General features: G+C 43.5%; 45 protein-coding genes and 1 riboswitch (2 of these 46 cut by a window edge). Of the genes, 21 read left to right on the top strand and 24 right to left on the bottom strand.

Features of this window, described 5'->3' with window-relative positions; translation table 11 throughout:
• The 6 genes from VPNCDNU1_RS02350 to cmoM form a co-directional block, all read right to left on the bottom strand.
• A protein-coding gene (locus tag VPNCDNU1_RS02350) for an AraC family transcriptional regulator (protein WP_104398865.1) crosses the window boundary here: on the bottom strand, positions 1 to 415 show its 5' portion. The gene continues 599 nt to the left of window position 1, outside the view; the window shows 415 of its 1,014 coding nt (coding positions 1–415); the start codon lies at positions 413 to 415; its stop codon lies beyond the left edge, outside the window.
• Between the two features lie 174 nt (positions 416 to 589).
• Positions 590 to 1,486 carry a LysR family transcriptional regulator gene (locus tag VPNCDNU1_RS02345; RefSeq protein WP_104398864.1) on the bottom strand — a complete coding sequence of 299 codons (897 nt, stop codon included), beginning with the start codon at positions 1,484 to 1,486 and terminating at the stop codon, positions 590 to 592.
• Positions 1,487 to 1,683: 197 nt separating this feature from the next.
• Positions 1,684 to 6,153, bottom strand: coding sequence for a chromosome partition protein MukB (mukB, locus tag VPNCDNU1_RS02340; protein WP_104398863.1), 4,470 nt, complete (start codon positions 6,151 to 6,153; stop codon positions 1,684 to 1,686).
• Positions 6,150 to 6,857: a chromosome partition protein MukE gene (gene mukE / locus VPNCDNU1_RS02335; protein WP_167404703.1), complete on the bottom strand. Its 708-nt coding sequence runs from the start codon at positions 6,855 to 6,857 to the stop codon at positions 6,150 to 6,152. Before mukE ends, mukB begins: the two co-directional genes overlap by 4 nt.
• On the bottom strand, positions 6,838 to 8,175 hold the full coding sequence (gene mukF / locus VPNCDNU1_RS02330; RefSeq protein WP_104398861.1) for a chromosome partition protein MukF: 1,338 nt from the start codon (positions 8,173 to 8,175) through the stop codon (positions 6,838 to 6,840). The genes mukE and mukF overlap by 20 nt, the downstream gene beginning before the upstream one ends.
• A 15-nt stretch (positions 8,176 to 8,190) precedes the next feature.
• Entirely contained in the window at positions 8,191 to 8,973 is a 783-nt protein-coding gene (gene cmoM / locus VPNCDNU1_RS02325) for a tRNA uridine 5-oxyacetic acid(34) methyltransferase CmoM (protein WP_104398860.1), read from the bottom strand.
• A 115-nt stretch (positions 8,974 to 9,088) separates the two neighbouring features.
• On the opposite strand from cmoM, the gene elyC reads away from it, so the two are divergent.
• The gene (elyC, locus tag VPNCDNU1_RS02320) at positions 9,089 to 9,880 is read left to right on the top strand and encodes an envelope biogenesis factor ElyC (protein ID WP_104398859.1); all 792 of its coding nucleotides are present in this window, start codon (positions 9,089 to 9,091) and stop codon (positions 9,878 to 9,880) included.
• Between the two features lie 103 nt (positions 9,881 to 9,983).
• Here elyC and torR read toward each other — a convergent pair whose 3' ends face one another.
• Positions 9,984 to 10,697 (bottom strand): two-component system response regulator TorR, encoded by a 714-nt coding sequence (gene torR, locus VPNCDNU1_RS02315; RefSeq protein WP_104398858.1) that lies wholly within the window; start codon positions 10,695 to 10,697, stop codon positions 9,984 to 9,986.
• A 304-nt stretch (positions 10,698 to 11,001) separates the two neighbouring features.
• Between torR and torD the strand changes: the two genes are divergently transcribed.
• From torD to VPNCDNU1_RS02295, 4 genes are all read left to right on the top strand, one after another.
• Positions 11,002 to 11,643, top strand: a complete 642-nt coding sequence (torD, locus tag VPNCDNU1_RS02310; protein WP_104398857.1) for a molecular chaperone TorD — start codon at positions 11,002 to 11,004, stop codon at positions 11,641 to 11,643.
• 364 nt (positions 11,644 to 12,007) lie between these two features.
• Complete coding sequence (purR, locus tag VPNCDNU1_RS02305; RefSeq protein ID WP_104398856.1) at positions 12,008 to 13,012, top strand: HTH-type transcriptional repressor PurR; 1,005 nt, start codon at positions 12,008 to 12,010, stop codon at positions 13,010 to 13,012.
• Between the two features lie 161 nt (positions 13,013 to 13,173).
• Positions 13,174 to 13,267: riboswitch (cyclic di-GMP riboswitch) on the top strand.
• A 124-nt stretch (positions 13,268 to 13,391) separates the two neighbouring features.
• Positions 13,392 to 13,982 carry a TfoX/Sxy family DNA transformation protein gene (locus VPNCDNU1_RS02300; protein WP_101115477.1) on the top strand — a complete coding sequence of 197 codons (591 nt, stop codon included), beginning with the start codon at positions 13,392 to 13,394 and terminating at the stop codon, positions 13,980 to 13,982.
• A gap of 136 nt (positions 13,983 to 14,118) precedes the next feature.
• Positions 14,119 to 14,448 (top strand): putative signal transducing protein, encoded by a 330-nt coding sequence (locus tag VPNCDNU1_RS02295; RefSeq protein ID WP_104398855.1) that lies wholly within the window; start codon positions 14,119 to 14,121, stop codon positions 14,446 to 14,448.
• On the opposite strand, the gene VPNCDNU1_RS02290 is transcribed toward VPNCDNU1_RS02295, so the two are convergent.
• The 5 genes from VPNCDNU1_RS02290 to topA form a co-directional block, all read right to left on the bottom strand.
• Entirely contained in the window at positions 14,426 to 15,223 is a 798-nt protein-coding gene (locus VPNCDNU1_RS02290) for an alpha/beta fold hydrolase (RefSeq protein ID WP_104398854.1), read from the bottom strand. The genes VPNCDNU1_RS02295 and VPNCDNU1_RS02290 overlap by 23 nt on opposite strands.
• 181 nt (positions 15,224 to 15,404) lie before the next feature.
• Positions 15,405 to 16,856 carry a glycogen synthase GlgA gene (gene glgA / locus VPNCDNU1_RS02285; RefSeq protein WP_104398853.1) on the bottom strand — a complete coding sequence of 484 codons (1,452 nt, stop codon included), beginning with the start codon at positions 16,854 to 16,856 and terminating at the stop codon, positions 15,405 to 15,407.
• 1 nt (position 16,857) lies between these two features.
• Positions 16,858 to 18,081 carry a glucose-1-phosphate adenylyltransferase gene (gene glgC, locus VPNCDNU1_RS02280; RefSeq protein ID WP_272897561.1) on the bottom strand — a complete coding sequence of 408 codons (1,224 nt, stop codon included), beginning with the start codon at positions 18,079 to 18,081 and terminating at the stop codon, positions 16,858 to 16,860.
• A 442-nt stretch (positions 18,082 to 18,523) separates the two neighbouring features.
• Positions 18,524 to 21,223 carry a bifunctional diguanylate cyclase/phosphodiesterase gene (locus VPNCDNU1_RS02275; protein ID WP_104398851.1) on the bottom strand — a complete coding sequence of 900 codons (2,700 nt, stop codon included), beginning with the start codon at positions 21,221 to 21,223 and terminating at the stop codon, positions 18,524 to 18,526.
• Positions 21,224 to 21,413: 190 nt separating this feature from the next.
• On the bottom strand, positions 21,414 to 24,044 hold the full coding sequence (gene topA, locus VPNCDNU1_RS02270; RefSeq protein WP_104398850.1) for a type I DNA topoisomerase: 2,631 nt from the start codon (positions 24,042 to 24,044) through the stop codon (positions 21,414 to 21,416).
• A gap of 443 nt (positions 24,045 to 24,487) precedes the next feature.
• Between topA and VPNCDNU1_RS02265 the strand changes: the two genes are divergently transcribed.
• Positions 24,488 to 24,733: a DUF2498 family protein gene (locus VPNCDNU1_RS02265; protein WP_104398849.1), complete on the top strand. Its 246-nt coding sequence runs from the start codon at positions 24,488 to 24,490 to the stop codon at positions 24,731 to 24,733.
• 46 nt (positions 24,734 to 24,779) lie between these two features.
• Here VPNCDNU1_RS02265 and aroA read toward each other — a convergent pair whose 3' ends face one another.
• Together aroA and VPNCDNU1_RS02255 are read right to left on the bottom strand one after the other, a co-directional pair.
• Complete coding sequence (gene aroA, locus VPNCDNU1_RS02260; protein WP_104398848.1) at positions 24,780 to 26,060, bottom strand: 3-phosphoshikimate 1-carboxyvinyltransferase; 1,281 nt, start codon at positions 26,058 to 26,060, stop codon at positions 24,780 to 24,782.
• Positions 26,061 to 26,211: 151 nt separating this feature from the next.
• The gene (locus tag VPNCDNU1_RS02255; RefSeq protein ID WP_104398847.1) at positions 26,212 to 26,667 is read right to left on the bottom strand and encodes a glycine zipper 2TM domain-containing protein; all 456 of its coding nucleotides are present in this window, start codon (positions 26,665 to 26,667) and stop codon (positions 26,212 to 26,214) included.
• Positions 26,668 to 26,701: 34 nt separating this feature from the next.
• Here VPNCDNU1_RS02255 and aat point away from each other — a divergent pair, with 34 nt between their 5' ends.
• The 3 genes from aat (at position 26,702) to infA (ending at position 28,428) form a co-directional block, all read left to right on the top strand.
• Positions 26,702 to 27,427 (top strand): leucyl/phenylalanyl-tRNA--protein transferase, encoded by a 726-nt coding sequence (gene aat / locus VPNCDNU1_RS02250; RefSeq protein ID WP_104398846.1) that lies wholly within the window; start codon positions 26,702 to 26,704, stop codon positions 27,425 to 27,427.
• Positions 27,424 to 28,125 carry an arginyltransferase gene (locus VPNCDNU1_RS02245; RefSeq protein ID WP_104398845.1) on the top strand — a complete coding sequence of 234 codons (702 nt, stop codon included), beginning with the start codon at positions 27,424 to 27,426 and terminating at the stop codon, positions 28,123 to 28,125. Before aat ends, VPNCDNU1_RS02245 begins: the two co-directional genes overlap by 4 nt.
• A gap of 84 nt (positions 28,126 to 28,209) precedes the next feature.
• Positions 28,210 to 28,428, top strand: a complete 219-nt coding sequence (gene infA / locus VPNCDNU1_RS02240) for a translation initiation factor IF-1 (protein WP_001040192.1) — start codon at positions 28,210 to 28,212, stop codon at positions 28,426 to 28,428.
• Between the two features lie 67 nt (positions 28,429 to 28,495).
• Here infA and VPNCDNU1_RS02235 read toward each other — a convergent pair whose 3' ends face one another.
• The 3 genes from VPNCDNU1_RS02235 to clpS form a co-directional block, all read right to left on the bottom strand.
• Entirely contained in the window at positions 28,496 to 29,533 is a 1,038-nt protein-coding gene (locus VPNCDNU1_RS02235) for a serine hydrolase domain-containing protein (RefSeq protein WP_104398844.1), read from the bottom strand.
• A gap of 196 nt (positions 29,534 to 29,729) precedes the next feature.
• A complete protein-coding gene (clpA, locus tag VPNCDNU1_RS02230; RefSeq protein WP_104398843.1) occupies positions 29,730 to 32,006 on the bottom strand; it encodes an ATP-dependent Clp protease ATP-binding subunit ClpA in 2,277 nt (758 codons plus the stop codon).
• Between the two features lie 43 nt (positions 32,007 to 32,049).
• Entirely contained in the window at positions 32,050 to 32,370 is a 321-nt protein-coding gene (gene clpS, locus VPNCDNU1_RS02225) for an ATP-dependent Clp protease adapter ClpS (RefSeq protein WP_101112287.1), read from the bottom strand.
• Positions 32,371 to 32,796: 426 nt separating this feature from the next.
• On the opposite strand from clpS, the gene cspD reads away from it, so the two are divergent.
• Positions 32,797 to 33,018, top strand: a complete 222-nt coding sequence (gene cspD, locus VPNCDNU1_RS02220) for a cold shock domain-containing protein CspD (RefSeq protein ID WP_167404702.1) — start codon at positions 32,797 to 32,799, stop codon at positions 33,016 to 33,018.
• Between the two features lie 138 nt (positions 33,019 to 33,156).
• Here cspD and VPNCDNU1_RS02215 read toward each other — a convergent pair whose 3' ends face one another.
• Positions 33,157 to 35,385 carry an NADP-dependent isocitrate dehydrogenase gene (locus VPNCDNU1_RS02215; RefSeq protein ID WP_104398842.1) on the bottom strand — a complete coding sequence of 743 codons (2,229 nt, stop codon included), beginning with the start codon at positions 35,383 to 35,385 and terminating at the stop codon, positions 33,157 to 33,159.
• Between the two features lie 428 nt (positions 35,386 to 35,813).
• Between VPNCDNU1_RS02215 and VPNCDNU1_RS02210 the strand changes: the two genes are divergently transcribed.
• The 8 genes from VPNCDNU1_RS02210 to VPNCDNU1_RS02175 all read left to right on the top strand — a co-directional run bounded on the left by VPNCDNU1_RS02210 (position 35,814) and on the right by VPNCDNU1_RS02175 (position 45,942).
• Complete coding sequence (locus tag VPNCDNU1_RS02210) at positions 35,814 to 36,488, top strand: pseudouridine synthase (RefSeq protein ID WP_104398841.1); 675 nt, start codon at positions 35,814 to 35,816, stop codon at positions 36,486 to 36,488.
• Between the two features lie 133 nt (positions 36,489 to 36,621).
• Positions 36,622 to 37,734: a tRNA 2-thiouridine(34) synthase MnmA gene (gene mnmA / locus VPNCDNU1_RS02205; protein WP_104398840.1), complete on the top strand. Its 1,113-nt coding sequence runs from the start codon at positions 36,622 to 36,624 to the stop codon at positions 37,732 to 37,734.
• An 18-nt stretch (positions 37,735 to 37,752) separates the two neighbouring features.
• On the top strand, positions 37,753 to 38,370 hold the full coding sequence (hflD, locus tag VPNCDNU1_RS02200) for a high frequency lysogenization protein HflD (RefSeq protein WP_101112282.1): 618 nt from the start codon (positions 37,753 to 37,755) through the stop codon (positions 38,368 to 38,370).
• A gap of 34 nt (positions 38,371 to 38,404) precedes the next feature.
• Positions 38,405 to 39,775 (top strand): adenylosuccinate lyase, encoded by a 1,371-nt coding sequence (gene purB, locus VPNCDNU1_RS02195; RefSeq protein WP_104398839.1) that lies wholly within the window; start codon positions 38,405 to 38,407, stop codon positions 39,773 to 39,775.
• A gap of 409 nt (positions 39,776 to 40,184) precedes the next feature.
• The gene (locus tag VPNCDNU1_RS02190) at positions 40,185 to 41,819 is read left to right on the top strand and encodes a methyl-accepting chemotaxis protein (RefSeq protein ID WP_104398838.1); all 1,635 of its coding nucleotides are present in this window, start codon (positions 40,185 to 40,187) and stop codon (positions 41,817 to 41,819) included.
• A 134-nt stretch (positions 41,820 to 41,953) separates the two neighbouring features.
• Positions 41,954 to 43,180, top strand: a complete 1,227-nt coding sequence (gene alr, locus VPNCDNU1_RS02185) for an alanine racemase (protein ID WP_104398837.1) — start codon at positions 41,954 to 41,956, stop codon at positions 43,178 to 43,180.
• A gap of 392 nt (positions 43,181 to 43,572) precedes the next feature.
• Positions 43,573 to 44,601 carry a glycosyltransferase family 2 protein gene (locus tag VPNCDNU1_RS02180; RefSeq protein ID WP_201797104.1) on the top strand — a complete coding sequence of 343 codons (1,029 nt, stop codon included), beginning with the start codon at positions 43,573 to 43,575 and terminating at the stop codon, positions 44,599 to 44,601.
• 195 nt (positions 44,602 to 44,796) lie between these two features.
• Positions 44,797 to 45,942, top strand: a complete 1,146-nt coding sequence (locus VPNCDNU1_RS02175) for a cupin domain-containing protein (protein WP_104398836.1) — start codon at positions 44,797 to 44,799, stop codon at positions 45,940 to 45,942.
• Between the two features lie 70 nt (positions 45,943 to 46,012).
• Here VPNCDNU1_RS02175 and VPNCDNU1_RS02170 read toward each other — a convergent pair whose 3' ends face one another.
• Entirely contained in the window at positions 46,013 to 48,133 is a 2,121-nt protein-coding gene (locus VPNCDNU1_RS02170; protein WP_104398835.1) for a methyl-accepting chemotaxis protein, read from the bottom strand.
• A 591-nt stretch (positions 48,134 to 48,724) separates the two neighbouring features.
• Between VPNCDNU1_RS02170 and VPNCDNU1_RS02165 the strand changes: the two genes are divergently transcribed.
• Positions 48,725 to 50,668: a bifunctional 5-dehydro-2-deoxygluconokinase/5-dehydro-2-deoxyphosphogluconate aldolase gene (locus VPNCDNU1_RS02165; RefSeq protein ID WP_104398834.1), complete on the top strand. Its 1,944-nt coding sequence runs from the start codon at positions 48,725 to 48,727 to the stop codon at positions 50,666 to 50,668.
• Positions 50,669 to 50,692: 24 nt separating this feature from the next.
• Entirely contained in the window at positions 50,693 to 52,204 is a 1,512-nt protein-coding gene (locus VPNCDNU1_RS02160) for a CoA-acylating methylmalonate-semialdehyde dehydrogenase (RefSeq protein ID WP_104398833.1), read from the top strand.
• Between the two features lie 128 nt (positions 52,205 to 52,332).
• On the opposite strand, the gene VPNCDNU1_RS02155 is transcribed toward VPNCDNU1_RS02160, so the two are convergent.
• Complete coding sequence (locus VPNCDNU1_RS02155; RefSeq protein ID WP_104398832.1) at positions 52,333 to 53,367, bottom strand: LacI family DNA-binding transcriptional regulator; 1,035 nt, start codon at positions 53,365 to 53,367, stop codon at positions 52,333 to 52,335.
• Positions 53,368 to 53,533: 166 nt separating this feature from the next.
• On the opposite strand from VPNCDNU1_RS02155, the gene VPNCDNU1_RS28775 reads away from it, so the two are divergent.
• Positions 53,534 to 53,692, top strand: coding sequence for a hypothetical protein (locus tag VPNCDNU1_RS28775; RefSeq protein ID WP_167404701.1), 159 nt, complete (start codon positions 53,534 to 53,536; stop codon positions 53,690 to 53,692).
• Between the two features lie 81 nt (positions 53,693 to 53,773).
• On the opposite strand, the gene VPNCDNU1_RS02150 is transcribed toward VPNCDNU1_RS28775, so the two are convergent.
• The 4 genes from VPNCDNU1_RS02150 to VPNCDNU1_RS02135 form a co-directional block, all read right to left on the bottom strand.
• A complete protein-coding gene (locus VPNCDNU1_RS02150; protein WP_237324070.1) occupies positions 53,774 to 54,739 on the bottom strand; it encodes a sugar ABC transporter substrate-binding protein in 966 nt (321 codons plus the stop codon).
• Positions 54,740 to 54,824: 85 nt separating this feature from the next.
• On the bottom strand, positions 54,825 to 55,631 hold the full coding sequence (locus tag VPNCDNU1_RS02145; RefSeq protein WP_104398831.1) for an ATP-binding cassette domain-containing protein: 807 nt from the start codon (positions 55,629 to 55,631) through the stop codon (positions 54,825 to 54,827).
• A gap of 21 nt (positions 55,632 to 55,652) precedes the next feature.
• Positions 55,653 to 56,780: an ABC transporter permease gene (locus VPNCDNU1_RS02140; RefSeq protein ID WP_104398830.1), complete on the bottom strand. Its 1,128-nt coding sequence runs from the start codon at positions 56,778 to 56,780 to the stop codon at positions 55,653 to 55,655.
• 63 nt (positions 56,781 to 56,843) lie between these two features.
• Positions 56,844 to 57,671 carry the 3' portion of a TIM barrel protein gene (locus VPNCDNU1_RS02135; RefSeq protein WP_104398829.1) on the bottom strand. Its footprint extends 63 nt past the window's final position, so the window shows 828 of its 891 coding nt (coding positions 64–891); its start codon lies beyond the right edge, outside the window; the stop codon is at positions 56,844 to 56,846.

The raw sequence follows: 57,671 nt of genomic DNA, 5'->3' as shown, positions 1-57,671 counted from the left end.
CCGACGCTAAGCCTTCAGAGTTCACGCGGTAACACAAATCCATGCAATCGGGGTGGTGAAGGCTAGGTCTCAGAAACACTTCTGTGTGGCTTTGCACCAATTGAACATAATCACAGGTGACCGAAATGGCATCTTTGAGATGAGTCGAATTGACAATCGCATACCCCATGATGCCCATGTTACGGAAATCAAAATCTTGATAGATATCCCAGCCAAAATCAGGATTTCCCGTCAAAGTTTCCACCCGATTCAGAAACTGATAGAAGTCGCTCAGATAAAGGTAGTTCCCGTCTTCCAAATATTGAACAGCTTCTCCTGGCTCTGGCAATAGATCGTCAGACACCTCTTCATCTAGCGTGCGGAGATAAGCCAAAACCTGATCGGAAAAAATTCTCGAAATCGTACCTGAAACCATGAAATTCTATTATTGCTCAAACAGCCTTTATTTCTAACACAAGCAAACCATCATATAAATGGAAAGCGTTAACCAAATTGACCACTTCGAAAAATTGGCCAAGGTCTGTTGACCTTTTGCAGTTAAATTTCGTTTATGCTTAATGCCATTTAATCACGGCGTAAACTGTGGCGCTTAGTTAAGCGCAGACAAAAACGTTTCTAACACCAAGTTTGCTCTGCGCTCTTTACGTGTAATGGAGGCGAAAGGCTGAGAGTAACCATATTGCTGAGGCAGAATGGCTTTCATCACACCATCATCAACCCACCTTTGAGCAAAATGATCAGGCAGATAACCCAAGTATTGCCCTGTGAGTAAAAGAAACGCGATGCCTTCCCTGTCTGTCGCCGTGGCTGCACTTTTCATTGTGTTGTACAACGACTGAATTTTTGGCGTTTGCGCATAAGCAGGCACAATCGCATCCCATTCGGTGAGATCAACCGATTGAACAGTCTCGGCAAATAACGGGTGCCCTGAACCGCAATAAAGCAATGACGTCTCGTTATACAAAGGCTCATATTGAAGCCCAGATAACGTGCGGATATGTGGAATCATTCCAACGTGCAAAGTGCCATCGAGAACACCTTTCTCGACATCATTCGGTGGGATCATTCGAATGTTAATAGTAACATCTGGTCCGGCTTTCTTTAGCTCCGCAAGAGCATTAGTAATGCGCATTTCCGTCATCGATACCATGTTATCCGTAATACCAATGTTTAATTCACCGATGAGGCTCGAATGCAACGTATTAATCTGAGTTTTGAACTCCTCCAACGACGCCAGTAATTGAAGGGTGTACTGGTAAACCTGCTGCCCTTCATCGGTCATCGAAAACCCCGATCTCCCACGATGGCAAAGCTTAAACCCTAATCGGATCTCTAAGTCTGCCATTGCTGCACTGATCGCCGCACGGCTGATGTTTAATGCGACCTCTGCCGCCGAAAACCCTCCCGATTCCACCACACAACGAAAAATACGCAGTAGGCGTAGATCGATATCACTGAGTTGACCCGTTAGCGATTTCCTTTTCATAAAAACTGTCCGATATTGAGATGCGCTTTTGCTATACCCAATTAAATTGAAGGTAGAGTTTTGAATCCTACATCCTGAGTTTGTTTGAGTACAGTGTGCGTTCACAAAGAAAATATGGAATAAAAAACGCCCCCAGAAAAGGAGGCGTTATTCAGTTTAGCGAACTCTATTTGCTAAGCGCTGTGAAGATTTGGAAGTTAATCGACTAAATCCGCTTCTTCCAATGCTTCTTGGGCGGCATCACTCACCTTAGGCGTATCACCAAACCCTCTGAGCCCCACGACATGCACGTGCTCGTGATCTTTAAATACCTTACGAACCAGTTTGTAGGTGGTCCCTTTTTCTGGGCTGATGTTTTCTGGCGCCGCGATAAGCAACTGCATACCCAAACGATCACACAGTTCAAACAGTGTTGAGATTGATTTCGCATCAAGACGGGCTGCTTCATCTAAGAAAAGAAGACGACAAGGAACGATATCTTTACTGCGTAAACGTCGAGATTCCTCTTCCCAACTTTGCACCACCATCAACAGAATGGATTGACCGGTACCAATGGCTTCACCGGTAGACAGTGCGCCCGACTCTGCTTGCAGCCAGCCATCTGAGCCACGGTTAACTTCAACACTCAATTCTAGGTAGTTTCGGTAATCTAACAGCTCCTCGCCCAACACTTGCGGTGAGCGCTGCCCCATATCAATATGTGGGTTAACACGCTGGAACAATTTGGCCATCGCTTCCGAGAAGGTAAAGCGTGTACTTTCGAACAGGTCTTTATGTTGTTCTTGCTGTGTTGCTAAACCATTGAGAAGAATTTCGTGGCTTTCACGAATATTCACGTTCAAGCGAACACCTTTTACCTGACCAAAGTAGATGTTCGACAACCCTTGGTTAAGCATGCGAATTCGGTTTTGCTCTCGTTGAATCGTCTTCTTAATGATCGCGGCTACCGATTCAGAACTGATTGCCAAACGGTTTTCACGTTGAGTCAATTCTTCGGTAAGACGAGCCAGCTCCACTTCCATTTCTTCAATAGCTTCAACGGGATCGTCTGTACGAATGATATCTTGACGAATACGCTCACGAAGATGCTGATACACCGCAATGTAAAAGAGCACCTTTTTCTCCGGTCGAGAATTATCTTCGGACGATCGTAATGCATCGCGTAGGTCTTCATTATCCGCAACAGCCAAGCGCAACGCGCCGAGTGACTTATCGGACATGGAGCGCAATTCATCTGCCGACATGTAAGCCAGTTCACGGCGATGTAAACGGCGTTCTACATCATTTTCTCTTGCAAGGCGAAGAACAGAACACCATCCTGCTTTTGCGGCTACCACAAAGGTACGAAGTTCAATGTATTCTTTCTGAACTTTCTTCAAACGCTTCGCCAAAGCTTTCATTTCCAGCTCAGTTGATGTGATTGTGCGCTCGAATTCACTCTTACGGTTACGGGAAGCGTGTAAGCGTTCTTGCAACTCATCGCGACGATTACGCGCACGCTCTTCTGCCCCAGCATCCGCGTTAACACCAAATTCTTGCAATTCTGCACGGAATTCTTGCATCGTCTCCGCTTTCGCTTGGTGTGAACTTTTAAGTGATGCAAGCACTTGATTATACTGGCTAAGCTGTTGCTGAGACTGCTTTGATACTTCACGGTGGCGCGTACGCGCTCGCTCCGCTTCCACTAGCTTTGATTTCAACTGCTCGCTCAATTCACTGCTTTTATTCAGTAATTCAACCGAGTCGGAATAGCTAAAGTGATGGCGACGTTCCACCAAATCTGCCAAAGCAAAGAGGGTTGTTTTCAAACCTTGAAGTTCAATGTCTGCGGCTTCGTGCTCTGCTTGTAGCGCATCAAATTGCTCTGGATCCGCTTCTAGAGCAGAGGCGATTTTTTCCAGTTGAACAATCGATTTCCCATGTAGGCTCTGGAAGTGCTTCGCGTCACTTAAACTGGAAAGTTTTACTTCCAGTTCTTGATGGCGCTCGGCTAAGGTTTCATCTTCTATCACGCCCATCATTGGCGCTAACTTATCAAGAAGAGACAGTGCCTGTTTAGATGCTGCGAGCTGGCTGCGTTGTTGCTGTTCACGGTTTTCCAAGTCAGAAAGCTGACGAGCTAATTGGTTGCGTTTATCTCGCGCAACCTGAAGGGCTTGCTCTGGGTCTGCTTCAAAAGCGACACCTATATGCTTCGCCACAAACTCGTTGAACGCTTGGTATAGGCGTTGAAGTTTTTGTGAATCAAATGACGCTTTCGCGTGGTTCTCCACAACTTCGTCTCGCTCTGCTCTTAGCAGCGACAAGCGTTGCTCACGCGCAGCGCGTCCAAACAATGGAATTTCGGGGAAACGAGAGTAACGCATTTGGCGTTCGTTTAGCTGAACACACACCGCACCTTCAAGTTCATCCGCGTTGAATGAGCTGTCGTCAAAGGCATCCACGTCACCTTCGATGATGTACAAATCTTCAGGGCAATCGTCTAGCTCTATGAGCTTTTCTTTGATGCCCGAAAGGTCAGATACCACAATAGCATGACGTGCTGGACCGTACATCGCACTAAAATACGGCGCATCATCAATCGTGATGTCGTCATAGATTTCAGAAAGCAGTACACCACCTAACGTATCAGCTAACCCTTTAAGGCGTGGATCGTTAGAACCACCTGGTGATGCCAAACGTTCAATTTCATGATCCAGCTGAGTACGTCGTTCACCCAGCTTGTCTTTAGCCATCGATTGAGACTTCTCTCGCTCAAGGACTTGCTGCATCTCAGACATCACTGCCTGACTGTCGTATAACTCCGATTCGGACTGCTCTTTCAGCTTTTCAAGTGCATCGTTCGCGGCAATCCAAGTTGGCGCAATGGCTTCAAACTTTTTGATTTCAGCGTCTGCATCTTGCTGGTGACGTCGAAGTTCGCTGCGCTGCTCACGCAATACTTCTTTATCATGTTCAACAGATTCAATTGTCGCGCTGTGGCGTTCGTGTTCTTGCTCTAGCGTTAACTCATCTATCAAGTCAACACTGTGCTGCTTCTGATATTCCTCAACACTTTGCTGCGCGACACGCTGCTGATTAAGGCTTCTCTCTAAATCACGATACTGCGCTTGCCATTGGGATTCATTTTGCAGCAGTTGCTGATTCTCACGGGCTTTTTGCAGGCTTGCTTTGGCAGCAATAGAAGCGTGACTGCGTTCTACTTCTCCCGCAATACTTTTAATCAACGTATACGCTTGCTCAAACTGCTCTGCGGCAGCAGAAGACATGTCCAATTTGTGTTTGATGGACAACAACGCGGTTGTTTTGTCTTGCTCTGATTGCTTTAACTCGCTCAATAACGTAGTGGCATTGTCAGAGGTGAGACCATCGAATCCTGCCAGTTCTTTCGCTTTTTCCAGTGCCTTAACAGCTTGCTGATACTGCAATGCACGAGTCTGCTGAACATCCAGCGCTTGCTGGTAATCCGCAAGCTGCGTTTTCAAGCTGTCTACTTCTTCTTCTGAAATATGAGCCTGCTCTTCTGCTTCAAGCAAACGTTCTTGAGCTTCTTCAACCACCATGCTCTGTTCTTCAAGGCGCTCGCTCAGCTCTTCTAGATCTTCTTGGTAACGTTCGATTTTTTCTTGTTGTCGAAGGGCATTTTGGACTAGCTGAAGGTGGTCGGACGCGGCTTGATGGTCTTGCTCCAACCCACCTTCTTGCTCAACCAGCAGTTCGAGCTCTTCTTGTACGCGGTTGAGTAAGTTATTCTGTTCGATTAACTGAGAACGCGATCCAAACAACTCCGAACGCAAAGACATCGTTGATTCAAGCTTGTTACGGCGATCATTCGCATGGCGCATGTAATCGGCCGCGACGTAATTCGTCGACTCCGTGATTAGATGCTTAAACAAATCCCTATCAGATTGGGTGGTTTTAATGGCTTCCAACGTCATGCGGTTTTCACGCAACGCCGATTCCATGTCTTGGAATGCTTTTTTTACTCCACCATTTTGAGGCAATAAATAATCGCGTAATGAACGCGTGATAGCACTAGAAATACCGCCGTACAGAGACGCTTCAATCAATCGATAGAACTTAGAACGGTCGCTGCTGTTGCGAAGTTTCTTCGGCAACACGCCAAATTCGAACATTTGCGAGTGGTATTCAACAACGGAAGAGAATGCTTTGAAATGCACTCCTTCATGTTGAAGAACGGTTTCTTTCACTTCGTTTATTTGGCGAACACGAGCGTGTTTCTCCGATACGCTTTCAATAAGCACATCGGTCGGTTTGATGTGACTTGGTAAGCCTTGAATAACAAACGGCTTAATGTCGACTTTTTTGTCTCGCCCAGCCACTTGCTGTAATTTTACCGCAAACAATAATCGCTGGTTGCGTGAGTTAACCACATCAAGAACCGCATAACAGGCACCCGGTTGTAACTTGCCGTACAACCCTTTATCGCGCGAGGCTTGAGAGCTACCGGCTTCTGTGGTGTTTCGGAAATGCAGCAAGCTTTGGTCGGGAATTAATGCGGTAATAAACGCCGCCATCGTGGTCGATTTACCCGCACCGTTACCACCAGAAAGTGTTGTAACCAACCCATCGATATCAAAAGTACGTGCGAAAAAACCGTTCCAGTTGATCATGGTTAGTGATTGATATTTACCTCTTTCAATCATGCTTCACCCTCTATTTCTTGTTCTTCTTCAGGCTCTTCTAGCAAGCTGACTTGGCTAGGTTCTTGTTGGTGAACAACGGCTTCACCATCGCGGATTAAGCGTAATTGCGCTTCACGCACGTCATCACCCACACGCACATCAGCACCGAATCGAAATACGGCTTCACTGATACGGAACTTTCCGTTTTCGCCAATAGAAATAATCATGCCTAATCGGCGTAAGCGTCTTAACGACGTGCGGACTTTATCGAACAGTTTTTCACGATCGAGATCAGAACCCGTCGCCCGATTGGTCACTAACTTCATGAGCTTTTTCTCATCCGCTAGCGATATCATTTCGTCGTATAACTCTTGATTGGTAAAAATACCTTCATGAGCCAGCCTTTCGGGGCTCAGATATAGGAAACAAAGTACCTTACCGACCAGCATATCAAGCTCTGAAAGAACGCTTCGACCAATTAAAGAGGTAGAGCGTGGACGGAGATAGAAAAAACCTTCAGGTGCTTTCACTAATTCAGTGTTATAGCGTTGGTAAAATAGGGCAAGTTCGGTCTCGAAATCACTCAGCAATGCGTGGTTGTCCATGTCTTCAGAGGAGATGTGGCGCCCTGCTCGAAGTACACTATCAAGTGCGGGAAACAGCGGGTTGGAAATCGCTTTTGCCAGTTTCTCTGGCATATATTCTTCAGTATTTGTCAATGACATTTGCTTGTACCTTAGCGCCAAAATCGTTGATTGCCTGCCAATCAGGTTGAATCGCCTGATAATCAGATTCTGAGTAACCTAAGCGCACGGCTTGGTCGACAACAATTCTAGCCAAATCAAAATGATGCGTTTGTGGATGTGTCGAAAGATAGTCACGTAGAACCACTCCCAAATCGATGGAAGCACCTCGTTCTTTATGAGCCTTGAGCATATCGTTTATTCGTTCTGACAACTCATCATTCACTTGCTCAAACTCTTCGTATTCGACATCCATTGGTACCTGCCCCATGACTTCATCATCACGCAGGACCAAAGCTTCATCACGCATATCCCGTAGCCTTTCGGCGTCGGCATATGTCAACAGCCATGGAGCGTCGAGATAGTCTTTTACAGACTGTCGCAATCGCTGGCTGAAAGCGCGGTTTTTGTCCATATCGATAGCGGTACGGATAAACTTGTGAACATGTCGGTCGTAACCGATCCATAGATCGATGGTCTGCTGACCCCAGCTTACAATACGGTCTAGCTTCATTTGCAGCCCGTAAAGCGCTTCTTCGACGAATTGCAATTCATCCTGCCCGTAAACGAGCCCTTGAATATCAAGGATCTGAGTTTGCATTTCATCGCCAGCGGCTTGCAGTGTGTCTTGCAGCTCTTTTAGGGTATCAGATGTCTCGCTGAGCAAAGCTTCACAGCTATTGATGGCTTCGCGCCAATCTTGGTTCAACAACTCTGCGATTTGGTCTTTTACCAATTGTTGCTGCTCGTCCATTACTCGCTGGTTAAGATCGATTTGATCGAAAATCTCACCCACTGAGTATTTTAAAACGCCATATACATTTTTCTGCCAATGCCCTGGTGTACCGCCTTCTTTTGCAGCTGCGATCGCTTTCTCCATTTCACCTGCCACCATGGACAGCTGAATGGACAGTCGCAACTTTGAAAACTCTCGGTGGCGTACATAGTAATCGGTAATGCCGACCGCTAAAGGCGACAATCGATAAATGCTTGCACCTTCGGTAATTTCACTGGTAAATCGGCTCAATAGCTTCTGTTTAACCATTTCATTGATGGCGTTATTCGCCCGAAATGCAGAAGCTTCCCCCGTTTCTTCAAACAAGCGGGTGACGATAGAGAACGCATCGTGCAACTCTCCTTCACCCAACTCTTCATCAAATCTCTCGTTACTTAAAACGGCTAACGCAATCAGAAAAGCCAGACGTTCAGTAGACAAGTTCAATGAGAAATCGTGTTGTTTTACCCAGCTAACCAATTCATCGATTGGTTGCTCTACAACATCTTGAGTTACATCACTCATTGTTCATCCTGTTTATTATTCCTTTCTTTTCGCCCAAACATGAATGTAGCGACCTAAAGAAAGGTAAGGCTCCTGACGACACAGTTGTCTTTCAAGTGCCAATACATCTTCAAATTGATAATCGCCCATGTACTCCATATTGCCTATGTAGTCGTGGAAGGATCGAATACCCGATTTACCACAGATTTCAAACCCTGCATCCTCTATCCATTGATAGACTTCTTCCGGCTTCAAACCTTTTTGGGGCTGGAGTTTAAAGCGTTTTCTATGCGGCATTCCTTCTAAAATGTGTGGAATATTGCCGCATATCACGTTTTTCAATACCAAGCCATGATGGTTATAAAACATGATTGAGCCAATACCACCCGGCTTTACTTGCTTCAGAACCTTTTCTAACGCCGATTTCGGGTCTGCTAACCACTCCATCACCGCGTGGAAAAGCACCATATCAACTTTCTCATTGAGGTGCTGTTCAATTTCTTGAACTGGAGAGTGAACTAGCTGATATTGGGAAAGCAAACCGTGTTTTTCAATGTCTGCTTTTGCCAGTTTTAGCATTTCAGAAGATAGATCACAGAGTGTGACATTGTGTCCGCGTTGGGCAATTTTTTGCGACATTTGCCCAAGCCCGCCACCTGCATCCAAGATATTTAAACGGCAACATTCATCGTTTAGCTCACTTAATGCTACAATTAAATCTTCCCAAACAATGGTTTGACGTATATCACCTTTCTCAGATCCGTAAATATTTTTTGCGAATTTGTGGGCAATATCGTCGAAATTACGATCTTCTGTCACTGTGGCTTAGGTTATTATATCTATTCGTGCCGCTTATTCTGTCACAGGATAAGAAGTAATAAAGGCTTGTTAGCCTTTTTCATAATCAAGTGATGATTTTTCGGACTATTTAAGTATGTTTGAGCTGAAAAAAGTGTTTTCTGCGCTGCTGATGCCGCTCCCGGGCTTTTTAATAATAGGGGTGGTGGGGTTACTGTTGGTCATGTTCACCTTAAAAAGAGGTACTGGCTGTTTTTTGATTTTCGTGTCTTTCACTGGCATTTTTCTTTCTTCTTTCCAACCTGTTGCTAGTGGACTACTGATGCCAATGGAGCGTCAACATAAAGGTTTTCTACCTGTAGAAGGCACCGTTGACTATGTGATGGTTTTGGGAAGCGGTCACGTTGTTGATGATGATATTCCACCTACATCGGAATTAAGTAGAACCGCATTAATGCGACTGTCCGAAGGTATTCGTATTCTTAGGATGTATCCAGGAGCAAAATTGATCTTATCTGGCTACGCTGGTGGATCTGAGATCAGTAATGCTCGAATGATGGCAAAAGTAGCGCTCGCATTAGGCGTAGCAAAACCCGATATCATTCTTTTGGAGACTGCAAAAGACACGTGGGAAGAAGCAAGACAAGCTTCCGTATTTGTTAATAACAAAGAGCTGGTACTAGTCACTTCTGCAAGTCACATGACACGTGCTTTGCGTGAATTCAATGATGCGGGTATTGATCCCGTTCCAGCACCTACAAACTTTCTGGCTTCCAATGGCACTATGCAGCCATGGAACAAATACCGCCCTCAAGCTAAATACTTGGAGTGGACGGAAACGTATTGGCATGAACGTTTAGGGCTTTGGTGGCAAACCCTTCGAGATTTTGCGACTAACTCCAACGCACAGCTAAATGAAGCTTCTTAAATTGATTTAGCTTGAGGTATCAAATTACCAACAAAAAAACCGAGGATGCTACCCTCGGTTTTTTTCTATCCTAATTATCAATTACTGCTGATAAAAATCACTATCAGTCTCCAGCAAACATGTAACCTTCACCATGCACCGTTACAAAAATCTGTGGATTTTTCGGATCGAACTCCATCTTAGCTCTCATTCGTCGAATCAAAACATCAATGGTTCTATCGTTAGGTGCATCAACACGATGGCTAATCATGTTTAATATCCGTTCTCGGCTAAGTACTTTGTTTGGGTGTGAAGACAAAGCCACAAGCAATTCGTACTCGGCTTTGGTCAGTTTAACGGGTTCACCATTTCGGCTCAGTGCTCGACGTTGGATATCAAATGTCCACTCTCCAAAACGAATGAGTTGCCCTGATTCTTCTTTTTTGTCTTCTTTCGCTGGAGCAAGACGGGCCGCAGAAATTCTCCACAGCAAATTTTTTACTCTGACCAGCAGCTCTCTAAGCTCAAAAGGTTTTGTCACGTAATCATCTGCACCCATTTCAAGGCCGACAATTTTATCAATGCTGTCCGTGCGTCCTGTGACGAGGATGATCCCTATATCAGATTGACTGCGTAGTTCTCGAGTCAGCATTAGCCCGTCTTCACCTGGTAAGTTAATATCCAGCATGACTAAATCAACAGATTGCTCTGCTAAAATTGCGCGCATTTGCTCGCCACTTTCAGCTTCGCTAACGTGATAGCCTTCGTTCTGGAAATAGCCCACCAGCTTGCTACGGGTAACCACATCGTCTTCTACGACTAATACGTGATAGCTCATCTACACCACTTTCTTTTGTATTTATAAGGATATATTGGTTATTTGTTCGACTTTAATCTAAATAAAAAGACAAACTTGCCACAGTCTATTTGCGACTCTTTATATTCTATTCACAAAAAGTTACATTTCTAGCGAATTCGTTAAAAAGAAGGTAATTTCCTAACTTTTATTGATTCAAAGCAACCAATTCGTGTCCTATTCATAACCTGCTTTTTATTTTCATTTCTTGCCATACTTTAGATTAGTTCTGTTCATCTTAATTCGTTAGAATTGCGCTAATAACCTCATACGGAGCGGTAACGCTATGCAAGAAACAAAAGCATTTAACGAAAAGCGCGCAGAGATTTACTGGTGGCTTTCTAGCCTTTTTGCTCAAGAACTGAAACAAGAGGAATTGGAGAGTTACCACACAGCTGAAATCAGGAGCTTCATTAGCGGTCTTGCAGAGAACGAAAACTTAAAACCGGCAGCTCAACAACTTATCGAATCCCTGAATAAGCTCCAAGACAGAGAAGATGCTCAGTTAGAACTCGCTGCAGACTTTTGTGGTCTATTTCTGACTACAGATAAAAAAGCCGCCCTGCCCTATGCTTCTATTTACAAATCAGGTCTGCTTAATGATGAACCAACGAGACAAATGGAATCGTTGTTAAGAGAAAAAGGTGTCTCTATGCTGGAAGGGTTTAACGAGCCAGCAGATCACCTCGCCATCCAATTGGATTTTTTGGGTAACCTCATCATTCGCTCAAATGAATTAAAAACCAACGAGCAATTTGAAGATGCACTGCGAGAGCAGCTATGGTTTATAAATACGCATCTCATGACTTGGCTTCCATTATTTAATAAGAACTGCAAAGATTATGATAGCTTTGGGTTCTACGCTTCTGTATCACAATTACTCGTAAGCTTTGTAGAGTTAGACCGCCAATATATTTCTGGCGAGTAGGTCAACATGATGGAGATATCTTGATTGTATTGAGCTCGAAGGCTTGGCTTAGGTATTTAGTCGATTTGTTTTAGATATGAAACATTACCCTTAATAAATATTAGGATTCCTCATAAATGTGACACTTGGTATACATTTTTACGATTCACTCCATTGTCACTTACGAAATTAAAGACTAAGATCGTGATCGCAAACGATAAAATATGAAACGCTGAAAAATATTAACTAAGCCGCTGTATTAATAGCGGTTTTTGTGTTTTTAGTCGATTTTAATAACACAATGAAAATCCGCCATGCTGAGAATATTAGCTACTTGAAATTTGGTGCCTTACCCCTCAGCTCGGCTCTATAGGATATTTGTTTTATGGCCACTATTAAAGATGTCGCACGACTTGCCGGAGTATCAACTACTACGGTTTCACATGTTATAAATAAAACACGCTTTGTTGCTGAAACTACACAAGAAAAAGTAAAAAAGGCTGTCCAAGAACTGAACTATGCACCGAGTGCTGTTGCGCGCAGTTTGAAATGTAACACGACTCGCACAATAGGAATGTTAGTTACACAGTCTACCAATCCGTTCTTCGCAGAAGTCGTCGACGGTGTAGAAAGCTACTGTTACCGTCAGGGCTACACGCTGATTTTATGTAACACTGGTGGGATCTACGAGAAGCAACGAGATTACATTCGCATGCTTGCAGAAAAGCGCGTTGATGGCATCTTGGTTATGTGCTCCGATTTAACCGAAGATCTTCGCGAAATGCTCGATTCTCATTCATCCATTCCAAAAGTGATCATGGATTGGGGACCAGAAAGCTCTCAAGCCGATAAAATCATTGATAACTCGGAAGAAGGTGGCTATTTAGCGACAAAATATCTTTTAGACAACGGTCATACGGATATTGCGTGCCTCACTGGTCACGAAGACAAAGTGGCTTGTATTGAGCGCGTTATTGGCTACAAACGAGCGCTGAGAGAATACGATATTGAATTCAAGCAAGAACGTATACTTGTCGGCAACTTCGAGTGCGACACTGCAGTCCTTGCAGCAGATAAGATTCTTGCTATGGAAAACAGACCGACTGCCGTTTTCTGCTTTAATGATCTCATGGCACTCGGAGTCATTAGTCGCCTTCAGGAAAATGGCGTCCGTGTTCCAGATGATATTTCAATTATTGGGTATGACAATATTGAACTATCAGGATACTTTTCTCCTCCTCTGACGACCGTTCACCAACCTAAACGTCGTGTTGGTAAAACAGCGTTTGAAATTCTTCTCCAAAGAATCAAGGACAAAGAGCACGATAAGCGTATCTTCGAGATGCACCCTGAAATCGTAGAAAGAAGTTCTGTTAAAAAGTTAAATTAAATTAGTTAATTCTAATAAAGCCTGGCTATATGTCAGGCTTTTTGCGTTATTGCCCAAATAAGAAACAATATTTATATCTGTACATTTATTTTTTGAATGCGGATCACACATAAGGCATTTTGATGTGATGCTTGTTCCGGTTTTTCTCTATGATTTTACTGTCACGCACAGGGCAAACCATTTGAAAAAGTGGGACGCAAAGCTTCCGGCCTAAATGGATTTATTTGAAATCAATATGGTAGCGGGGTTGCCGATGGCAAATATGCATACTTCTTTTCCAGAGTTAACCAAACTCTGACATCTGACTGCATCACTTTGCTATTTTTTCTCGGACCTGAACTTAGTAGTGGCATAACTTCTTTAGCCGAGACAGTACAGCATGGATAAACCAATACTTAAAAACTCATTGAAGCTATTTGAACCATTAGGGACGATAAAATCACGTTCAATGTTTGGTGGTTTTGGCGTTTTCGCCGATGACACTATGTTCGCCTTAGTCGTTCAAAACACTTTACACATCAGAGCTGACTCAAAAAGTGCTCAAAAGTTCGAACAACAAGGTTTAAAACCTTATGTGTACAAGAAGCGCGGGTTTCCGGTTGTCACCAAGTATTTTGCTCTCCCAGAAACCAGTTGGGATAATACCAATGACATCATAGAGAAAGCTTCTCTAGCGCTGAAAGTTGCAAGAACAGAGAAACAAAAGCAGGCCGAGACCAAACCAACGCGTTTGAAAGACTTGCCTAATTTACGTTTGGGTACTGAAAGAATGCTCAAAAAAGCAGGGATCTCTTCCGTTCAGGAGTTGCAAAACTTCGGTTCTGTAGAAGCCTTCAAAGCCATCAAGCAGACTCATTCAAGCGATGTTGGCTTAGAGTTACTATGGGCTCTAGAGGGTGCAATTAATGGCACTCACTGGTCCGTGATTCCTCAAGATAGACGTGATGAATTAATGAAACGCTTAAGTTAGTTAAACCTTCATGCTAAAAAAGCCTCCTTTGGAGGCTTTTTTATTGCTGAATTTCACAATTTATCTACCCTACACAGACCCATATAGGCGACTTGCTGTCATAATTAATACTTACTTACTCTATATTGGACGAACTATGAAGGTTTACTCTACTGCGCTCCCTACAGAAGCTCATATAGTATGTGAGCTGCTAAAGGCACAGGGAATCGATGTTGAAGTTCGTGGTGAAGGGTTGTTTGGCTTACAAGGTGAGCTTCCATTTGGTCCAGACACCGAACCTTATATTTGGTTAAACAACGAGTTTCAGTTCGATAAAGCCAAGAAGATCGTAGAGTCATATACAGATCAAACCGCTAATCACTCAAAGCCAAACTGGTGTTGTCCGAAATGCGATGAATGGATAGAAGCTCAATTTGGCGCATGTTGGAATTGTGGGCATCACGTCAGCGAGCATGCTGACGAATAAACCCTATCGATTTTTCGTTAAAAATGTCCGGCTTTTCCACATTACACACATGACCGCAATCAGGAATTTCAATCAACGCACTGCGCTTATGTATTCTAACCATTTCTTTAACTGGGCGAAGAAACATATAATCCCTGTCCCCCATCAGATACAACGTTGGAATCGGAATTTCTTTTTCACGGAAGTATTTCATCAAAGGATTAACATCCGCTGCCAAGGTATACCAACGTTTAAATTCTTTTTGGCACAGTTTTTTAGCTTCTCTAACGAACAAATGTCGGGATTCTTTTTGATTTTTTTGTGGCATGACTATGTAAGCAAACAAGCTGTATAGCCACATGTAAGGAATGAAGTGCTTGCTCCAATCTCCAACTTTAACCAGCACTTGTGAGCGAATATCAAATCGAGTTACCGCCCCACCTAAAACCATGGTAGACACTCGCTCTGAAGCTATCTCGGCAAGGTTTCGTACAATGATGGTCCCTAAAGACATACCAACAAAATGGGCAGACTGAATTTTTAAGTGATCCAATACTTGCAAGATATCTTGGCAGATATCTTTGAACGTATAGCCTTTTTTAAGGAGATCTTGAATAACATTGTTCGACCGCCCATGACCTCTAAGATCAATAAGCAATAAATTAAAATGCTGCTTGTAGGCTTTAATCTGCTTAAACCAAATGGAAGAGCTGCCACCAGCACCATGAACAAAGACCACCCACTCATTACTGGTGGGGTGGTTGTAAGTCTTGTGAAATAACAAAGGGTTCGACATCGCTTAACAAATATTATGAATCTTTCTCGTTCTATTAGGTAAAAGCTTACCACAATATGAGTAAATTGGGTGACCAAGCTCCTCCTACCATAGAAAAGCCCCTCAATTTTCATTGAGAGGCTATAGTCATCAGAGTTTTTACCTACTGCTTAAAAAGGCTACGCTTACACCCGTTCTTATCTTACAGCAGCGCAGCTTGATACATATTCACATACTCGTTAGCCGATGCTTCCCAACTAAACTCCGTGCTCATTGCATTCAAACGAACGCGTTGAACTTCACTTGGTTGCTGCAGGTATAGAATCAAAGCGCGTTGCATTGCGATCAACAACGCTTCTGGTGTAGGCTCTAAGAAGCTCAAGCCGGTGGCAAGCTTTTCATCCTTATCATAATCAACAACGGTATCTTTTAATCCACCCACTTCGCGTACAATCGGTAGCGTTCCGTAAGCCATACTATAAATCTGGTTCAATCCACATGCTTCAAACTCTGAAGGCATTAGGAAGAAATCCGATCCGGCTTCAACCAAATGTGCTAGGCGATTATTGTATGCTTCAATGAACGCAAATTTGTTCGGATATCGGCTCGCGACTTCATGGAGTTTTGCTGCCACTTGAGGCTCACCCGTGCCTACGATGACCAGCTGAACGTCGTTTCGCAAAAACTGCTCTATTATAGGCAAAAGGTAGTGGAATCCCTTCTGGTGTGTTAAACGACAAACCATCCCAAATACAGGTAACTCTTCTGTTGGCAACCCAACCTCTTCCTGTAACTGACATTTATTGAGTTGTTTACCTTTCACCATACTCGAAGCTTCAGCCTCATAATGGTGATCTAGGTATTTGTCCGTCTTCGGATCCCATTCGCTATAATCACAACCATTGAGAATGCCGTATAGGTCTGCACTGCGATGAACAAAGTCATCCACCATCCCGTGCGAACCCAGTGCGGTCATTAACTCAGCTGCATAATTGGGGCTTACAGCATTCACTTTGTCTGCGTATGCAACACCTGCGCGTAACATACTGATGCGATCTTGACCGTATTGCAGTTGCTCTAAACCTGACAAATTCAGCTCAGGAATGATCTCTAAGTCATGGTAGGTATAGACGCCCTTAAAAATCGCGTTGTGAACGGTTAGAACACTTCTAATGGAGAGAAAGCGCTCATCATGTTCATAGCGAGTTTTTAATAAAAACGGAACTAAACCCGTATGCCAATCATTGGCATGGATAATATCTGGTTTTATTCCAAGTTTAGGTAGGATATCGAGGCAAGCAGAGGCAAAAAAGCCGAAACGCTCTCCATTATCTGGATACGCTTGATTAGACTCTGCATACAATTCACTACGGTCAAAATACTTGTGACATTCAACGGCATAGACAGGAACACCATCTAGCGATAACTTCTTTACTTGATAGCGAACATGAGGCCAGAAATCTAACTCTGTGTTAAGTACAACTTCGGCACTTTCTAATCCAGGTAAGGTTCGATAACCTGGGATAACTATTGATACATCATGCCCTAGAACTTGAAGGGCCTTAGGTAGGGCTTTGGCAACATCGGCCAAGCCACCACTTTTCACCAAGCCTTCGGCTTCAGAAACTGTAAACCAGATATTCATTCGATCCATACTAGAACCCAACTTTCGTTCCTTTCTTGATGACGACTACACCCTCAGGGGAAACGTGGAAGCGCTGAGCATCAAGCTCTAGATCTTCACCAATAATCGTTCCCGGAGCAATTTCGACATCTTTATCAATAATGGTTCGACGTATTTTACAACCTGCACCAATTTTTACATCACCTAAAAGGATAGATTCACTAATAATCGAACCACTCGCAATGTTACTGCGATACCCTAGAACGGATTTATGAATAGATGACCCTTGAATATAGCTGCCACCAGACACTAAGCTGTCATTGACACGTACTCGGCAATCTTCATTGGTATCAACAAACGTCGCTGGCGGTAATGGTGGGTAATAGGTATGCAATGGCCAACTTCGGTTATAAAGAGAAAATTCAGGATCTTTATCAAGTAGATCCATATGCGCCGCCCAATAAGAATCTATTGTGCCGACATCTCTCCAGTAAGTAGAACCCTTTTCACCATTTATTTTATTGGTAGAGAAATCGTAAACATACACTTCTCCGGAAGGAAACATCTTTGGAATAATGTCTTTACCGAAGTCATGGCTGGATGTTTCGCTGTCCGCATCTTCGCGCAACTCTTTGCACAATGAATCTGCGTCAAAAATGTAGTTGCCCATTGAAACTAACGCTTCCTCCGGGCTACCTGGAATCGACTTAGGATTTTCTGGTTTTTCTTCAAAACCAATCATTTTCCCATTTTTATCTACTTCAATCACACCGAATTGCGAAGCCTCTTTAAGCGGCATTCGCAAAGCGGAAACAGTGAGCTTAGCTTCCATTCTCTTATGAAAATCAAGCATTTGCCTAATATCCATTTTATAGATATGATCTGAACCAAAAATGCAAACTTGATCAGGTTGCGCTAATTCGATAAATCGAATGTTTTGGTAAATTGCATCTGCCGTCCCTTCGTACCAACGTTTGCCATCGCGCATCTGAGCAGGAATAGGGTCTATGAACCTATCGGTGATACCCGACAGATTCCAACCTTTCTTCATATGCAAATAAAGGGATTGAGATTTGAACTGTGTGAGAACATAAATTCTCATTAAGTCAGCGTTTACAAAATTATTCAGAGCAAAGTCGATCAGACGATAGCTTCCTCCGAAAGGCACCGAGGGTTTACTGCGTGATCCTGTAAGGGGTCTTAGTCTAGAACCTTCCCCACCCGCAAGAATCATTCCTAATACACCAGCCATTATATATCTCCATATCTTATAGTTTACGACCTCGCTAACGAAATACGTGTGTTTCGATTATTTGGTCATACGTCCATGTGCAGAGACAGTGTTCTGCTCCGAAGTGAACCACAACATTGCACGCATCGCACTTTGTGTAACGCACGCGCAACCTAATCAAAATCTCTTGAAGAGATTACTGCCACTCACATAGTGAGCCTGATTCGTAAGTCTTAAGAAATGGAAGCTAGTGATAACTTTATCATTCCATCAGGCAAATCAAGCGAAAAATACTGATATTGTTCATATTTATTATCTTGCACTTTTATTTTTATACTTTACGAAGTGCGATTTATGAGCTTATTTTTAACTTAATGCATATGCAATTACAATCATTATTTTGCGATCTATGCCAACATTTGTGCAGCCACAAGCAAACGTTTGCTTTCTGTGAGATATTCGTTAACTAATTGTTTTTTACTGGTGCATTGGTGCACAGTTTTTGTGCAAGTAATGCTTGAAACGAATTAGCATCAATAGGTGGACTAAAGTAATAGCCTTGGCTAAATTCACACTGTTTTGCTTCCAAATACTCGTATTGAGATAGTGTTTCGATTCCCTCCGCCACGATACTTAAACCCATGTTATGTGCGATAGAAATAATCGCATCTAACAATACAGTTGGCTCTTGAGGTTCATCGATTCTTGCCACAAATGAGCGGTCAATTTTTAATTTTGTCAGTGGTAATTCATTCAAATAACTTAGGCTTGAATAACCCGTTCCAAAATCATCCAGTGCAATTTTTATTCCTAAATCTTTTAGTTGTCCTATTTTCGTAATGACATCAGTATAACTTGCTAATAATGACGTTTCGGTGACTTCCAGTGTGAGGTGTTGTGGAGGGAGTTTGTAGCGTTCTAGTATTTCTTCGATATTTGATACAAAGCCTGCGTCATTAATTTGAAGAGCGGATAAGTTAACAGCAATGTCTTTAATCCCTAACCCTTCATCTAGCCAAACTTTCAATTGAGATATGGCTTGCTCTAAAACCCAGTTTCCTATTTCTATAATCAGACCTGAATCCTCGGCCACAGGTATAAAATGGGAAGGTGGGATCAGCCCTTTTTCCGGGTGGTTCCATCGGACTAAAGCCTCGGCTGACTCGATCAAATGTGACTGATTATTAAGGATTGGTTGATACACCAGCTTGAACTCATTATTGGTAATTGCGCGCCTTAACTCGCTTTCTGTTTCAAACTGAGCGCTTCCAATCTCAGACATTGAGGGTTGATAGAAGTTAATCGCTTTGTTTTTCTCCTTTTTACCAAAAAATATGGCCAAATCCGCAAGGCGAATCAGTTCAGAGGGGGATTCTACAGGTTTGTCGGATAACGTTACCCCACAATTTATTTGAGTCGAATAAGTGCTAGTTCCGAGTTCGATTGGGCGTGCAATTTCGCTTATCAACTCCTCCAGCCGCGTATTCACTCGCGCTTCGCCTACAAACGGAAGAACATAGATAAACTCGTTCCCTCCCCATCTCGCAAACCCTTCGTCTCTTTGTAATTTTTCACTAATACGCTCAGATAACTCGACCAAAAGCATATCGCCAAATTCATGTCCATAATGGTCATTAACCAGTTTAAACCCTTTTATGTCTAGCAACGCGACTGAGAACTCTACCTCCTTCGTAAGGCGGTCAGAGATAAGCTGTAAGGCAGAATAGCGGTTAGGTAGCCCAGTCAGGCTGTCGTAACGTGCGTGATACTCAAGTTCTCGTTGATACTCAGCATGTTGCGTTACATTTTCAAAAAGCCCTAATATGCTCGACAGATCGCCAGCATCGTCATAGATTGCGGAAAAACACCACTTAAGGATTTTTTCACCCCCAAGATCATCACGATAACCAACCTCGATGCGTTTACTGCTGTCTTTACCGTGTTGATAGAGCTTCAAAAACGGCTCAATGGACCACATATGCCGTTTTAGAAGAACAGGCAGTTGGCTAATTTTTCTACCTTCCACTTCATCTAGCTCTAGCTGGAATATGGTTTCACATAGTGTCGACCACCTTTGAATTCTGAGGTTTGTGTCCCATTCAACCACCCCAAACGGTGAATTATCCAATAAGCTATTTAAACGATTGTATGCTTGATTAAGATGGGCACCTTGCTCAATAAGTTGGTGTTTTAAGTCGTCCTGCTCTCTTAGAACACGATCAAATTGCTCACAAAAACCTTCTAACTCATCGAGCTTTGCGGGCGCTCCTGAAGAAAAATCATCGACATATTGTTTACTTCTTCTTAATAGCTCAAAAACAGGTTTTAAAACGGTACTCGAAAAGCCCCACCAAATTATGGCGATAGCCATCAAATAACCAAATACTAAAAACAGAATGTTTCCAACTAAGTTTTCAAAAACAACTTGAGAGAAGCCCCTAGAAGAAAGGGATATCACGATCTTTGGGGAGGAAGGAATATTAGGAAACAATGCTCGCTTTATTTCAATTTTTAGGCGCTCTTCGGATATGACATTTTCTGGCTTTAGCCCATTTGTTGCCAATACGTTTTGGTGGATATCTACCAAATTAATGGATGCACTATAAGGAATATCCATTTGCAACAATTTATTTTGCCACCAATCAAATGAAAGCTCGCCAACAATTGCCGCTCGGCTACCTTCATTAAACACCCCTAAAGGGTAGGCAACTTGTAAAAAGGGTTTATCTACTAGAGTGCCAGACAAGACTTCACCAATTGATAACTTTTGATTCAATATGGCTTGCTGAACATAAATTTGATTCACTACGACATCGATGTCATTGCGTATGTTTGTAGTCTGACAACTTTGAGCAGCATTTGGTGAAGAAATAATGAGGTTAGAAAAATATGGACTCAGTTTTAGCCAATGGCGAAGCACATCTTGGCATTGCACCTTGTTATCGATAAGTGTTTCATAAGAGTAACTGATGGTATTTAAGAAGCGCTCTGATTCTGACAGAGTTAAAGCTTGCTCTCTGACTAATTGCTCAGCAGCACCTGAAGCCCAGCGTTCCACTGTCGACTTTTCTTGAATAAATTGCCACCAAGAGTTTGCTGCCATAAGTACAATAGCAGGAATCAGTCCAATTGCTGTAATTAACAACAATCGTGCTTTAAGCCTCAATATCTTCTCCCACCCAACAGTAAAAACTAACTGGTCATTTACTTTCTCTCGAGCTTGATTTTATTTTAATTTGAAGTATCGGTTGCATATAACCATCAAGTTTTAAGTGTTAGCAATAATCATACTTTCGTCAAATAAGAAACGAAAAAGGCAGCCGATAGGCTGCCGTAATATTCTATTTTTTAACTAATTAGGATTTTGGCTTTTTACGCTTGTCGGTAATTTCCCATTTACCATCAATGTATAAACCAGTCCAACCTGATGGTTTTCCATCCACTTCAGAGCGCACGTAGTTCTCTTTCGACTTTCGACTAAAGCGCACAACGGTTGGGCGTCCATCTGGATCGTGAGTAGGTGCCGTCGTCAAGTATTTAAACTTTGGCGATAAGCGATCCTCAAATCGAACTAACTCTTCAACTAGAGGTGCACGTGTTTCGCGCGATTTAGGGAAATTGCTCGCGGCCATAAACAAGCCTGAAGCCCCATCACGTAAGACAAAGTACGCATCTGAGTTTTCACACGGCAGTTCAGGGAAATGCACTGGATCTTCTTTCGGTGGTGCAACTTCACCATTTTTCAAAATCTTACGAGTGTTCTTACAGTCTTCACTCGTACAGTCCATATATTTGCCAAAGCGACCATTCTTGAGAACCATGTCTGAACCACATTTGTCACATTCAACAAGCGGTCCATCGTAGCCTTTCACTTTAAACTCACCGTGCTCGACTAAGTAACCATCACAATTTGGATTGTTACCACAAACGTGCATTTTACGTTTGTCGTCAATGAGGTACGCATCCATCGCAGTTTCACACTTAGGACAACGCTTTTTAGCGCGTAGTGCGGCGGTTTCAACGTCCTCTTCTAGAACATTGATGATGCCCTCTTCGTCACCTAAGTTAATGGTGGTTTTACAGCGCTCTTTTGGTGGTAATGCATAACCAGAACAACCCAAGAAAACACCCGTAGACGCGGTACGAATCCCCATAGGGCGGGAACACGTCGGACATTCTATGTCCGTTAACACGATACTGTTAGGACGCATGCCCCCTAGGTCTTCTTCCAGTTCTGCCTTCTCAAGATCACCTGTGAAGTCGGTGAAAAAGTTATCAAGAACCGCTTTCCAGTTAGCATCACCTTCTGCAATTTGGTCGAGCTTTTCTTCCATGCGAGCAGTGAAGTCATAGTTCATCAGATCGTTAAAGCTACCGTCTAGACGATCAGTGACGATTTCGCCCATTTTTTCCGCATAGAAACGTCGCTGATCCACTTTGACATAACCACGATCCTGAATCGTAGAAATGATAGAAGCGTAAGTCGAAGGACGACCAATACCACGTTTTTCGAGTTCTTTAACCAATGCAGCTTCAGTGAAACGAGCAGGTGGCTTAGTAAAGTGTTGCTTAGGATCCAACGCGACAAGATCAAGAACATCACCAATTTGAACGGCTGGCAGTATCTGGTCTTCGTTCTTACCCATTGGTCGCTGAACACGGGTCCAACCATCAAACTTAAGGATTCGCCCTTTTGCTTTCAACGTATATTCTGCAGCTTTTACGCTCAATGTGGTCGAGTCATATTGAGCAGGTGTCATTTGACACGCTACAAATTGATTCCAAATCAACTGATAAAGCTTGTGAGCGTCTTTATCCATGCTTTGGAGGTCTTGCTCTTTAACTTCTACACTAGAAGGGCGAATGGCTTCATGAGCCTCTTGAGCACCTTCTTTGCTGCCATAAACAACTGGCTTCGCTGGAAGGTATTTATCGCCATATTCAGAGCCAATAAAACCACGTAAGTTATCGACGGCTTCAGAGCTTAAGTTGGTCGAATCTGTACGCATGTAGGTGATGTAACCAGCTTCGTAGAGACGCTGAGCTAACATCATGGTTTTCTTAACACCGTAACCTAACCGAGTACTCGCAGCTTGTTGCAGTGTCGAGGTAATGTACGGAGCAGAAGGTTTACTTTTCGTAGGACGGTCTTCGCGCTTACATACTTCATATTTTGCGTTTTCTAAATCAGAAACCGCTGCACTGGCTTGTGTTTCATTGACAGGCTTGAATGCCTCGCCATTTTTCTGTGCCACTTGCAGACGAAAATCTGTTTTATCTGCTGTCTTGGTATCAGCATGGATATCCCAAAACTCTTCAGGAATGAAGGCGTTGATTTCACGCTCACGCTCAACCAGAAGCTTAACTGCAACAGACTGAACTCGACCAGCAGACAAACCACGTGCCACTTTTTTCCAAAGCAGAGGTGAGACCATAAAGCCCACAACCCTGTCCATGAAACGACGTGCTTGTTGTGCATTTACCCCATCCTGGTTTAGCTCACCAGGAGTTTCAAATGCTTGCTGAATCGCATTCTTAGTAATTTCATTAAATACAACTCGCTTGTAACGTTCTTCATCGCCGCCGATGATCTCGCGAAGGTGCCACGCAATAGCTTCTCCTTCACGGTCCAAATCGGTTGCGAGATAAACGTGTTCAGCGTCTTTTGCCAGTTTCTGCAATTCGGATACAACTTTTTCTTTGCCTGGCAGAATTTGGTAATTCGCTTCCCACTCTTTATATGGGTTGATACCCATTTTTTTGATCAGAGCTTTACGATCTTTTTCTTTCTTGATGCGCGCTTTTTCTTCAGCGCTCATACCTTTTGTCGACACAGCTGCCGCTTTCTTTGTGCCAGTACTTTGTCCAGCAGTAGGAAGATCACGTACGTGTCCTACGCTCGACTTAACTATATAGTCTTTACCAAGGTACTTATTAATAGTCTTTGCCTTGGCAGGTGACTCCACTATAACGAGAGATTTACCCATAACTGACTCAAACGTCCTCAAATTCGATTGCGCATCAATTAGCGCACGCCATACTGGCTCATTGCTTCTTTTTTTACTATTGTGCGAGTTTATAAGAAGGTCAACCAGTTTTTTACATTTCAATTCTGAGTGGTCGACATATGGTCAATCAAAAAACTGGTCTCGCAAAGGGTCTCAAACGTTTTAAACGCATATGTGCCCCGTGAAAAATGCGCACATAGTAATCATGAGATTAGTCGTAGACTAGAGAAAATGGTGGATTTCTGTAATGGCTCACAAAAAAGAGACGATTTCACATTGCTGTATCTCTGCAACAACATCGAAATACGGTAGAAAAAAGAAAATTGTTCACCTCATTTGAGCCAAAACAAGTTAACCTTTCCAAAATTCAGGCTAATTTATGCCATATCGATATACCCAAGTAACCTATATTAGAGGTCTCTATGAGTTCCAAAAAAAGTATTTCAGAGTTTGACTTACTTCTCATCGCCAACAGCATTATCCAAGAACACGAAGAATATGTAGAAGGGATGCGCGCAGATTCCGTTATAGAAAAAGATGATGTGTTGATATTCAAAGGTGAATACTTTTTAGATGAACAAGGGCTCCCAAGTGAGCGAACGCCCGCCGTCTTCAATATGTTTAAGTTGCTTGCCCATCAGTTATCCAAAGAATTTACGTTAGAATAAAAAAAGCCTCAGCAACATTGCTGAGGCTATATCAAATACACTCAAGTTATTGACTTAAACCAGCCAATTTCTCAAAGTAATCTGGGAAGGTTTTTGATGTGCATTTAGGGTCGTTAATCGTCACTGGCGTATCGCTTAGCGCAACCAAAGAGAAGCACATAGCCATACGATGATCATCGTATGTATCAATGGCTGCATGCTTAAGATTAGGCGTTGGTGTAATGGTGATGTAATCTTCACCTTCTTCCACTTCCGCCCCTACTTTACGCAGCTCTGTTGCCATCGCAGACAATCGATCCGTTTCCTTCACGCGCCAGTTATAGACATTGCGAATAGCCGTTGTACCTTCCGCAAATAGCGCTGCCGTTGCGATAGTCATAGCGGCATCAGGTATGTGGTTAAAATCTAAGTCCACAGCTTTCAACTCACCTCGGCGAGACACGACATAATCATCGCCCCACTCTATTTCAGCACCCATTTTTTCAAGCGCGTCAGCAAACTGAATGTCGCCTTGAATGCTGTTTCTACCAATACCAGTTACCTTAATCTCACCACCTTTTATCGCTGCTGCGGCAAGGAAGTAAGAGGCAGAAGACGCATCGCCTTCCACTAAGAAGTCGCCTGGTGCCTTATAAGACTGTCCTGCTGGAACAACAAAGGATTGGTAATTATTATTGACAACACCCACACCAAACTGCTTCATAATATGCAGTGTGATATCGATATACGGCTTGGAAACAAGCTCACCAATAATATCAATTTTAATGTCACCTTCTGCAAGAGGTGCTGACATTAGAAACGCGGTTAAAAACTGGCTTGAAATCGACCCATCTATTTTTACAGTGCCACCTTTTAGCCCAGTACCTTTAATTTTCAAAGGTGGGTAGTTTTCATTCTCAAGGTATTCAATATCTGCACCGGCAGTCTTAAGCGCATCGACTAAATGACCAATTGGTCGCTCTTTCATTCTTGGTTCGCCAGTAAGTACATACTCTCCGCTCCCCAAACACAACGCTGCCGCCAGTGGGCGCATTGCAGTTCCCGCGTTTCCTAAAAATAGTTCCTGAGCATTTTCAACAGTAAAACTGCTGCCTAGCCCTTCCACTTCACAGACGGTGTTGTTGTCTGAAAGCTGATAACTCACACCTAGCTTCGTCAATGCATTCAGCATATGGCGAATGTCATCACTGTCCAACAAATTGGTTAGTCGAGTTTTACCAGAAGCCAAAGCGGCTAATAGAAGGGCACGGTTTGAAACACTTTTTGAACCAGGTAAGTTAACCTCACCAGAAACGAGAGAAATGGGTTGTAACGTAAGGCTTTCCATTGATGTTGATTATTCCTGCATAGTCTCACACATCCGAGTGCGAGTTTTTATTTTTCGTACTTGCAGACTAACCAAAAACAGAGTGCTTTGCTAGCACCTGTTAGCCTTACAAACATGCTTTTAATTTCAGCGAACTTAATAGGGAAACACCTTAGTAAGCAATGTCTACCCGAACGCCGTTATCAAAGTACAAAATTCTAACCGAGTCTCCGCGTTGAAATAGCATATTGGAGTCAACATCTTGTATCACATTGACGAGCTCCCCTTTATCTGTATCTATCAGAATTTCAACTAATTTATGATCTATCCTGTAAATCTGATTAGACTTGTCATGCGCGATACCAGCGCCTGCAACCGCACCCACTACAGTGGCAACTTGCTTACCCGTCCCACCGCCAAATTGGTGTCCAATCAACCCACCTATTGTTGCGCCAGCCAATGTTTGCCAACCATTGGATTTTGACTCTACAATCTGCTGCTCGGTAATATAACGAATACTGTCCACTTTGCCATAAACCACTTCATTTACGGTTCTTGCCTGATTTCTTTGGTATTCAGCCTGCACAAAAACAGGAATAATTAATAACATTAGCAATATTTTTCTCATTATAATTCCTCCAAATTCTGCCAAAATAGTTGATATGAAGATTTTTCTACCTGAACTTAGCACCGATCGACAAAGCTTTCCCTCAACCAAAGAAGCATTGGACAACCCTGATGGCTTGATGGCAATGGGTGGAGACCTTCATCCCGACCGACTACTTTCAGCATACCAGCAAGGCATTTTTCCTTGGTATAGCCACAATGAACCTATTTTGTGGTGGAGTCCTAGCATTCGTGCAACCTTCGATCCTAAGACATTCAAACCCGCGAAAAGTCTCAAAAAATATTTTCGCAAATCGGGTTATGAAGTGTCCATTAACAAAGCGACCAAAGAGGTTATTACTTTGTGCGCAGAAACAAGGTCACCTGAAGAGACTTGGCTGGTTGAAGAAATGAGAGATGCCTATAAACGTCTGGCGTCACTGGGCCATGTTCATTCCGTGGAAGTTTGGCTCAAAGGTCAGATTGTAGGTGGATTATATGGGGTGGAAATTGGACAAGTCTTTTGCGGAGAGTCTATGTTTAGCATACAGCCAAATGCATCAAAAGTGGCTCTCTGGCATTTTTGCCAACATTTTCAACGTAATGGAGGAGCGTTGATTGATTGCCAGTTAATGAATGCCCATTTGCAATCTTTGGGGGCTGCTGAATGTAGCCGAGCTGATTTTATTGATATGTTGGAAATTCTAAAAACAAAAAACGTATCTAAGCAATGCTACCACCCCCAAATACTTGAAAGTCCGATTTCAGGGGAGTTGTCGTGAATCAGAAAGATCAAACTCTAATCCGCATTGGGATGACAGAATCCCATGATTGCAGCTATTTAGACGAGCATCAGGAACGCGTTGCCGTAGTTTTAGATGATGTTTTGCACACTTGCTCAGGTTATGAGCTTCTTATGGCCAATGGGTTTCGTCGAAGTGGGAATGCCATCTATAAACCTCAGTGCGATCAATGTAATGCCTGCCAATCGCTCAGAGTTACAGTCTCAGATTTCAAACCATCAAAAAGCCAGAAACGGCTGTTGAACAAGGCGAAAAACGTCGAATGGAAGATGAAGAATTCGCTCGATGAGGAATGGTTTGATGTATACGAACAGTACATTATTGAGCGTCATCGCGAGGGAAGCATGTACCCTCCAAAAAAACAAGACTTCTCCGATTTCGCACAAAATGAGTGGCTCAATACACAATTTTTACATGTCTATGAAGAGGGCAAATTGATTGGGGTCGCTGTGACTGATGTCATGTCTAACTGTGCTTCCGCTTTTTACACCTTTTATAACCCTCATTCTGAACTGTCTCTTGGTACATTATGCGTGCTCCTTCAGTTGGAGTACTGCCAAAAAAGCGGCAAGCAATGGCTGTATTTAGGCTATCAAATCGACGAATGTCAGGCCATGAACTACAAAGTACGCTTTCATCCTCATCAAAGGCTAGTAAATCATCGGTGGCAGGGGTAGAATACGCCGCAACTTTACTTTTTATTGTTTTAACGGCAAAATTCGTTCGTTGAAAATTTCAGCCAAATTTCTAAAGAGGATTAAATGGCCAAAGAAGACGTAATTGAGATGCAAGGCACGGTTCTTGACACTCTTCCTAACACTATGTTCCGTGTTGAGCTTGAAAACGGTCACGTAGTAACTGCACACATCTCCGGTAAAATGCGTAAGAACTACATCCGTATTCTTACAGGTGACAAAGTAACTGTTGAGATGACTCCATACGACTTGTCTAAAGGCCGTATCGTCTTCCGCGCTCGTTAATTTTCGAGACACACAAAAAACGGAGCTCTATGCTCCGTTTTTTGCGTTTGCCAGCGGGAAACCCGAGTCACAACAATTGGGAGACCTGCTGCGCTAAATTGAGAATTTGATGACTTCGGTTGTAATTCCCCCCAGTAGTAACAATAACGGCTTGTTTGCTGGGAATGACAATAATGTATTGCTCTCCGTAGCCCATCGCAGCATAAGCAGACGAAAGTTGCGGTAATTGCCAAAAGTGCATTCCATACCCTAGAACGCCTCGATTGAACTCACTATTTTTGATCAACTGAACCCATTCAGAATCGATAACTTGCTTCCCTTCCCATTGGCCGTTGTTCAGCAACATCAGACCAAATTTACCCATGGATTCGCTATCGATCATTAGCCCCCAATCAGCGCCTGGCTCACCAGACCCCAATTGATTGACCCATCGATAATTGCTAATACCAAGTGGCTCAAACAGTTTCTCACGCATAACCGTCGCAAATGGCTTATCGTAGATACGCTCTATCACTTTTGAAAGCCCAATAGTAGACAAACCGCTATAGCAAAACTTGCTACCCGGCTCAAACCGTAACGTCGTATTCAGAAACATTTCCTCTAAATCTTTTGCGGCATAGTGTCGCTGAAATGGGTTTCCAATACCGTAAGGCATCGCGTGTTCATTGAGTGCGTAACCAGTAGACATATTCAGTACATGCCTCACCGTTATCGCCATTTTGTCTTGAGTGTCTTGGTTTTGATATTCAGGGAATAAGCTGAAAACAGGGACATCGAGGTTGGTTAATCGGCCTTCATCAATGGCGATAAAAACAAGCGTCGCGACAAAAGATTTAGTAACCGAATGAACATTGTGGAGCGCATCACGCCCGATAGGTACTTTTGAAGTCTGAATATGCCCATGTCGCCCTCCCCCTTCACGAAAGACTTCGACGAGCTTTTTATTGTCTTGCCATACCACCAATGCATGGATGTTGTTTGCTTGGTTATTTTCGATTCTCTCAATAATCTCTGAGAAATGTTCGGGTGCTAAGACCACATGCGTTTTATTTCCTCCGCAAGCGGAAAGAACAAAACCCATCATACATATACAAAGCCATCGCATAGGGAATTCCTTATTTTTCTTATCGTTACCTTCAGCGTTACATAAAAAACATAAAGATTGGATTAAAACCGAATGAAGCTTTAAAACAATGGGAGAAGGTTTGAAAAACAATGAGGAGCAATGAAAAGCAGAGAGGATTAGGGAATAAAAAATGCGCCCGTAAGAGCGCATTTAGAGTTAACAATTTTTCGTTCAATTAATGTGGAACTGCTTCTTTCTTGTTCTCATAATGGAACACCAACTCATCATCTTTTAGAGTCACCTTAACGGTTCCCCCATCGACTAACGAGCCAAACAGCAACTCATTGGCAAGCGGCTTCTTAAGGTTCTCTTGAATCACCCTAGCCATTGGTCTCGCACCCATGGTCTTGTCGTAGCCTTTATGCGCTAACCAATGGCGAGCATCTTCTGACACTTCCATAGAGACACCACGTGAATCAAGCTGCGCTTGAAGCTCAACGATAAACTTATCGACGACTTGGTGAATCACGCTTTCATCTAGGCTATTAAACCAAATGATGTTATCCAAACGGTTACGGAACTCAGGAGTGAATACTTTCTTAATTTCACCCATTGCATCATGGCTATGATCTTGTTGAATCAGACCAATAGACTTCTTAACCGTCTCGGCAACGCCAGCGTTAGTTGTCATAACCAGAATCACATTACGGAAATCCGCTTTGCGTCCATTGTTATCTGTCAGCGTACCGTTATCCATCACTTGCAGCAGCAGGTTAAAGATATCTGGGTGTGCTTTTTCAATCTCATCGAGTAATACAACCGAATGAGGGTGTTTAATCACAGCATCAGTCAACAAGCCGCCTTGGTCATAACCGACGTAACCAGGAGGTGCACCAATCAATCGGCTCACCGAATGGCGTTCACCGTACTCCGACATATCAAAGCGCAACAACTCGACACCCAATAGTTTGGAAAGCTGAACCGTTACTTCAGTTTTACCAACACCAGTAGGACCAGCAAACAAGAATGAACCAACAGGTTTGTTATCCGCTCCTAATCCTGCTCGAGTAAGCTTGATTGCTTCACTCAATACTTCGATTGCTGGGTCTTGACCAAACACCAACATCTTCATTTTTTCATCAAGATTCAGCAAGATATCTTTGTCTGAAGAAGATACGGATTTTTCCGGAATGCGAGCCATTTTGGCAACCATATTCTCAATATCGGAAACACCAACCGTTTTCTTTCGACGGCTTGCAGGCGCCAATCGGCTACGTGCACCTGCCTCATCAATTACGTCTATTGCTTTATCGGGCAAATGGCGCTCATTGATGTATTTCGCTGAAAGTTCTACCGCAGCACGTAAAGCCTGCTTGGTGTAGCGAACTTCATGGTGAGCTTCGTATTTAGGCTTAAGACCAATCAAAATCTTAGTCGTATCGTCCAACGAAGGCTCAACAATATCGATCTTCTGGAATCGGCGTGAAAGCGCTCGCTCCTTTTCAAAAATATTGCTGTATTCTTGATACGTTGTGGAACCGATGCAACGAAGCTTGCCACTGCTAAGGAGTGGTTTGATCAAATTAGCGGCATCAACTTGCCCACCAGATGCGGCACCTGCCCCGATGATAGTGTGAATTTCATCGATAAACAGAATCGCGTCTTCTTCTTTTTCTAGCTGCTTAAGTATTGCTTTGAAGCGTTTTTCAAAGTCTCCACGGTACTTAGTACCAGCAAGTAAAGAACCGATATCCAAAGAATAAATAACGCTGTCTTTGATCACTTCCGGTACTTGGCCTTCTACAATTCTCCAAGCCAGCCCTTCAGCAATTGCCGTTTTACCTACGCCCGCTTCACCAACCAGCAGTGGGTTATTTTTACGGCGTCGGCAAAGTACTTGTATCGTACGCTCAAGTTCTTTATCTCGACCAATAAGCGGATCGATGTGCCCTTGTTTCGCAATCTGATTTAGATTAGTTGCAAAGTTTTCTAATCGTTCTTCTGAGTTGCCGTCTTCCGATGAAGACTCTTCGCCAAATACATTGGAAGACGAATCTTCTTCACTGTTATTTTGCGGCGATTTACTGATTCCATGCGAAATGTAATTAACGATATCTAAGCGGCTAATGTCGTTTTTCTTGAGTAGATAAGCCGCGTGAGACTCTTGCTCGCTAAAGATAGCAACCAATACATTCGCACCCGTTACTTCACTACGCCCTGAAGATTGGACGTGGAAAACAGCACGTTGCAATACGCGTTGAAAGCTTAGAGTAGGTTGGGTTTCTCTTGTCTCATCGTTTTCTGGAATGAGAGGCGTTGTTTGATCGATAAATGTATCAAGCTCCTGGCGAAGAACGTCCAGATCAGCTTGGCATGCTTTTAGTGCTTCTTTTGCAGCGTCGTTGTCGAGTAGCGCGAGGAGCAGATGTTCAACGGTCATGAATTCATGGCGTTTGTCTCTCGCACGAGCAAAAGCACTATTAAGGCTCGACTCTAGTTCTTTATTTAGCATAAGTACCTCCCCAAAAGAACAACCTATGTTGCTCAAGCAAGCTTTATGCCTGCTCCATTGTACATAACAGCGGATGCTCATTCTCTTTCGAGTGCACAGTGACTTGCGCCACCTTTGTCTCCGCAACTTCGGCAGTGTAAGTGCCACAAATTGCTTTCCCATCGTAATGCACTTTGAGCATCACTTGTGTTGCTTTTTCTATATCCATTGAAAAGAAACGTTCGAGTATTTCAATCACAAAATCCATTGGCGTGTAATCGTCATTGTTGAGAATAACGTTGTACATAGCCGGTGGTTTTACTTGTGTTTTTTCTTTCTCCAGTAAATCCGAGTCTGGAGTGACCCATTGATATTGCTTGCTCATTTTTTTGTCGGTTTTTAGGAGGATTGAGACTCAAGGATGTTACTCAAATTTCACCCTCTACTTAAGACTAATGCACCAATTGTATCCCTGCAAATAAAACATTGCTATTGGAGTTACTCAAACTTTAGTGAGATTTTTTATTGAGGAAAATATCACTTTAAATATCCACAACAACATTATTGTCAATATGCACTCTAGTTATAATTTTGTTAATCTCAAAAATGAAATCTTTGTCAAATTGTTAGATTTTATTACTGCAAACTATTGACTGAGCTCATTCATTGACTAAATTGTGTTCTTGGTGGCTAAAAATTTAGCAATTGCTGAATTGATAGCCATAGCAGTATGATGCAACATTATTGATAGATACAGCTGCGTCGACGTAAACAACATCAGTTACTAAAAAATGCATGAGGGATGTATAGCATGGCTACAGGTACAGTGAAGTGGTTTAATAACGCCAAAGGATTTGGGTTTATCTGTCCGGAAGGAGAAGAGGGCGATATTTTCGCACACTACTCAACAATAAAAATGGACGGATACCGTACTCTTAAAGCTGGACAACCAGTCAACTACGAAGTTGAGCAGGGTCCAAAAGGCTTCCATGCGAGCTCTGTAATTCCAATTGAAGGCGAACCAGCCAAATAATCGAAATTCGGAGTATAAGAAACCCGCTTACGCGGGTTTCTTTGTTTTTATACCCAAGCAATGTTAAACAAAGTTTGGGTAAAAGCTTTAAATAAATGGCTGCAACACATCGGATTGCAGCCTTTTTATCTCTTCGTTTTATACTGCGTCAACGATACTGTTCAATAAGTCGCTTGGGCGCATTAGTACAGATGCTTTCGCATCTACAGGTGCGAAATATCCACCAAGCTCACCAGCAACGCCTTGGGCATCGTTAAGTTGCTTAACAATCGTATCTTCGCCTTCAGCCATTTGCTTCGCAATAGGACCAAATTGCGCAGACAACTCAACATCGTCTGACTGTTCAGCCAATGCTTTCGCCCAGTATGATGCTAGGTAGAAATGGCTACCACGATTATCTAGCTCACCTACTTTACGTGAAGGTGACTTATTCTTATCAAGGAATTCACCTGTCGCTTTATCCAGTGCATCAGCTAGAACTTGTGCTTTCTTGTTGTCCGCTACCGTGCTCAAGTGCTCAAGAGACGCAGCCAGTGCAAGGAATTCACCCAAAGAGTCCCAACGCAAGTGGTTTTCTTTTTCTACTTGCTGAACGTGCTTAGGTGCAGAACCACCAGCGCCTGTTTCAAATAGACCACCGCCGTTCATCAACGGAACAATAGACAACATTTTTGCAGAAGTACCCAGCTCTAAAATTGGGAACAAGTCAGTTAGGTAATCACGAAGTACGTTACCCGTTACAGAAATAGTATCTAGACCATCTTTAATACGCACCAAAGAGAATTGAGTCGCTTCAAGTGGCGCTAGGATCTTAATTTCTAGACCAGAGGTATCGTGTTCAGGAAGATAAGTATTCACTTTCTTGATTAGCTGCGCATCGTGAGCACGGTTTTCATCAAGCCAGAAAACAGCAGGAACACCAGTAGCACGAGCACGGTTAACCGCTAGTTTCACCCAGTCTTGAATCGGTGCATCTTTCACCTGACACATGCGGAAGATGTCGCCTTCTTCAACATCCTGTTCAATCAGCACGTTACCAGCCGTATCGACAACACGTACTTGACCCGACGCTTTCTGAACGAATGTTTTGTCGTGCGAACCATACTCTTCCGCTTTTTGTGCCATCAAACCAACATTTGGCACGCTGCCCATTGTAGTTGGATCGAAAGCACCATTTTCTTTACAAAAATCGATAACGGCTTGGTAAACACTTGCATAACTGCGATCTGGGATCATCGCTTTCGTGTCTTTCAGCTTGCCATCTGGTCCCCACATTTGACCAGAAGAACGAAGCATTGCAGGCATGGAAGCATCAACAATCACGTCACTTGGTACATGAAGGTTGGTAATACCTCGGTCAGAATCAACCATTGCAAGGGCTGGGCGAGTCGCATACACCGCTTGCAGTGCTGCTTTAATTTCTTCTTGCTGCGCTTCTGGTAGTGACGTGATTTTCGCGTATACATCGCCAATACCGTTGTTTACATCAACACCAATTTGTTCAAACACTTCTTGGTATTTTTCGAAAACGTCTTTGTAGTAAACGCGAACAGCGTGACCAAAGATGATAGGGTCCGAAACCTTCATCATGGTTGCTTTCATATGAAGAGAAAGCAGAACGCCTTGCTCTTTTGCTTCTTCAATTTCTTTCTCGAAGAACGAAACCAATGCTGCTTTGTTCATAACAGAAGCATCGATGATTTCCTTGTCTTGCAAAGGAAACTCGTTTTTAAGTACTTCGACGTCGCCGTTAGCACCAACGAATTCGATACGGACACTTGTTGCACCATCGATTGTGACTGATTTTTCGCTACCAAAGAAGTCACTGTCGCTCATGCTAGCAACGTGAGATTGAGAGTCTGCGCTCCAAGCCCCCATTGAGTGAGGATTTTTCTTTGCGTAATTTTTAACAGAAGCAGGCGCACGACGATCTGAGTTACCTTCACGTAAAACTGGGTTTACTGCGCTGCCTTTGATTTTGTCATAGACCGCTTTAACGGCTGTTTCTTCGTCTGTTTTTGGCTCTTCCGGATAATTTGGAAGTGCGTAGCCTTTGCTTTGAAGCTCTTTAACCGCAGCTTGTAACTGAGGTACAGATGCGGAAATGTTAGGCAGTTTAATGATGTTCGCTTCAGGCGTTTTTGCCAGCTCACCTAGCTCAGTTAGAGCATCGCCGATACGTTGCTCTTCCGTTAAGTAATCAGGGAAGTTAGCAATAATGCGCCCTGCTAGTGAGATATCTCTTGTTTCGACGTTGATATCAGATGATGAAGTAAACGCGCGGATAATAGGCAGTAGCGAATAAGTTGCCAAAGCGGGCGCTTCATCAGTGATTGTATAAATTATAGTAGGCTTAGTTGTTGGCATGAAATTTCCCTATATATCTGACAGTCTCTATTGGATGAGAAATAGGTCTGCATGAATGTATCGCAAGTCAGTCCGTACTACATCCTCCTATGGCTGACCGCGATTGTTTTCCCAAACTCCTTTAAGAGTCATTGACTCTATAGTGTTTCTATTCTAGTTCAACCGATTACCTGTACCGGTAATTCTGTCCAAACAGAAAACACTGGTTTGGTATCACGTACACATCCTCATTTATCGTAATAATGGAAAGGGTGTAGCGTCTGTATCCTATAGCGGATACCGTACTCACGTAAAACTAAACAACTCTGATTGTTTAGTCTATCATTCAGTTCGTGATTCCTGTTTTTTGGCGCGCAAATCATAGCCTAATCACAAATGAAGTTAAACTTTCACCCACAGTTCGTTTACATTTTTGCAAGGTAGTTAACATGTCTTTTCGCTCTCGCAGCGTAAAATCAAAGAGTTCTGGCGCTTCACGTACTTCATCTTTTAAAACGAATGCCAAAGTTCGGTCAAAAAAATCGCATAAAACGCCCCATAAAACCAACAGTGTGTCTGCAGAAGAACGTAAGGTGCTTCTGTTTAATAAACCGTTTGACACGCTCAGCCAATTTACAGATGGAGAAGGAAGAAAAACGCTAGCGGACTATATATCAGTAAAGGAAGTGTATGCAGCAGGTCGGCTAGACAGAGACAGTGAAGGTCTCATGGTGCTTACTAACGACGGAATCTTGCAGGCTAGGTTGACACAGCCAAAATCAAAATCCCCTAAAACCTATTGGGTTCAAGTTGAGGGAGCGCCAACAGAGGAAGATCTCAAAAAGCTAAGAACAGGTGTCGAATTGAAAGATGGCATGACATTGCCCGCACAGGTAGAACTCATGCCAGAGCCAAGTGTATGGGAACGCCACCCACCGGTTCGATTCCGAGCTGCCATTCCTACAACTTGGCTTGCTATTACTATCGTAGAAGGTCGAAATCGACAAGTACGCCGCATGACAGCCAATATAGGCTTCCCTACTCTTCGCTTGATCCGTTACTCCATGGGAGATTGGAACGTAGGCAATTTACAACCAGGTGAATGGAAATACGTCACTGTATAGGTCGTCAATTCAGAATGTTGATTAAGTTTTCAGCAAGTACACCGATTGCTTTTTGTGATTTAACTCTCGGATCTGTATCCAGCAAATTCTTTCTGTTAGAATCTGCCCCCAAGTAATTTATGTGGTAAAACCAATGTCAGATAACAGCCAAAAGAAAGTGATCGTCGGTATGTCCGGCGGTGTTGACTCCTCTGTTTCCGCCTACCTTCTGAAGCAACAAGGCTACCAAGTCGAAGGCCTGTTTATGAAGAACTGGGAAGAAGACGACAATGAGGAATATTGCACCGCAGCGGAAGACTTGGCAGACGCACAAGCTGTTTGTGACAAACTGGGTATCCACTTACACACTATCAACTTTGCTGCAGAGTACTGGGACAACGTCTTCGAGTACTTCTTAGCAGAATACAAAGCCGGACGCACTCCTAATCCAGATATCCTTTGCAATAAAGAAATCAAGTTCAAAGCTTTTCTAGAATTTGCTGATGAAGTTTTGGAGGCGGATTACATTGCCATGGGACACTATGTAAGACGAACTTTCCCTAGCATTGACGGCGAACAGCCAAAAATGTTGCGTGGATTAGATGGCAATAAAGACCAAAGTTACTTCCTTTATACCCTAAGCTCAGAACAAATTGCTCGTAGCCTATTTCCTGTAGGCGAACTTGAGAAGCCTGAAGTGCGACGTATTGCCGAAGAACAAGACTTGATCACCGCTAAGAAAAAAGACTCTACCGGTATTTGTTTTATAGGCGAACGTAAATTCACCGACTTCCTCTCTCGATACTTACCTGCTCAGCCTGGAAAGATTGAAACGCCTGAAGGGCGAGTTATCGGAGAACACCAAGGCTTGATGTATCATACTTTAGGTCAGCGTAAAGGCTTGCATATTGGTGGGCAAAAAGGCGGTGGCGGAAACGAAGACCCTTGGTACGTTGCAGAGAAAGATCTAAAACGTAATGTACTCATCGCGGTTCAAGGTGCTGATCACCCTCTTCTTAAATCCACTGGATTAATAGCATCGCAGCTTCATTGGGTCGATCGCGAAGTGATCAAACAACCAATGTCCTGTACGGTGAAAACGCGCTATCGCCAACAAGATATTCCTTGTACTATCATCCCGGTTAATGACGAAACCATAAAAGTCATTTTTGATGAACCGCAAGTTGCTGTAACACCTGGACAATCTGCAGTCTTTTATTTAGACGAAGTCTGCTTAGGTGGCGGCATCATAGAAAAACGTATTTGATAATTAAGGAGCACTTACGTGGCTAATACACTTTATGACCGTACCATCGCTTTTGCTGGCATGTGCCAAGCAGTAGCGCTGATGCAAGATATCGCGAAAGAAGGTCACTGTGATAAAGACGCGTTTGAAACTTCTATTAAAGCTATTTTGAACACCACACCCAACAACACTATTGAAGTATTTGGGGACGAATCAAACCTAAAGATCGGGTTAGAATGCCTAGAAAAAGGCATCGACAGCACACCTGCTGGCAGCGAAGTCACTCGCTATCTGATCTCTTTGATGGCATTAGAGCGTAAGCTCAGTGCCCGCCGTGACGCTTTGTCTCAATTGGGCGATCGCATTCAAATGGCTCAACGCCAAACCGAACATTTTGATCTGTTCGATGACAACATGATCAGCAACCTCGCCAGCATTTACTTGGATGTAGTCAGCCCGATTGGTCCTCGTATCCAAGTTACTGGCACCCCTTCAGTATTACAGCAAACCGCCAACCAACACAAAGTCCGTGCTCTGTTGCTTTCAGGCATTCGATGCGCCGTACTTTGGCGTCAAACGGGCGGTAAGCGTCGCCACTTAATTTTTGGTCGCAAGAGCATGCTCGAGCAAGCCCAAATTTTGCTGGCACGAATCTAACTTAACAAATCACTCAGATATTCAGGAGAATAATATGGAACTGTCAGCATTGACTGCTGTTTCACCGGTAGACGGCCGCTACGGAAGTAAAACGATTGCGTTACGCAGTATCTTTAGTGAGTATGGCCTCCTAAAGTATCGTTCAATCGTTGAAATCCGTTGGTTACAGAAGCTTGCAGCAACAGATGCTATTGCAGAAGTCCCTGCATTCAGCGCTGAAGCAAATAAATTCTTGGACGAGCTAGCAGAAAACTTCAGCGAAGAAGACGCAGCACGCATCAAGGAAATTGAGCGCACGACTAACCACGACGTTAAAGCCGTTGAATACTTCCTGAAAGAAAAAGTTGCAGGTGTACCAGAGCTTCACGCAGTAAACGAGTTCATTCATTTCGCGTGTACTTCAGAAGACATTAACAACACGTCTCATGCCCTAATGCTTAAAGAAGCGCGTGAAACCGTTATTCTTCCTGAAATTAAAAACATCATTGATGCAATTAAAGCGCTTGCTGAAGAGTACCGCGACATTCCTCTTCTTTCTCGTACGCACGGTCAGCCAGCATCTCCATCAACGATGGGTAAAGAAATGGCGAACGTTGCTTACCGCATGGAACGTCAATACAAGCAAATCGCTGATATCGAGATCTTGGCTAAAATCAACGGCGCAGTAGGTAACTACAACGCACACCTTTCTGCTTACCCAGAATTAGATTGGCACAAGTTCAGCGAAGAGTTCATCACCGAGTCTCTTGAAGTAACTTGGAACCCATACACTACGCAAATCGAGCCGCACGATTACATCGCAGAGCTTTTTGACGCGATCGCTCGCTTCAACACCATCCTGATCGATTTCGATCGCGATGTATGGGGTTACATTGCACTGGGTCATTTCAAGCAGAAAACTATTGCTGGTGAGATTGGATCTTCAACGATGCCTCACAAAGTTAACCCAATCGACTTCGAAAACTCCGAAGGCAACTTAGGCTTAGCTAACGCAGTATTCAATCACCTCGCTCAGAAACTGCCTATCTCTCGTTGGCAACGTGATCTCACGGATTCGACTGTACTTCGTAACTTAGGTGTTGGCGTGGGCTACGCAATCATTGCTTATACGTCTACTCTAAAAGGCATTAGCAAGTTAGAAGTAAACCGTGAAGCATTACTGGCAGAGCTTGACCAAAACTGGGAAGTTTTAGCTGAGCCAGTACAAACGGTAATGCGCCGCTACGGCATCGAAAAGCCTTACGAGAAGTTAAAAGAACTCACTCGTGGTAAGCGTATCGACGGCGAAGCAATGCGTAACTTTATCGATGGCTTAGAACTTCCCGAAAGCGAAAAAGCACGCTTGAAAGAAATGACACCAGCCAACTACATTGGTCAAGCGATTGAGTTAACAGACAAGCTATAACAGCGCTAAAACCCAAACATCGAAACCAGCTGAGATTAACTCCGCTGGTTTTTTTTTCGCCTCAAAAACGACTAAGCATTTCCATCCATTTCCTGATTAAAAATCAGAATTAACTCCCCTCGACAAGTTCATCCCAATCTCACAATTGAGCCAATTAAGTAATAAATTTAAATCACTTCCCTTTAAAGCTCAACATTTGCTCAATCGGCTCTTTTTTCATACGGCACTAATCACATATTTCATTAAGCTATTGTTATATATAGATTCTCATATTCGATAATGTAACTAAATATATAAATCTAGTTCAAAACATTTAATATTGTGATATAAATCACGCCAAATCAGGGACGGTTTAAAAAATACAAGAAATACACAACACAAAACTGAGCCATATAACAAAGAGGAATTTATGTTTCTTAAAAATCTTGCAATCAGTAGAAAACTTGCTTTGTCATTTTCTTTGATTGCGGTTATTAACATTATTTTTGCTGTCTTTTTCCTGAATGGTTTAAAACACATTCAAAACGAACTGCTCAACTACGCTGATGACACGCTTCCAGCGGTAATGACCGTTGAGTCACTGCAACAAGACTTCTTAGAACTGCGCCTTTCTCAGTACAAACTGCTAAAGGTTCATAACAATCACAATGATCTACTCAATGATATTCAAAGCAATGAGTTGTTAAAAAAAGAGCTGACTGAAAACCTAGAAACCTACGGAAAAACAGTATGGCCAGGTGAAGAGCAGAACACGTTTGACCAACTAATGAGTGACTGGAGTCAATACATCTTGCAAAGCAACCAATTCCACAAATTGCTGGCTGATGCTAACAACCTTCAAGCTCAAAAATTGGTTCTCAATAACCAAACGACAGCAGAGTCAATGTCTCGCTCTTTCACTACATTGAAACGCATTCTGAACGATGCAATGTTGAGTAACAGAGCAACGATTCTCTCTGAAATCGATGGTTTAGAAATAAAGAATTTAGCAAGTAACGCTCTAGCACTTATTGTCATGCTTATCGTTACAATTGTTCTTACTAAGGTGATATGTGGTCCACTTACCGCTGTCGCGACCTTGGCTAACGACATTGCAGACGGTGACCTTTCGCAGAAACTGGACCACAACGCCATTGGAAAAGACGAGTTAGGTCAACTAGCTACGTCCGTTGAGTCCATGCAAAACAACCTTAAATCGCTTATTGAGCAAGTTGCTTCAGCGGTTTCTCAAGTTAATCACTCAGCTGGTGAAGTGAACATGATTTCAAGCCAATCGGCAGAAGGCATGCAACACCAACAAAAAGAAACCAACCAAGTATCATCTGCAATGACAGAGATGGAATCTGTCATTCATGATATTTCGAAAAACACAGAAACATCTGCTCAAGAAACACAAGATGCTATGAACCTGACTAAAGATGGCAACAATCAAGTCAAACTAATGATCGATGCCATGATGGAAGTCGCGGACTCTATTCGTCTTTCAAGTGAAACAGTAGCTGAATTAGAAAAGCGCTCACAACAAATCCATATTTTTGTCGACGTCATTCAAGATATCGCAGAGCAAACTAATCTTCTTGCACTGAATGCAGCAATCGAAGCGGCACGTGCTGGAGAAAGTGGCCGCGGGTTTGCTGTTGTTGCTTCAGAAGTGCGTTCACTCGCTGGTCGTACACAAGATTCAACTGGCGAAATCAGTACCATCATTGAAGAGTTTAAAGCCAGCACGCAGAAAGTTAAAACGGTTTCTAATGGTAGCCAAGAAAGCACGTCAAGGTGTTTAGGGCTAGGCGATCAAGTTCAGGACATTATGGGTGACATCCAGAATGCTGTGACTCAAATTTCCGATATGGGTGTTCAAATAGCCAGTGCTTGTAGCCAGCAATCCGCTGTTGTTGGTGATCTTTCGGTTCGCGTTGAAAACATGCAGAGCTCGTCTGAGCAAGTTGCGCAAGGTTCCCTTCAAACCGCGCAATCATGTGCTGAATTAGAGCAACTGTCTCAATCATTACAGCAGTCAATGGCAAAATTCCGATTGGTGTAACTCTTTCCTTACATGGGTTTATTGACCCAGCGTAACTCGATTAAAACTGGGCGATCCATTCGCCCAGCATACAACTTAATTTCCCTCTCCTATATTCACCTGTTTACTCGGGAGGGGGCTGCTTTGGAGAAAATATGAAAACTAAATTAACCCTTTTAGCATTATCTTTTGCTGCTGCGACCACTATTTCAACACCAGCCCTAAGTGCACCACTGCTTTCAGGTATTGAAGGCGAATACAGTAACGAATACAAAACAAGCAATGCATGGCTTGAAGTAAACCTGTCTCAGTTCAACGATAACATTAATCAATTCCGAACTTTTGTTCGTTCGGGTACAAGCATTTGTGCAGTAATGAAGGCTGATGCTTATGGAAATGGTATTCAGGGGCTAATGCCGACTGTTCTTGCTCAAGGCATCCCATGCGTTGCTATTGCAAGTAATGAAGAAGCACGCATTGTTCGTGAATCTGGTTTTAACGGTCAATTAATTCGTGTGCGCGCGGCGAGCAATAAAGAAATTGCTAATGCGGTTCAATACGATGTTGAAGAGCTAGTGGGTTCGTTATCTAAAGCTCGCCAGATCGAGCGAATCGCTGAGCGTTTTGATACTGAAATCAATGTTCACCTTGCGCTTAACTCAGGCGGAATGGGTCGTAACGGCTTAGATATGTCGACAAAACGCGGACAAAATGACGCATTAAAAATGACAGATTTTGACAATGTTGAAATTGTAGGAATCATGACTCACTTCCCTAACTACGAAGTGGATTACATCAAAGAGAAAGCCGCAGAGTTTGAGCAAAGCGCGCTTTGGATCATCGAGAACTCAGATTTGGACCGTGAGGACGTAACTCTACACGCTGCCAACTCTTTTACCTCTCTTAACGTTCCAGAAGCGCAGTTTGATATGGTACGTCCAGGAGGTGTTCTATATGGTGACCTTCCAGGACACGCTGAATACCCTTCTATCGTTTCTTACAAAACAAAAGTAGCGTCTTTGCACAAACTTCCTGCAGGCAGTACTGTTGGGTATGACAGCTCATTCGTTACTGAACGTAAAAGCATTTTAGCCAACCTACCACTTGGTTATTCAGATGGTTATAACCGCAGCCTTGGTAACAAAGCGGAAGTCATCATAAACGGTCAACGTGTTCCTGTAGTGGGCAAGATTTCGATGAATACAACAATGGTTGACGTAACTGATGTGCACGGTATTCGCCAGAATTCAGAAGTGGTTCTGTTTGGTGCACAAGGTGAAAGCAGCATAACCATTGGCGAGATAGAAACGCACACTGATATGATTTTCCCTGAAATCTACACCATTTGGGGTAACTCTAACCCTCGCCGCTACGTTTGGTAACAGTAAGGCTCATCAACTCACTGAGCTAATTAATATAAATCTAAAGCTGCCTTACAGGCAGCTTTTTTAGCTATATAGATATGATTTATTTATAAAAAATAACAATTCAACTGCCAAAATAGCATTAATATTAAAATAAATAATTCCCGAGAAATCATTGCTGGTGATATGAAACCCATTATCAACTCAGTGAATATAATTAAATGGAATATTATTAATACAATGATCTTACTTTATAATAAATAGAGAAAGATTCAGCTAATGAACATATAAATGAGACATTGTTCAACTTAATAATTTTACTTACATAATTTAGATGTACTTAGGTAGTATCAGGTCTCATTATACTAAGCCTTAGTTTTGGTTCTGATTATTAACATTCTGGTTCGTCGATGAGAGATACCATTAAAATATCCTTGATAGTTCCTGTTTATAATGAAGAAGAGGCTATTCCTCTTTTCTATAAAACGGTAAAAGAAAATAGCGATCTTAGCCGCTACGAGATAGAAATATTATTTATTAATGATGGGAGTACGGATCTCACCGAAAGCATTATTGATGCCTTGTCGATTTGCGATAAAAATGTCGTATCTTTGAGCTTTACTCGAAATTTCGGCAAGGAACCCGCATTAATGGCAGGATTAGAGCACGCTACTGGTGACGCAGTTATTCCTATCGATGTTGATCTCCAAGACCCTATCGACGTGATTCCAGAAATGGTGGACAAGTGGCAAGCCGGAGCGGATGTCGTGCTCGCTAAGCGAGTCGATAGAACCAGCGACAGCGTATTAAAAAGAAACACCGCCGAATTATTTTATAAAATACACAACCAGATAAGCGATTTAAAAATTCAAGAGAACGTTGGTGATTTTCGTCTACTTTCTCGCGACACCGTTGAACATATAAAACAACTCCCTGAACGAAACCTATTTATGAAAGGCATTCTTTCATGGGTTGGTGGGAAAGTTGAAATTGTTGAATACACCCGAAATGAGCGAGCGGCTGGTATATCCAAATTTAACGGGTGGAAACTTTGGAATTTTGCAATAGAAGGGATAACCAGTTTCTCTACTTTACCGCTTAGAGTATGGAGCTACATCGGATTCGTTATTTCTTTTATGTCGCTGTGTTACGGCAGTTGGATTATTTTAGATAAATTCATCAATGAGAACCCTGTCCCTGGTTTCCCTACTTTGATTGTCGCAATTGTATTCCTAGGTGGTATCCAATTGATTGGGATAGGAATCATAGGTGAATATGTTGGTCGGTTATACATTGAGACCAAACAGCGGCCAAGGTACCTGCTAAAAAAACGAGAATCGTCTAAAGAACAAAAGCAAAAAACAAGCAACTTGAAAAGCGTCGACTTTTCCTCTTCAAAGCAACCCAATAAATCATCTCAAAAGATCAACAGACCCTAAATCCCTTTGGCGGTAAGATTGGCACGTCTTACCGCTCTTCATCTTTTTCCGTTCCAACCCGATTCCGCTCTAAAAGACAAATATAGAATACACATACTTGAGAGCTCGTGTTCCTCCGTCTTGACGACACTTGGGTATAGTTAATGAGGTTACTTCGGTATAGAATGTCGGCAAATTTTATAGATGCGAATCTACATGTACCAGCTCTCCTTTTCATTAGAAGAATTCCTTACTCATTACTGGCAAAAAAAACCAACCATTATTAAAGGCGGGTTTTCTCATTTTTCCGATCCTCTGTCTCCGGAAGAATTAGCCGGTTTAACTATGGAAGAGGAAATTGATTCACGTTTTGTTTCCAACTTAGAAGATAACTGGGTAGCTGAACACGGTCCTTTTCCTGAAGAAAAATTCTCGGAGCTGGCCGAAACCAACTGGTCATTTATCGTCCAAGCAGCTAATCATTGGCACCCAGAAGCCGCGGAACTTGTTAAAGCATTCGACGCTATGCCAAATTGGTTGTTTGACGACTTGATGATAAGTTACTCCGTTCAAGGTGGCGGTGTTGGCCCCCATATAGACCAATACGATGTATTCATTGTTCAAGGTCTGGGTAAGCGTCATTGGCGTGTAGGTGCACTTGATGAAGGACAATACAAAGAGACCTGCCGTCACTCTGTACTTAGGCAAATTGAAGGGTTTGAACCCATTATCGACGACGTGCTCGAACCCGGTGACATTCTTTATATCCCACCCGGTTTTCCACACGATGGTTACGCACTTGAACCTTCGATGAGTTACTCCGTCGGTTACCGTTCTCCTAAGCAACAGGAACTTCTCTCCAATTTCGCAGATTACGTATTGGCTCATGATATGGGCGATCACCATCTGCATAACCCAGCTCAAGAAACGCAAGAAACAAAAGGGGTCATTCAAGATAAAGACCTAAGCCAGTTAAAAGCCATGTTGAAAAATTCATTGAGCGATGAAGCGACACTCGACAAGTTCATAGGCTGTTTAGTCAGCCAATCTCGCCATCAATTGGATATTGTCTCTGCTGAGGAGAAATGGACATCAGAGGAGCTACAGGGTTACCTACAAGAAGGTGGGGCTATTGAGCGCGTTTCTGGTCTTCGAGCGTATTATCATGAAAACAACCCGCTCACCGCTTATGTAAACGGTGATGTAGTCACGGTAGATGAATCTCAACAAGAGCTCATACTTACACTGTGTGACCAAAGCGTTATCATTTGGGACGATATTGATAATTCTGGTGATGCGGGCACGGCGCTCGACATCCTTTGCGATTTCGTAAACCGCGGATACTGGTTTACTCACGAGTAAAATCGCAACAAGTTCAATAGGAAAAGGGAGCATGATGCTCCCTTTTGTCATTTTTGACCGTGTGACTAACCTACACTTTAAACTGGTTAACCAAGTCTTTTTGTCGTGAAGATATTGAGGAAATTTCTTTACTGATTCTTTCTGATGATTCCGCCTTTTCAAGAATCTGCGCGCTTAACTCACGGATATTAGACACGTTGAGATTCACTTCTCCAGACACCGACTGTTGCTCTTCCGCCGCTTTCACAATCTGAGAGTTCATGTCTACGATTGCCACTATGGACTCATCGATGGTATTAAGCTCTTTTACCGCTTTATCAACCTGATCATGTGTGTGTGCCGCCAGTTCATTTCCTTCTTGAATTGCGCTCACGACATTCTTGGTGCCGACTTGTACTTTTTCAATCACTTCACGGATTTCACCTACTGAATCTTGCGTTCGGCTTGCCAAATTTCGAACTTCATCGGCGACCACCGCAAAGCCGCGCCCTTGCTCACCTGCGCGTGCAGCTTCTATCGCAGCATTTAATGCTAGCAAGTTCGTTTGCTCAGAAATGCCTTCAATAACGGAAAGGATTTCGGTAATTGCCGCGTTATTCTTCGCCAAATCTTCGACCACGGGTACTGCACGGGTCATTTTCTCAACCAACTTCGTCATTTCATCCGAAGAGTCACCAATTACTTCTTTACCTTGGGAAACAGACATATTGGCTTCGTTAGCCGCTTGCACTGCGATCTCCGCATTTTGCACCACCAACCCCGCCGTCTGCGTCATTTCTTCGGATGCAGTAGCCACCAAGTCGACTTCTTTAAATTGCGCATCACTGCTTTGGCGAGTCACCGATGCCGCTTGCCCTGATTGTTCTGATGTAGAGGAAATGTCATGTGTCGTTGCAACCACCTCTTTGATGATCACTTGTAACTTATCTAAGAACTTGTTGAAGCCCGCCGCTAATTGACCTATTTCATCTTGGGTTTGAACATCCAACCTCTGTGTTAAGTCCCCTTCTCCAGAAGCAATATCGTCCAACCTAGTCACTACTTCCTTAATGGGTTTCACTAAGCGGGTAGCAAGACCTGCGATCAACACTAACCCAAATAGAACCAGCACGACGCCGACCATCAATTCGTTCGAAATAGAGCCGTTAACCAATTCCGTTATAACCGAATCAAGTCGCGTCGCGTCGGCCAGCACGCTCTCGCGTGGCACTTCCAACATGACGCCCCAAGTTTGGTTTGCCACAGACACAGGAGAAAACACCGTTAGCCACTGTTTATCTGCACTCCATTGGGTTTGAACTTCGCTCGAAAATAGGAAACCCTCTAACATAGAAGTACTGACTCTATCGCTCTGATATTTTTCACCCAGTTTGGCGCTGGAATCATCGGTTGCGATCAAGGTGCCATCTAAACTCAAAATCGTAATGTGTCCTTTACCTGCAAATAGGGCTTGATCCGACTGCATTACCGTATCAATCAGAGCATTAAGAGACAATTCGACGCCGAGGAAACCAACCACTTCTTCTTCCGATACAAGTGGAACGGTCAGCGACGTTTGCAGCACATCACCATTTTGGCTTTTAGTAATACGTGGTGAGGTAACACAAGCTTGACCGGAATTTATGGGGCACAGAAAGCGCTCAGCCTGAGACGGATCCATTAATGTGCTTTCTTCTAGCGGCTCACCAAAAACAAGCGTTTCATCTTCAGGAGAAATCGACCAATAACTCGCAAACCGCCCCTTTTCGTTGGAGCCCACATAGTCGGCACCATGATAGTTGCTGTCTTCTCCATCAAGTGCATCTTCGTTAAAAACAAGATATGCCCCGCGCACGGTTGGAAAACGCTCCACCGTGTTATTCACCATTTCATTGAGTGCGGTTCTCAGCTCTTCACTTGGAGTAAAGTTTTCTAATGCATTACGCTGCAAAAATAGCGCACTCTCCCCCAGCATCTCAGCGCGGTAAGTCGCTTCATCTAGATAAGTTTGTACTTCTGCAGCATTAAGTTTGGCCATGCCAGCTAAAATCTGCTGGGATTTATCGATAACGGATTGGGAACTATGGTCAATGACAATCTTCTGATTACCCGTTGCATTGTAGATTGAAAAACCTATCAAGCTCACCGATGTAAAGAGCAGGCAGAGACCAGCCAGCAGTGTAATTTTCAAATGAACAGATAGCGTTCGCATTTTCCCAACCTCCTTTTGCAAACTCGTATTTGTAACAACCCAAAGTTGGTGTTAACAAATATTTTACAGGCACAATCTATCAACAGGATTAGTAAATTACTAGCGACTAAGGGCCAAGTTTTTCATGCTGATTCGTCAATCTAATGGCGAATTTTATCCGACACACCAACAGGTATGACTTACATACCATTGTCAATATTTTGACTCGATCAGATTATTTACTAATTTCTTATTTATCGGACACTTGAGATTCATCTTTAGCCAAATCTTTAATCTCTGGTAAAACGCCAATTTTCCGTTTCTCTCAAGCTCAATTCGTTTCTCTCGAGTTCAATTCAGTCGTTAACCTCATCAAAAATCATCTTGAGTGTTCAAAAAAACAACAAACCTCTTGCGATTTAAAAATTTCAGATGTAGATTAAATGAAACGTTTATTTCAATTTTATATTAACGATATGTCACTTTCATTCATAAATTGATTCAATGTATTACTTCGCTGCATGGCAAAGGAACGACATCAATGGATGTAAGTGAGTACGCAAAATAAATGAGTACTCAAAATGAGTGAGTTCGAGGTATCAGGAGCAGGGAATGAAAGAAGTGGATAAAAAGCTCGATGTTATCTGCATGGGCAGAGTGGCTGTCGATTTGTACGGTGAACAAATAGGGTCTCGCTTGGAAGACATGACCACTTTCGCCAAATATTTAGGCGGGTCCTCAGGAAATGTCGCCTATGGTACTGCTATACAAGGGCTAAAATCCGGAATGCTGGCGCGAGTCGGTGATGAGCACATGGGACGATTTGTAAGAGAAGAATTGACCCGTGCTGGTGTCGACGTTTCGCACTTAATCACCGACAAAGATAGGCTAACCGCGCTTGTTTTACTCGGCATCAAAGACGAAGACACCTTTCCACTTATCTTTTATCGCGATAACTGCGCCGACATGGCAATTACACCGGAAGATGTGTCGGAACGCTACATCGCCTCGTCGCGTTGTTTAGCCATTACGGGTACACACCTTTCAAACCCCAATTCACGTGAAGCCGTTCTTACCGCTTTAACGTACGCTCGAAAACATGGTGTCAAAACCGCACTGGATATCGACTATCGCCCTGTGCTTTGGGGGCTGACTTCTTTAGGTGACGGTGAAACTCGATTCATCGAATCAGATAGCGTGACCCAGTCACTTCAGGATGTATTACATTACTTTGATTTGATTGTCGGAACAGAAGAAGAATTCCATATCGCTGGCGGATCCATTGATACTGTAGAAGCATTAAAAAAGATTCGAAACCACTCTAAAGCAGAGTTGGTCTGCAAGCGTGGCCCTATGGGGTGCAGTGTATTTACGACAGACATTCCAGACACTTTAGATGAAGGCATTACCATCAAAGGGGTAAGAGTGGATGTGCTTAACGTACTTGGCGCGGGCGACGCATTTATGTCTGGGTTGCTTCGCGGCTACTTAAGTGGCGAATCATGGGAGCAAAGCTGTGCTTATGCGAACGCGTGTGGCGCTTTGGTTGTGTCTCGCCATGGTTGTGCTCCAGCTATGCCAACAAAAGCCGAGCTCGACTATTACATTGCGCACGCCAAAGATATTCCTCGCCCAGATGTTAGCCATGAGCTAAATCACCTTCACCGCGTAACTAAGCGAGCAAGAGAATGGCAGGATATTTGTATTCTCGCATTTGATCACCGTGCCCAGTTTGCCGATATGGTTTGGGAGGCAAATCGGGAACTCGATGTTATTCCATACATTAAGTCATTGATTTGGGAAGCTTACCGTCAGGTTTCGAAAGAAGCTGGGTTACAGGGAAAGTCCGGTATTCTCTGTGACGGCACCTTTGGACAGCATGTACTGAATCAGGCAACAGGGATAAAAGAAAAGAATGATCCTATGGTTTGGATAGGTCGTCCAATCGAACTGCCCTCGTCGCGACCTCTCATGCTAGAGCATGGCAATATCGGTAGCCAACTGGTTAATTGGCCACAAGAACATATCGTTAAATGCTTGGTCTTCTACCATCCAAACGACGAACAAACACTCAAGCTTCAGCAGCAAAAAGATCTGCAAGAAATCTACGAAGCTTGCTGCCAAAGTGGGCATGAATTGCTGTTGGAAATCATTTTGCCTAAAGACTCAGCGCCATGCTCACCCGAGGAAGAAGGTCAGCTATATACCTCAGCGCTTTCACAGCTTTATGACTTAGGAATAAAGCCCGATTGGTGGAAACTGCCATCAATGGAGAAACAAGGCTGGATTCAGATTGATGAACTGATAGAGCAACATGATCCCTATTGCCGTGGCATTGTGTTACTCGGATTAGATGCACCACTCGACCAGCTTAAAAAAGGGTTCGAAGATGCGACACAAAGCAAGAATGTACAAGGGTTTGCTGTCGGTCGCTCTATTTTTGGAACACCAACGAAACAATGGCTGAAGCAGGAAATTGACGATGAAACCTTTATTTCAAAAGTGAAAAGTAACTACCACCAACTTATTTCAGTTTGGCAACAGCGACATTCCTAAGCGCTAACTTATCAGGAGAAAAAAATGGAAACCATTACCAATTTTGTCAACGGTCAGCGTGTAGAAAGCCAATCAGATCGCTTTGGCAAAGTGTTCAACCCCGCCACTGGGCAGCAAACCAAACAGGTCGCTCTTAGCCTAGTATCCGAAGTCGAAGAAGCCATTGAAGCCGCCGCTAATGCCTTTCCAACATGGTCAAAAACCCCGTCGCTTCGCCGAGCTCGCGTCATGTTTAAGTTCAAAGCCTTGCTTGAAGAAAACAGCAAAGCGCTTGCAAAACTGATATCCAATGAGCACGGAAAAGTGTTTTCCGATGCCATGGGCGAGTTAACACGAGGTTTAGAAGTCGTCGAGTTTGCATGTGGCATCCCGCACCTTCAAAAAGGTGAAAGCTCTGCAAATGTTGGCAGTGGTGTAGACAGCCACTCGATCACGCAGCCATTGGGGGTTTGTGCAGGCATCACACCTTTTAACTTTCCCGCAATGGTTCCGATGTGGATGTTTCCCATTGCCATCGCGACAGGTAATACCTTCGTGTTAAAGCCTTCAGAAAAAGACCCTTCGCTTGCATTGATGCTGGCAGAGTTACTGAAACAGGCAGGGCTTCCAGACGGTGTCTTCAACGTAGTTAATGGTGACAAAGAAGCCGTAGATGTTTTGCTCACTCACCCTTCGGTACAAGCCGTTAGTTTCGTAGGTTCAACACCTATTGCTGAATACATTTACTCGACCGCATCGGCTCATGGTAAACGATGCCAAGCACTTGGCGGAGCAAAAAACCACTGTATTCTGATGCCAGATGCCGACATGGATATGGCAACGGGTGCTATTCTCGGCGCTGGGTTTGGGGCAGCAGGTGAACGTTGCATGGCGCTCTCAGTAGTTGTTGCTGTAGGTGATGAGACAGCAAACACACTGATTGAAGGATTAAAAGAAAAAATAGCGGCTATGCGCGTTGGTCCCGGGCTGGTCGACGGTCCGGAGAACGACATGGGGCCAGTCATCTCTGCTGAGCATCGCCAAAAAATCATTGGCTATATCAATTCAGGTGAAGATCAAGGAGCAGAACTCACGATAGATGGAAGAGATTGCCAAGTCGCAGGACATGAGAGTGGATTTTTCGTAGGCCCGACCCTGTTCGACCATGTTAAGCCAGACATGACTATATATCAGGAAGAAATATTCGGTCCGGTTTTATCTGTTGTTCGCGTACCTGATTATCAAACGGCACTTCAACTTATCAATTCCCATGAATACGGTAACGGAACCGCTATTTTTACCCGTGATGGTGAAACTGCGCGACAGTTCAGTGAAGATGTTTTGGCAGGCATGGTCGGTGTCAATGTCCCTATTCCTGTTCCAATGGCGTTCCATAGCTTTGGTGGATGGAAACGCTCAATATTTGGACCTTTGAACGTTCACGGTAATGATGGGGTGCGTTTCTATACAAGAATGAAAACCGTCACCACTCGCTGGCCAACCAGCGTTCGACTTGAGAAACACAAAAGCGATTTCATAATGCCTACGATGGACTAAAAATACGCTCTGCGTTGCTTTCTCCCCCGTGATTGCGGCGCAGAGCTCTCTGCTCTTCTCCACTAATTTCATCCCATCTTTATACACGCCTGAATTCAAGATGCAGCATTCATAAATTGCTGAGTTTGTTATTTTTTAATCGACCCACGAATAACGGGTTCGCAAGGTAACGTAATAGATTGCGGTGGTAACTCAGAATCTGAGATATGATCGAATAATGTGCCTATAGTTTGTTGAATCATTTCTTCGTATGGTTGCCTAATCGTCGCTAAATTGTAGGCACGACTTTTCGCGAGCCTAATGTCATCCACACCAACTATGCCTACATCCTCAGGTACTCTTAATCCAAATTCGTATCGAATAGCATCCATACCGCCACACGCCATTATGTCGTCAGCATAGAACAACGCATCGGGTTTTTCGCTGGAATTAAATATACGAACGGTCGCATCATAACCGGCGTCGTAACTGAATTCCCCACCTTCAACGATTTGCCATTTGTCGCAACCTCGCAATATTAGCTTACTTAGAAATCCTCGCTGACGCTCGACCGTTGCCGACGTGCCTACCGGTCCAGTGACAAACGCTGGTCGATTGTATCCAGCATCTAAAATCATATCCGCTGCCATACCGCCCGCTTCTAAGTTGTCACAGCTCACGACAGTAACGCTGTTCTCATCAGAGTTTCGCCCGAAAATGACGACTGGCGTATTTTGAGCCTTACAAGCATCAGACAATGCTTCGGGTAATGAAGCGGAAGTAATAATTAACCCATCAACGTTGTATTCCATCACCAGTTCAACCGCTTCTTTGATGTCCATTTCATCGGTCACTTTGATCAAAAGGCTATGGCAGTTTCTTTTTTGAATCTCTTCTGTGAATTGGGAAAGGACGGGTAAATAGAATGGGTTGTTGAAATCGGTAACAAGAATGCCGATCAGGCTGGAGCGAGATTTAATGCCTCTTGCAAGTCGGTTTGGTTTGTAATTCAACTCTTCTGCTGCCGCCATGACTTTATTCCTCAGCTTTGAAGAAATACTGGCTTCAGGGTTAAAGGCTCTTGAAACGGCAGACAAAGAAACGCCAGCACGTTCGGCTACATGTACCACCGTGACTTTACGTACTTTTGCCTCAACCTTCTTGCTGTTCTCACTATCGTCCATTCAAACTTCCATATTTTCCGATGCGTGTATTGGGTCTGTTGATCTTTCGTGGTTAAATTTCGCTCCATTTCATGGCGACATTACAGAAACAGCATGTGACTAAGGTTATATGTGACCCAGGTTAACTGTTACCTTGTGACACCGTGACATTGGAGTCTAACTGAAAATGTTTTCAAAATCTTTGCTCGTATTTTTCTTTACTACTTTATTTAAAACGGCTCACAAACCGGATGTAACGATCCGCCATTCATTCCGACACATGCAACTGCTCCCTAAAACAGTCACACCAGCGAACCCTGCTCCCTACCGAACAGACACCCTGTGAGCCTAAACCTTAGTCTTGATATTTAACCTGCCACTACTCTTGGCTGCTTGTTGGCTATAACCAAAAGAAGTGGCGATTTTGTTATCGGTATTCACCTGCCAGCTTTTCAACAAGTGCCAAGTTATCTTTAGTGACGAAACCTGGTCCTGAGTTGATGTGGTTTGAAGGTAAAACACCATAGCGATTGAATAGAGTCAGCACCATGACAGGCAAGTACCCTTGAAGGTATGGCTGTTGGTCGATTGCCCACTTAATATTGCCTTCTTTAATGCCTTGAGCAATTTCGTTACTTAAGTCAAAAGAACCGAAGTAAATCTTACCCAATTGGCGATTTTTCTCTAAAGCACGAAGTGTTGGGTGAGCAGATGTTGGACCCAAAGTCAGAATGGCTTCTATGTTTGGGTTTTTACGCATGTACGCCATGACTTTCTTTTCGATGCCTGTCGGATCCTGTCCTGAATCAATCATCTGACCATCTAAATCTACACCCAGCGCATCAGCAAAACCTTGGCAACGCTCAACGGAAGCTGGGTTGGTAATGTAATGATTTACACATAAGAACGATTTAATGCCGTCGGCTTTCGCACGCTTACCAGCACCAAACCCTGCATCGTATTCTGGCTGACCAACGTGCAACAATGCGCCAACACTTTCACTCTGTTCTTTTGTACCAGAGTTAATAGTCACTACTGGTATGCCCTTTTTCTTTGCTTTCTCTAGCGGGCCTTTCAATACGTCGTAGTCGGCAAGTGTTGTGATGATCCCTTGTGGGTTTGACGCAACAGCTTGTTCAATGATTCGAGCCATGTCGGCTAGGTCACCTGTTGGCGGGTTACGGTATTCAACCGACACATCCATGTTTTGCCCCGCTTCTCTGATAGCGGTCTTGATTGTATTCCACCACGAGTCAGCATCGGGCGCGTGGCTAACTAAAACAAAACGCTCTTCCGCTGAAGCGGTTAAAGGCATGAATGCTACCGCACTTCCGCAAATGGCTAACGCCAATACCGATGCCTTTTTCGCTATGTTGCTCAATAGGTTGTTCATCCGGATATCTCCATGTGTTGTGAATGAAGTGAAAGTCATCCAGTTCTTCCACTTCTGTTGTTTTCTTGTAGACAGAATATGTTGCCTAGCCCACGCTCGACACGGCATCTGCGCGTGCAAACTCGGCCAATTCCGCTTCCAACGTTTCTAACTCTTCGCCACCTGACATCATTTCCAGAATCTCCTCACGAGAGACTTCATCTTTTTTCCATGAACCTAAGCTTTTTCCTCGATTTAGCAGCGTAAATCGGTCCGCGACTGGGTAAGCGTGGTGAACATTATGGGTAATTAAAATCACCGCTAATCCTTTACCCCGTGCCCTTGCAACTACTTTAAGAACGTTCGCAGATTGCTTAACCCCCAACGCTGCGGTTGGCTCATCCAAAATCAATACTTTTGCACCAAAGTGAATCGCGCGAGCAATGGCCAAACACTGCCTTTCACCACCAGACATAGTGCCAATAGGGTGTTCAGGGTCTCGTACATCTATCCCCATATCGGCCAATCCATCACGAGCAATGTCATTCGCTTGCTTGGTATCAAATATTTCGAACGGTCCCCATTTCTTCGTCAACTCTCGACCCATAAAGAAATTTCGAGTCACACTCATCAAAGGCACCAGTGCCAAATCTTGGTATACCGTTGCGATACCTGCATCCAGTGCATCACGTGGTGATTCGAATCTCACTGGCGAACCGTTCATTAAAAACTCGCCTTCTGAAGGTTTGTGAACGCCTGCTAAAGTTTTAATCAGGGTAGATTTACCCGCTCCGTTATCCCCTAACAAACAGTGCACTTCCCCCATTTTTACTTTCATATCGATATCTTTTAACGCAATCACAGAACCAAAGTAGCGACTGACGTTTTTAAGCTCGAGAATGTACTTATCCATAAATTGCTCCTTGAAAACGTATTAACGTGCGCTGGTCACTTTCTTGCGAATAAAATTATTGAAAAGAACGGCAATCAGTAACATCACACCCAGAAATACTCGGAACCAATCAGAATCGACGCCTGTGAAGAAGATCCCCATTTGCACCACACCAAATATCAATGCTCCAAAAAATGCACCAATCACTGATCCATAGCCACCCGTGAGTAATGCCCCGCCAATAACAGCGGCAATAATGGCTTCGAACTCTTTTAGCAACCCGCGGTCAGCAGCGGCAGAGCCAAATTCCAGTACCTGACATGCAGCAAAAACCGTTGCGCAGAACGCAGTAAACATAAATAGAGAAATCTTTACCTTTTCAGTTGGTACACCCACATTTTTCGCTGCATTGGCATCGCCACCGGAAGCAAATATCCAGTTACCAAATTTGGTTCTTAACAGTACAAAAGAAGAAATGATCGTAATGATGAACCACCAGATCACGACCATAGGTATGCCACTCACGATAGGTGAGCCGTCGCTATAGGCCTCAAGTAATCCGATATCCGCAAGCCATTGGAAAAATCCCATGCCTATTTCCCCTCCAAAGGCGGCGGCAAGGATGTCTCCCTCTGCAACTTCAGACACGCCAGAAAGGATGGTTTTATTGGTTAACATGATGGATAACGCTATGGTTAACCCACGCAGGATGAAAAGGAAAGCCAGCGAAACAATGAAAGAAGGCAACCCTGTTTTTACAACGATATACCCGTTAATAAAACCAATCGCCATGGCACCAATGAAGGCAAATATAATGGCGAGCCATACCGGCCATCCCCAATAAACAGAGGGTATGGCTATCATCATTCCAGCAAAGCCAATCATCGAGCCGATGGATAAATCAAACTCGCCAGCGATCATCAACAAACAAGCACCAACAGCAATAATGCCAAGTTGGGCAGACACCGTTGTCCAGTTCATGATGCCATCGGCATTAAACATGCCAGAGTCCCACGCCACTATGGCAAAAAATAAAAATACCAAAATTGTCCCAGATACTGAGCCCAACTCTGGTCGTGATAGTAATCGGTTCAGCACAGAGACCTTGCGAACCCGTTCATCGTTACTCGAAGCAGCTTGAGTTGCTTCGGCAGATACTTTCCCTGTCATAAAATTTCTCCACATTTTTTTCGCGCATTTACCTGTTGTGCCGCCTATTCAGTGTAGGAAGCTTCAGGATAAAATTGTTTGTTCAATGAACACCCGACTTCTTTCCGCATCGGTTTTTGCATCACTCTTTGCACTCGGATCAGTATCTTGCTCAACGGTTACCCATCCTTTGAAATCAATTTCAATAAGAGTCTGTTTTACCTTTTCAAAATCAACACACCCTTCTCCCAATGGACAGAAAATATTGTTGCCAATGGCTTTATAAAAATCGACGCCATTTGCAACAGAGACTTTGTGAACATCTGGATTTATGTCTTTAAAGTGCAGGTATTTCACTCGATCTCGATAGGAATTAAGCACATCGCACGGGTCCATCCCTGCGTAGATGCAGTGACCTGTATCGACGCAAAGAGACATCAAATCTGGTGGCAAATCGCCCATCGCCCGATCTAACTCATCTCGATACTCAATAAAGGTTCCCGCGTGAGCATGTAAGGTAGGAACAATGCCAAAGTCGGCACAAATACGTCCTACCTCTTTCAGCGTTTCCATCATGTAATTCCAGCTTTCGTCAGAGAGACGTGTCGCTGTGTCTAATTGACCTGCTTGGTCAGTACGGGGGGACGAAACGTGATCAATAATGACCAAATATTTAGCGTTTTGCTGTTGCAGTATCTGACACACTGTCTTGGTTTGATCCAATATAGCTTGTCGGGTATCCATTCTATGGAGATGAACAAACAGCGTACCGGCTATAAGTTCTAAACCTCGGTCTGACAGCTCCTTTCCCAGTATTTCTTTTTCTTGCGGCAAATAACCTAAAGGTCCCAGTTCTGTTGCTTTGTACCCCGAAGTACTAATCTCATTTAAGACCGTTTGCCAAGACGGGTT

It is taken from the genome of Vibrio penaeicida, assembly GCF_002933855.1.
Classification (GTDB): Bacteria; Pseudomonadota; Gammaproteobacteria; order Enterobacterales; family Vibrionaceae; genus Vibrio; species Vibrio penaeicida_A.
The sequence above is the reverse complement of the archived record's forward strand: the minus strand, read 5'-3'. Positions and strand labels throughout refer to the sequence as shown.

What these genes read in the sequence shown, in the direction of transcription:
- VPNCDNU1_RS02300 (WP_101115477.1), top strand. Translation starts at nt 13,392, where the DNA reads ATGGATAAACCAATACTTAAAAACTCATTGAAGCTATTTGAACCATTA.
- VPNCDNU1_RS02210 (WP_104398841.1), top strand. Translation starts at nt 35,814, where the DNA reads ATGTCTTTTCGCTCTCGCAGCGTAAAATCAAAGAGTTCTGGCGCTTCA.
- aat (WP_104398846.1), top strand. Translation starts at nt 26,702, where the DNA reads ATGAAGATTTTTCTACCTGAACTTAGCACCGATCGACAAAGCTTTCCC.
- VPNCDNU1_RS02265 (WP_104398849.1), top strand. Translation starts at nt 24,488, where the DNA reads ATGAGTTCCAAAAAAAGTATTTCAGAGTTTGACTTACTTCTCATCGCC.
- VPNCDNU1_RS02170 (WP_104398835.1), bottom strand. Translation starts at nt 48,133, where the DNA reads ATGCGAACGCTATCTGTTCATTTGAAAATTACACTGCTGGCTGGTCTC.
- VPNCDNU1_RS02290 (WP_104398854.1), bottom strand. Translation starts at nt 15,223, where the DNA reads ATGTCGAACCCTTTGTTATTTCACAAGACTTACAACCACCCCACCAGT.
- purR (WP_104398856.1), top strand. Translation starts at nt 12,008, where the DNA reads ATGGCCACTATTAAAGATGTCGCACGACTTGCCGGAGTATCAACTACT.
- glgA (WP_104398853.1), bottom strand. Translation starts at nt 16,856, where the DNA reads ATGGATCGAATGAATATCTGGTTTACAGTTTCTGAAGCCGAAGGCTTG.
- purB (WP_104398839.1), top strand. Translation starts at nt 38,405, where the DNA reads ATGGAACTGTCAGCATTGACTGCTGTTTCACCGGTAGACGGCCGCTAC.
- VPNCDNU1_RS02155 (WP_104398832.1), bottom strand. Translation starts at nt 53,367, where the DNA reads ATGGACGATAGTGAGAACAGCAAGAAGGTTGAGGCAAAAGTACGTAAA.
- VPNCDNU1_RS02160 (WP_104398833.1), top strand. Translation starts at nt 50,693, where the DNA reads ATGGAAACCATTACCAATTTTGTCAACGGTCAGCGTGTAGAAAGCCAA.
- infA (WP_001040192.1), top strand. Translation starts at nt 28,210, where the DNA reads ATGGCCAAAGAAGACGTAATTGAGATGCAAGGCACGGTTCTTGACACT.
- VPNCDNU1_RS02165 (WP_104398834.1), top strand. Translation starts at nt 48,725, where the DNA reads ATGAAAGAAGTGGATAAAAAGCTCGATGTTATCTGCATGGGCAGAGTG.
- mukF (WP_104398861.1), bottom strand. Translation starts at nt 8,175, where the DNA reads ATGAGTGATGTAACTCAAGATGTTGTAGAGCAACCAATCGATGAATTG.
- VPNCDNU1_RS02145 (WP_104398831.1), bottom strand. Translation starts at nt 55,631, where the DNA reads ATGGATAAGTACATTCTCGAGCTTAAAAACGTCAGTCGCTACTTTGGT.
- VPNCDNU1_RS28775 (WP_167404701.1), top strand. Translation starts at nt 53,534, where the DNA reads ATGTTTTCAAAATCTTTGCTCGTATTTTTCTTTACTACTTTATTTAAA.
- VPNCDNU1_RS02150 (WP_237324070.1), bottom strand. Translation starts at nt 54,739, where the DNA reads ATGAACAACCTATTGAGCAACATAGCGAAAAAGGCATCGGTATTGGCG.
- mnmA (WP_104398840.1), top strand. Translation starts at nt 36,622, where the DNA reads ATGTCAGATAACAGCCAAAAGAAAGTGATCGTCGGTATGTCCGGCGGT.
- torD (WP_104398857.1), top strand. Translation starts at nt 11,002, where the DNA reads ATGCAAGAAACAAAAGCATTTAACGAAAAGCGCGCAGAGATTTACTGG.
- topA (WP_104398850.1), bottom strand. Translation starts at nt 24,044, where the DNA reads ATGGGTAAATCTCTCGTTATAGTGGAGTCACCTGCCAAGGCAAAGACT.
- VPNCDNU1_RS02140 (WP_104398830.1), bottom strand. Translation starts at nt 56,780, where the DNA reads ATGACAGGGAAAGTATCTGCCGAAGCAACTCAAGCTGCTTCGAGTAAC.
- VPNCDNU1_RS02175 (WP_104398836.1), top strand. Translation starts at nt 44,797, where the DNA reads ATGTACCAGCTCTCCTTTTCATTAGAAGAATTCCTTACTCATTACTGG.
- elyC (WP_104398859.1), top strand. Translation starts at nt 9,089, where the DNA reads ATGTTTGAGCTGAAAAAAGTGTTTTCTGCGCTGCTGATGCCGCTCCCG.
- VPNCDNU1_RS02255 (WP_104398847.1), bottom strand. Translation starts at nt 26,667, where the DNA reads ATGAGAAAAATATTGCTAATGTTATTAATTATTCCTGTTTTTGTGCAG.
- VPNCDNU1_RS02190 (WP_104398838.1), top strand. Translation starts at nt 40,185, where the DNA reads ATGTTTCTTAAAAATCTTGCAATCAGTAGAAAACTTGCTTTGTCATTT.
- mukB (WP_104398863.1), bottom strand. Translation starts at nt 6,153, where the DNA reads ATGATTGAAAGAGGTAAATATCAATCACTAACCATGATCAACTGGAAC.
- clpS (WP_101112287.1), bottom strand. Translation starts at nt 32,370, where the DNA reads ATGAGCAAGCAATATCAATGGGTCACTCCAGACTCGGATTTACTGGAG.
- aroA (WP_104398848.1), bottom strand. Translation starts at nt 26,060, where the DNA reads ATGGAAAGCCTTACGTTACAACCCATTTCTCTCGTTTCTGGTGAGGTT.
- mukE (WP_167404703.1), bottom strand. Translation starts at nt 6,857, where the DNA reads ATGTCATTGACAAATACTGAAGAATATATGCCAGAGAAACTGGCAAAA.
- alr (WP_104398837.1), top strand. Translation starts at nt 41,954, where the DNA reads ATGAAAACTAAATTAACCCTTTTAGCATTATCTTTTGCTGCTGCGACC.
- cspD (WP_167404702.1), top strand. Translation starts at nt 32,797, where the DNA reads ATGGCTACAGGTACAGTGAAGTGGTTTAATAACGCCAAAGGATTTGGG.
- VPNCDNU1_RS02345 (WP_104398864.1), bottom strand. Translation starts at nt 1,486, where the DNA reads ATGAAAAGGAAATCGCTAACGGGTCAACTCAGTGATATCGATCTACGC.
- clpA (WP_104398843.1), bottom strand. Translation starts at nt 32,006, where the DNA reads ATGCTAAATAAAGAACTAGAGTCGAGCCTTAATAGTGCTTTTGCTCGT.
- torR (WP_104398858.1), bottom strand. Translation starts at nt 10,697, where the DNA reads ATGAGCTATCACGTATTAGTCGTAGAAGACGATGTGGTTACCCGTAGC.
- VPNCDNU1_RS02180 (WP_201797104.1), top strand. Translation starts at nt 43,573, where the DNA reads ATGAGAGATACCATTAAAATATCCTTGATAGTTCCTGTTTATAATGAA.
- VPNCDNU1_RS02235 (WP_104398844.1), bottom strand. Translation starts at nt 29,533, where the DNA reads ATGCGATGGCTTTGTATATGTATGATGGGTTTTGTTCTTTCCGCTTGC.
- VPNCDNU1_RS02215 (WP_104398842.1), bottom strand. Translation starts at nt 35,385, where the DNA reads ATGCCAACAACTAAGCCTACTATAATTTATACAATCACTGATGAAGCG.
- VPNCDNU1_RS02295 (WP_104398855.1), top strand. Translation starts at nt 14,119, where the DNA reads ATGAAGGTTTACTCTACTGCGCTCCCTACAGAAGCTCATATAGTATGT.